This is a genomic window from Butyrivibrio sp. NC2002 (genome assembly GCF_000702265.1).
Lineage (GTDB): Bacteria > Bacillota > Clostridia > Lachnospirales > Lachnospiraceae > Butyrivibrio.
Window position 1 is genome coordinate 633376 of sequence record NZ_KL370881.1, and the last position, 55685, is coordinate 689060.

Sequence of the window (55685 nt, forward strand, 5' to 3'; positions counted from 1 at the left end):
CTTCCCTATGAGCAGGACGAGCTTATAGAAGCACTTCTTGAAAAAAGACCTGATACTATTGTCTGCATGATAGGCGGCGGAGCAGTAGATATGACAAAATGGCTTTCAAACTGCAAGGCTCTTATCTATATGTATTATAATGGCATGGAAGGCGGTAATGCCCTTGCAGAGGTTATCATTGGAGATATAGCTCCTTCCGGACACCTTGCAGAGACATTCTACTGTTCCGCCAAAGATTCATCGGGTGTTTCACTTGGTGACTGCGGTGATGAGAAGCTTGTCCATTATAGAGAGGGATTCGATATTGGTTACAGATATACCTGTAAGCACAACATCCCTGTACAGTTTCCTTTTGGCTACGGTCTTACATATTCCGAGTTTGAATTGTCAGATCTTCAGCTTAAACTAAACGGCAGAATACTGAAAGGAAAGCTTGAAAATAAGGGCGAAGTCGATGCAACACAGGTTGTTCAGATATACAGACTTGCGGATGAAACAAAAGATTATATCTCTCTTGTAGGTTTTGAGAAGATTTATTTGCGTGCAGGTGGTATTATGGACTTTGAAATTCCTGTAAAGGATAAGTCAGGAATGGGTAAATATGCTGTGGGATTTGATGTTTTGCATCTTCAGGAAGTGTGACATTTAAAGGGGGTCATATGTACAACATAAAGTGTGATGTACATACGCATTTGCTTAGTCTTTTTGGGGAAGTATCTTTGGATGAAATAGCTAAGGCAGCAGATATGGCTGGCATTGAGCTTATTGCAGATACAAAAGGCTTTAGCTCTCTGGTTGTTTCATCAGATGAAGACATGAGGGTTCATGGTCTTTTTAAAGAAAAAGATGATGTGAAAATAGCAGAAAGCAAAGTAAATATCCTTCAGGGCTGCGATGTTAATATCGCAAGCCCTGAGGGTTATCTTTTTGGTATAGGCCTTCCTGTTTGCAAAGAAAAAAGAGAAGATGCTTTCAATAATTTAAGAGACATTGTAAAAGCAGCGAACATGCCGGATTTTCTGGTTGCTCAAGCATCGAAAAGACTTGGCTTATATGGTATAAACAGTATGGATGCAACCAAAATGTTTATAAAAGTTGCAGAAGATCCAAGGATTTTGATGCTAAGTTATCTGGGAAGATGTAATATAAACTTTGAAGTTAATGAACTTTTGAATAGACTTCGTGAACTTGGCAAGCCTATTGCGATCAGTGAAAAGAGCCTGACCATAAGTGATGATATAACAAACAGAGTCAGGAAAATAATGGAAAAGTGTGCTCAGCTGTCAGTCATGGTCTGCATTTGCAGTGAAGCACAGAGTATAGATGGAATAGGAAATTTTGAAGAAGTTAAGAAGCTTCTTCTGGAAATAGATTTTCCGGGAGACCTTATAATGAACAGGGATGCAGAAACATTTCTTGCAAAATATAAGGCTGCCGGTTTTTAAAAAACATATTCTAATGGTGGAGAATACAGGGAAATGAAAATAGTTTTGGATCATATCACAAAAAAATTCCCAAACATAAATAAAAAGGAAAAATCCGAAGTCACTGCTGTAGATGACTTTTCCTACGAGATACCGGATGGCAAGCTTGTTGCGCTTCTTGGCCCTTCAGGCTGTGGTAAGAGCACGATCCTGAACCTCATAAGCGGACTTGAAAAGCCTACGCAGGGAAAAGTGTTTTTTGGAGATGATGATGTAACAGGACTTCCTGCAGAAAACAGAGGAGTTGGTCTTGTTTTTCAGAACTATGCACTCTACCCTCATCTTACGGTAAGAGAAAATATAAGATTTCCTCTTGAAAACCTTAAGGGAGACAAAAAGCTTTCCAAAGAAGAGATGGAAGAGAAGGTCCAAAGAGTGGCAAAGCTTGTGCAGATCGAAGCGCTTCTCGATAGGAGACCTTCGGAAATGTCCGGCGGACAGCAGCAGAGAGTGGCAATTGCCAGAGCTCTTGTGAAAAAACCAAAGGTTCTCCTGCTTGATGAGCCTTTGTCCAATCTTGATGCAAGGCTGAGACTTCAGACAAGGGAAGAGCTTAGAAGAATTCAGCTTGAAACAGGCATTACAACTATTTTTGTAACGCATGATCAGGAAGAAGCCATGAGTATTTCTGACTATATCGTGGTTATGAAAGAGGGAAGACTTATGCAAAAAGGAGTTCCCCAGAAGGTTTATGACAGCCCGGATAATCTCTTTGTTGCAAAGTTTTTGGGAACGCCCCAGATCAATGTGTTTAGCGGAGAGATAAAAGACAATGCCCTTTTCATTGGAAAAGATAAGATAAGGGATGGAATAAACTCTATAGACAAAAAAGTCTATGTAGGAGTAAGACCGGAAGGCTTTGAGCCCTCTAAGGATGGTGTCCTTAGGTGTGAATTCCAAAAGCTTGAGGTTATGGGACGAGATGCAAGCATCTTAAGTCATAATGACAACTTCGACGGAACAGTGATAAGGTCTATCATTCCTTCAGATACAGAGGTAAAGACTACAGGAGGGGAGATTGTATTTAATCTTAAGCCGTGGAAAACTTTTGTATTTGATAGCGTAAGCGAAGAGAGAATTCTTATAGATTAACACTTTTAGAGGACTTTACTGATGGGGAATGATCGTAAACAGAGCATAACTGCATGGCTTTGCCTTCTGCCGGCAATTATATTTTTGGGTGTATTTTTAGTATACCCCATGATAGATGTACTAATCTATTCTTTTGAAGAAGGCTATAATTTTGCATCGCGGAGCTTTCTGGGGATAGGAAGCTACAACTATTCTTATGTGCTTCATGATCCTTACTTTATCAAGGCTCTGAAGAATACATTCATTATCGTAATAATTACAGTTCCCATGTCGACGGGAATTGCACTTATTATATCCATAGCACTTAGCCATATAACAAGGCTTAAGGAACTTTTTCAGACGATATACTTTTTGCCCTACGTCACTAATACGCTGGCGGTGGGACTTGTATTTATGATACTTTTCAGAAAGACAGCATATACTGATGGTATGGTAAATATTCTTATAAATGCTTTTGGCGCAAGATCCATAGATTTTATTGAGGGACCTTATTGGGCCAAAATGTTTGTCATGTGCTTTTACACGATATGGGTCGTTCTTCCGTTTAAGATCCTTATCCTGACAAGCTCTATAGCATCTGTTGATCCTATTTATTACAGAGCTGCAAAGGTTGACGGAACTTCAAAGCTCAGGATGTTTTATAAGATAACGCTTCCCATGATATCACCTATGATCTTTTATCTGATAATTACAGGTTTTATCGGTGCATTCAAAGCATACAGCGATGAGGTTGCTCTGTTTGGAACGGATTTAAATGCAGCGGGTATGAATACCATCGTAGGTTATATTTACGATATGCTCTATGGAAACAGCGGCGGCTATCCTTCGTATGCATCGGCAGCAGCTATAATACTGTTTTCAATTGTGTTTACGATAACGGTGATAAATCTGATAGTCAGCAAAAAGACCGTATACTATAGCTAAGTAAAAAGGATATGAAAATGACAGGCAACACTGATTTTGAAAAAATTGAAAGAGAATACAATGCTAAAGAAATAGCGGGAAACATATTAAGATATGTGTTTCTTATATTCTGGGCGCTTATAGTCCTGTTCCCGTTTTATTTCATGATACTGACATCGTTTAAGAGCTATAGCTCTTACAACGGGGAATATGTTCCCAGACTTATAGTGACATCTCCTACGCTTCAGAATTATGTGGATGCATTTACTCAGGTAAGTCTCCTTAGGTATCTTTTAAACACACTTGTTTTTACAGTCCTTACAACTGCGATCATGCTTATGATCGTTATATTATCCGCATTTGCTTTTTCAAGGCTATCCTTCAAAGGTAAAAATCTGTTATTTGCCCTTTTTTTATCACTTATGATGATACCAAATGAGCTGGTGATAATTACTAATTATGTGACGATCACTAACCTGAAACTCAGAAACTCAATGCCGGGTCTTATTTTTCCTTCGGTAATCTCGGTATTTTATATCTATCTTCTTAAAGAAAATTTTGAACAGATTCCGGACGAACTGTACAAAGCAGCTAAGGTGGACGGAACATCAGATATTAGGTATTTAAGAAAAGTAATGATACCTATCGCAAGACCTACGATCATTACTATTACAATTCTTAAGGTTATAGAGTGCTGGAATTCTTATGTGTGGCCGAGACTTATCACCGATGATCCTAAGTTTTTCCTTGTATCAAACGGAATACAGGAACTTAGGGAGAATGGTTTTGGAAGAGAAAATATCCCCGCTATGATGGCGGCAGTCGTTGTTATATCAGTTCCGCTTATGGTTCTTTTCCTTGTTTTCAGGAAAAAGATAATGGAGGGAGTAGCAAGAGGAGGCACAAAGGGATGAAATTGAATTTTGCAAAAAAGATCATGCCTTTAATATGTGCGTTTGTATTTGGATTATCGCTTACAGGATGTCATGGAAAGCCTTCATCTTCGGGCTTTGAAATACCGGAAAGTCTTGATAGTAGTGCAGAATATGAACTGACTTTTTGGGCTAAAAATGATACCAATAAGGCGCAGACTAAGATATATGAGAAGGCAATTTCAGATTTCGAAAAGCTCTATCCGAATGTACACATTAAGCTTAGGCTTTATACGGACTATGGGAAAATATATAACGATGTAATTACCAATATATCGACGAATACAACTCCTAATATATGTATTACTTATCCCGACCATATTGCGACATATCTTACGGGAAGAGATACTGTTGTGCCACTTGACGATCTTTTTGCGGATGAAAAGTACGGTCTTGGAGGATCTGAACTTAAGTATGACGGTCCTAAAATTGATGAGATAGTGCCTGAATTTTTATCAGAATGTAAGATAGGTGATACTTATTATGCACTTCCATATATGAGATCGACTGAGTGTCTGTATGTGAACAGGGATTATGTAGAAAAACTTGGCTATAAGCTTCCTGATGTGATTACCTGGGATTTTATATGGGAGGTCTCTGAAAAGGCACTTGAAAAAAACAGCGACGGAACATTTAAGCTTAATGGACAGAATGTACTTATTCCTTTCATTTACAAGTCAACGGACAATATGATGATCCAGATGCTCAGGCAGCAAAACGCGGATTATTCCGATAGAATGGGAAATATACTTCTGTTTAATGATGTGACAAAGGCTGATCTTTTAAACATTGCGCAGCATGTAAGAAGCGGGGCCTTTTCCACATTTAAAATATCGGGATACCCGGCCAATTTTTTGAATGCAGGACAGTGCATATTTGCAGTGGATTCTTCCGCGGGTGCAACCTGGATGGGATCAAAAGCTCCATTATCGGATATTGCAGAGGATAAGATACTAGACTTTGAAACGGAAGTTTATCCTGTTCCGCAGTTTACGCAGAATCCCGGAGATAAGGGCTATACGATGATCTCTCAGGGGCCTTCTCTTTGTATTTTCAATAAGGAAGACAAACAGGAGGTGCTGTATTCCTTTATATTTATGCAGTATCTTCTGACAAACGAGGTACAGATTGCATATGCAGAAACCGAAGGATATGTTCCGGTAACAACAAAGGCACAGGACTGCGTTGACTATCAGGATTACCTCTCAAGACAGGGAGAAGATAACAGTAAATACTATGATGTAAAGCTTAAGGCAACTAAACTTCTATTGGAAAATCAGCAGTATACCTTTGTCACAGATGTATTTAACGGATCTGCTTCACTTAGGGACGCAGCAGGTGGACTTATAGAGAATGTGACTAAGTCAGAGAGACGCCATAAAGAAGTAGATGAAGCCTATATTGATGATCTGTATGGCGAGATGACGAGTTTATATCATCTTGACCAGACCTCGGCAACAGGAGGTACCAAGGCAGACCTTGGAGAACTTCCAATGGAATCAAGGCTTTTGATAAGAGGGCTTATTCTAATATGGCTGTGCATCATTTTATATTTCGCGAAGGGGTATCTCGGTAACATTGGTGATCGCTTTAAAAACGTTAAAAAAATATCAAAATAAGCCATTTATATATTTGCATATGTATAAACTGTGATATAATACCTTTCGATACAAATTCATTTTTTCGCTGAGTGCGAAAGGGAGGAAAATTATGAAAAAGAATATCGTAGCAATGATGCTTACATTGTGTTTTGCAGTAAGCGCAGTTGCATGCTCATCCAAGGCTGATGAGGCACCTGAAGAAACAGCTGTAGTAACAGAAGAGACTACAGAAGAAGCTCCTGCTGAGGAAACAGAAGAAGCTACAGAGGAAACTTCAGAAGAGGCTACAGAGGAGACTACAGAGGAAACTTCAGAAGAGGCTACAGAGGAGACAACAGAAGAAGCTGCAGAAGAGACTGAGGCAGCAGGCGAAGTAATGACTCACGATGATTTTGTAGCAGCTGAGGTTGACACAGAAGTTACTGTTGAAACTTATGTACAGGCTAAACAGGGCTGGTGGGAAGACAACGGTGTAGGTCAGGCTACAATCTATACACAGGCTGAGGACGGTGCATACTTCCTTTACAACATGCCTTGCACAGAGGAAGAATACAATCAGCTTACTGAAGGAACCAAGATAAGAGTAACAGGTTACAAGTCAGAGTGGGAAGGCGAAGTAGAGATTACTGATGCCAAGTTTGAGATTCTTGATGGTAACTTTGTAGCTGAAGCAAAAGATGTAACAGCAGAACTTGCTGCAGATACACTTATCGATAGCCAGAACGAGTTCGTTTCCTTCAAGGATATGACAGTAGAACCCAGCACAGATGCTGATGGAAATGAAGTTGCTTTCCTTTACAACTATGATGGCTCAGGCGAGCAGGGCAGCGACCTTTACTTTAACGTTTCTGCAGATGGCAACACATATACATTTACAGTAGAATCTTATCTCTGCGATAAGGATTCAGACGTTTACAAGGCTGTTGAAGGCCTTAACGTTGGCGATGTAGTAGATATGGAAGGCTTCCTTTACTGGTATCAGGGAGTTAACCCTCATATCACATCTGTTACAGTTAAGTAATTACAATTCCCTTATACCGGGAGGCTATAACCTTTCGGTATAAGGGAATTTTTAATTGAGAAAAAAATGTTGGGCTTTGCCCTTTAATCTATTATAATTAAATCAATACCGCAAACGATTCAGAGCCTCCAAGGCAATGAGGTACACTATGAAAAAAATCATGATCGTAGATGATGAAGAGATTTTTCAGTTTCTGGCAAAGAGCATGCTGGAAGGCACGTATGACGTGCTGTGTGTATCATCCGGCCTTGAGGCTCTTTCTGTTTTTGATAAGGAAAAACCGGATCTGGTTCTGGCAGATCTATTAATGCCGCAGATGTCAGGACTTGAGCTTCAGGAAAAGCTCAAGGAAAAATATGATGGCAGGGTGCCCGTTGTATTCATGACTTCAGATGACAGAGAGGAAACAGAGATAAACTCTCTAAATGGCGGTGCCATGGATTTTATCAGAAAGCCCTTTCAGAAGGATATTCTTCTTAGAAGAGTTGGAAACATCCTTACAAATATCGAAAAGATGGAGGATCTTAAGGAAGAAGCCAGAACAGACCTCCTTACCGGACTTTTAAATAAATCCTATTCGGAGAAGGAAATATCAAGCTGCTGCAAAAAGGATCGGGGTGCTCTTATGATATTTGACCTCGATTCATTTAAGCTCGTCAATGATCTTGCGGGGCATGATAAAGGTGACGAGATCATCGTTGCTTTTGCAAATATTTTGAAATCGGTTGTAAGAAGTACAGATATTGCCGGAAGAGTAGGCGGTGATGAGTTTGTAGCTTTTTGTACCAACGTAACTTCAAGGATCATAGTCGAAGCTAAGATAGGTCAGATAACTTCCATGTTTAACAGCGCGATCAGGGAAATTCTTGGAGAGGACAATACAATTCCTCTTGGAGTATCTACCGGGGTGGTCTATGTCCCTTTGGAGGGGACGGACTATAACGACCTGTTTAAAAAGGCAGATAAGGCTCTGTACAATGTAAAGCAGAACAATAAACACGGCTTTGCAATCTATAATGAAGAAGCATCGGAAAATATAATAAATCAGGAAGCAGACCTAAAAAAGACAAGAGTTATCCTGGATGAGAGAAATGAGCCAAGAGGAGCGCTGGAACTTGGAAAAGACGGCTTTAGGGATGTGTACAGATTTTTAAAGCGTTCGGTGAAGAACTATCATTCTGTAGTTCAATATGGAATATTTACAATAGAGATTATTACTGAAGAGAATGAGGACAGTAATCTGGATGAGATCATGAATGCTTTCGGAGTCACATTGTGCCATTCACTTAGATGCAGCGATGTGTATTCCAGGAGCGGAGCAAATCAGTATTGGGTTCTAATGCCGGAGTCAAACACTGAGGATTGCATAGCTGTAGCTGTAAGGCGCGTAATAGATAACTGGAAAGAAACCGGAAAAGCCAAGGGCGTTCACGTAAGCTACGAGATAGAAGATATCTGATTTATCAAAACTTCCCATATCCCGAGAGGTCATGGCGCCTTGGAGCGGGTGCATGATCTTTCGGGATATGGGAAGTAACATTAATTAAAAATAATCATTTAATTTTGAGTTGATCTGTGAGATAATATATCCATAATGTTGTATGTTTTTTAGGGGAGGCCACAATATATTGTGGAAAAAGTGGGGAGTATGGACTACGATTATCTTTCTTCAATTGTTTCTAACTATACTAATTTGCCTTCACTCACGAACAGGACATGGGGAGTCCTTAATACGTTCGGAACTCAGAATGCAGAGAATACACTGAATTCTCTTGATTCACTAAGCTCGCTTAATTCGCAGAGGGCATATTCATCTATTCAGGATGCTGTAACACTTCTTAAGCAGAATTCTTCATTTTCTTCGATACTTGAGAGTGCGGTAAAGGCAGCGGGAATAGACGAGGATACAGCAGATAATCTTATGAATATCGCTTCGGTAAATACAGATAATGCTTTTGAGAGTGAAGCCAGAAGTGATCTGATCATGCAGAACTATTTATATGCAGCCCTGATTGAGGAGAGCCTGAAAAATCAGGTGAGTAAAAATGCTGATTTTACATCAGGACTTTTGCAGGGACTTGCGCTTGGCGATAACACGAGCTCACAGAATGCGGCTGCGGCAATGCAGAAAATAGCTATTGCAGATACACTTAGCGCACAACCAAATATTGAAGCTTTTGTATAGCTTTAGGTACACGATAGAAATTGCATCCCATATCAAGAGATGCAATTTTTTTCATGTCTTCAGGATCCAGGGAGAAATTACCAAGGTGGAAGTTTCTCTGGATATGATAAGGGTTTGATGATCTTGGTATGATTATGTTGCCCACCTGAATATGCCACTTAAGGATGACCTGGCAGATTGTAGTGTGATGTTTGGTAGCTATATCCATTAGAATGGTATTGTTTATAAGGAAAGAAGTTCCGTGTCCCAAAGGATACCATGCTTCAAGTCTGATATTTTCCATTATGAGTTTTTTTCTGAGACGATGCTGCTGGAAAAAAGGATGACATTCAACCTGATCGACTACAGGAGCGATGTTAGCCATTGAACACAGTTCGTCTATCTGATCATCAAAATAAAAATTGCAGACACCAATTGATCTTACAAGGTGCATATCTACAGCTTTTTCCATCATTTTCCATGCATTTTTCCAGCCTTCGATCAGCGGAGATTGAAGCAGGAGAAGATCCAGCTGATCAATACGAAGTCGATTCAGGGTCTTTTCTATAGATTTAAGGGCAAGCGATTTATGATAACTGGTAGGGATGACCTTGGAAGTTATAAAGATATCTTCCCTTGGAATATCGGTTTCCGAAAGAGCAAGCCCTATAGCATTTTCGTTGTGATATAAAGGCGCAGAATCAATGAGCCTGTATCCTTCTTTTAAAGAATACAACACAACCTGTTCACATATATCCGGGTCATTAAGACCTTTTGTTCCTATACCAAGCATTGGCATTTCAATATTGTTATTAAGTAGTATGGTATCCATATCTCACCCTCATGCTTTCCATATTTTTAGGATAAGAGATTATGCCTGTATATTCAATAAATCGAAAAAGTATTTTATAAAAAATTAACGAAAATACATATCTGAAATATTGTAATAAGGAAAACTAATCTGATACTATGAAGGTGCATGGTGCATCGGAGGTATAGTGGATGATCATCAAAAAAGATTCTTCAAAAATCATAAAAACTATCATGAGCACAGTTATTTTATGCATTCTGGCCGTTTTATTATTTATCACTCATGTTTTTAAGGATAATCTGGTAATAGATATTTACAGTTCAAAAGTTGACCTTACTATTCTCATAGCTATAGGCATAGCTGCATTTTATGGCTATTTTATTTCTCTGAATATTTATCTTGTTATTTTTTTGTGCGCTGCTATAAGGAATCCGGAATCAGCATTTATGCTTGCTCCTACCATGATAATAATGTTTATGTACTCTATGTTTTCGCAGTACAGATGGTTCAGATTAAAGATAAGAACAATAATGGCATTTGTTTTGTCATTTATGGTTGAAATATCATTAAATGTTCTTTTTAGAGAATATATCATGGAGTATGATTTTCATATGAAAAAAAGCGAAGTGATCATGACTCATATCATGGATCCGCTCATTGCTAATCTATTCAGCTGCTTTTTCTTATATATATTCTTTAAATATTTTCCGGATGCAGTAAAAGAGATATTTCCGCTTGGTACAATGTATACACGTAGATATGTACAGAATCTGCTTTTCCAGACAAGAATAAGGAAAACAAGACTAAGTGTTAAGATAACCTCCTATATCATTATTGAAGCGCTTGTTCTGAGCATATGCTCTACTGTTTTTGTAGGTGCTCTTTTTCCGGATCTTAGATATATGATGAATGCGGGGCTGGACGCTGCTAAGAAGATAGATAGCGGAATGGGATTTAGATATAACAATTATGGTCTGGCTTTTGTTATAAAAATGCTGTTTATGGAACTGTCCATAGCGTTACCTGTTGCAGCAAACTTAAATTATGCTACGAAAACCAGGATAGGTGCGCCGATAGGCCAATTATCCGAGTATATGATGGGGTTTACGGATACAACGGATGAAAACAGAAACGAGTATCTTCAAGGGATAAGAGAAAATCCAATAAATACGCATGATGAGATCACAGATTTATATTATTCCCTTGTAATAACATTGAATGAAGTGACAGGCTATATCGAAAGAATGAAGGAAGAGCAGAGACTTAAAGAGGATCTTAGGGTTGCACAAAAGGCAAGCGAAGCCAAATCTGCGTTTCTTTCGAATATGTCTCACGAAATAAGGACTCCTATAAATGCCGTTCTTGGCATGAATGAGATGATCCTTAGAGAGAGTAATGAGAAGCAGACACTTGAGTATGCAAGTACGATTGAAAGCGCCGGAAATACGCTTTTGTCCCTTGTAAATGATATCCTTGATTTTTCAAAGATAGAGGCAGGAAAAATGGAGATCCTGCCTGTTCAGTATAACCTTAGCTCTACGATAAACGATCTGGTAAATATGATAGCTCAGAGAGCTCAAAGCAAAGGCCTTGAGCTTAAGATTGAAGTGGATAAGGAGCTGCCAGATCTATTGTTTGGTGATGAAATAAGACTTAAGCAGTGCGTCACCAATATTCTTACAAACGCAGTAAAATACACGCAGGAAGGATTTGTTTTATTAGAGGTAACAGGACAAAAAAAGGACGATGCCCATGAGATAATAACATTCAGGGTTGTTGATACAGGAATTGGGATTAAGGAAGAGGATATAGCCAAACTTTATTCGCCCTTTGAAAGAATTGAAGAAATCAGGAACAGGACTATTGAAGGAACCGGACTTGGCATGAGTATCGTAAAAAAACTTCTTGCCATGATGGACACGAGGCTTGTTGTTAAAAGCGTGTACGGAGAAGGTTCTGACTTTTCCTTTGATGTAGAGCAGGAAGTTGTCGACTGGAGTCCTATCGGTGATTTTAAAGAAAGATATAAAGCGACTATAAAGGAGAGAAAGCGCTACAAGGAGAAATTCCACGCTCCATCTGCCAAAATACTTGTTGTTGATGACACAAGCATGAATCTTACAGTAATAAAGGGGCTGCTTAAGAAAACTCTTATTCAGATAGATACAGCGGAGAGCGGAAAAGAGACGCTCAATATGGTCCAGAGTCAAAAGTATGATATGATTTTCTTAGATCACAGAATGCCTGAAATGGATGGTATTGAAACCCTTGAAGCGATGAAAAAGCTTGAAGGAAATCTCAACAAAGACACCATCTGTATAGCGCTTACAGCAAATGCAGTTTCGGGAGCAAGAGAAATGTACATAGAGGCAGGTTTTGCCGACTATCTTGCAAAGCCTATAAATGCAGGTAAGCTGGAGCAGATGCTTGCGGACAATCTTCCTAAGGAAAAGCTGATATTTGAAGGTGACGATGGATTTGAAACTTTTAAAGAGCCTCTTACTGAAAAAAAGGAAATGTCTCAGAATGAGAAGAAAATAAGAAGCCTCAAGGGAATAGACGTAGACGAAGCAATAAGTAATGCCGGTGATGTAGATACGCTAATAAGTGTGATCGAAGATTTTAAGGACAATATCCCGGCTAAACTAAAGAAGATACGCGAATATGAAGAAGCAGGGGATATCAAGAACTACACTATTCAGGTTCATGCACTTAAGAGTTCTGCAAGGATAATAGGAGCTTCTGAGCTTTCGAAACTTGCGGGGCATCTGGAAAACTGCGGAAATAATGGTGATGAGCAGGAGATAAAAGAAAAGACTCCGCTCTTATTGGAGCTTCTATCTTCTTATACAGATAACCTGTCTTATGATTCTGAAAGCTCAGCAGGTAAAGACAATAGCAGGGGTGAATCTGCGGAAGGTGCAGATAATAAGAAAACGATCACAGCTGAAGAGCTCGAAAATGCATACAGAGATATCAAAGAGCTGATGCAGATGTTTGACTATGATAACGCAAACGGAATATGTAATATGCTAAAAGAATATGATATTCCGGAAGAATACAGGGAGAAATTTGACAATCTCTGCCGGGCAATGAGTGCCGTCGACAGAGAAAAAGTGCTGGAGATCATTTAGCTTTAGAAAATGAGTTATCTGATCTACGCAGAAAAAAGGTATGAAAATGGTTTTTTCGTGTGATAAAAGCGGGGTGAAATTAAAAGACTATATAATTGCCAAAGGCATAGAAATGGACTTTCCGTGCGGCGGAGAGGGAAGATGCAAAAAATGCAGAGTCAGATTCATAAACGGAGCCCCGAAACCGACTAATGCAGATGAGCAGGCCTTTTCACAAAAAGAGCTTGATGAAGGTTTCAGACTTGCCTGTAAGGCACAGATAAATAAACCGTGTAAGGTAGAGATCATCACTTCCCAAGAATTATCGGAGGATGAGAGGACTATAAACAGCACCGGGACTATTTATGATGAGACGGCAGAAAGCGCGCATTTTAAGGGGTATGCTGTTTCGATAGACCTTGGAACAACTACAATTGCAGCAGCTCTTCTCGGCGCCGGAAATGATGGCGCATCCGGTTCATATAAGGAGATAGTAAAAAAGACGATCCTTAACGGACAGAAAAAATACGGAGCAGATGTAATAAGCAGGATCAAAGAGGCATCTGATGGAAAAGAAAAGCAGCTAAGAAGGATAGTTCTTTCTGATCTCTTTGATCTGATCGTATCACTTGTTTTGCCGCTTGATAAAAAGATAAGTGAATTGTCTTATATAGTGATAGCGGGAAATACAACAATGATGCATCTGCTTCTTGGTGATTCCTGCAAAGGACTTGGAAGTGCACCGTACTCTCCGGTAAGACTCTCATACGATGAGATGGACTTAAGAGATGTTTTTTCTGATTCTTTTATTCCGGAGCATGATGAAAAACTTTTTGAGGAGCTCTTATCTGTTCCCTGCAAACTGTTTCCCGGAATCTCGGCATTTGTGGGCGGGGACATAGTTGCAGGCATGTATGCGCTTTCATTTGACAAGATTGCTGATGATAAAAAGATCATGCTGATCGACCTGGGGACAAACGGGGAAATGGCCCTTGCGGATAAAAACGGAATAAAGGTGTGCTCAACGGCAGCAGGACCTGTTTTTGAAGGCGGGGAAATATCCTGCGGAATGGCCGGAGTAAAAGGAGCTATAGAACACGTTTATATAAATGAAGGCAGCACAGTAGAATACTCTGTCATCGGAGGAGAAGACGAGGAAGGCATTGGAATGTGCGGGAGCGGTGTGCTTGAAATTGTATCGGAACTAAGGAGAAACCGCCTTATTGATGAGACAGGTCTTTTAACTGATGAATACTTTGATGATGGGTTTGAAGTAGGCAAGATCAGATTTACGCAGAATGATATCAGACAGGTTCAGCTTGCCAAGGCTGCGATAAGAAGCGGGATAGAAGTGCTTTTAAAGGAAATGGGAATCAGTGCCAAAGATGTGGACAAAGTCTACCTCGCAGGAGGTTTTAGTATGCATATATCCCCTGAAAAGCTGAGTTTTCTAAGCATCTTTCCCAAGGAGTTTTTAAGGGATGGCGTGATCGAATGTGTGGGTAATTCCTCTCTTTTGGGATGCGAAAAGTACATGATGGCAAAAGCTTTAAGAGAAATCCCGGATGAAAGAATAAAAAATATTACAGGGAAATCCTGTGAGATAGAGCTTGCGTCCGCAGATCAGTTTAATGATTTTTACATCGAAGCCATGAATTTTGATATCTGAGTTTATAAATTTTTAATTTTTTTATCATCTGATTTAGGGTGTGCACAATTGATTTATGCTTTTGTTATATATATAATAGAACGATAATGTTTGTATAAGGGCTATAAGTTTAAAATAAATATAAGGAAGTAAGAATTATGGATAATAATGGTGTAAATAATTCCGGAAACGGTGGAGATAACAATCCTAAAAGACAAAATATTTTGCTTCTTGTCATTTCTGCTCTCGTCATAATCCTTTTTATGACTTACTTTATGAAAGCGATGACCTCTAATTCAAACAAGGAGGTCACCTATTCAGAGTTTATCAAGATGCTCGAAGAAGAGAAGGTTGAGAGCGTAGTGATAGAGGATGACAGGATCCATATCATTCCGAAAGTAAGTGCCGATGAAATTAATTACAATATCTTTTCAGGCGCTGCTACTGTGATTACTTATTACACAGGAAAGGCTGAAGATAATACTACTCTTACGGACAGGCTTTTAAAAGCAGGAGTTCCGGTAAGCAGTGAGGTTCCGGATTCATCAGGCGTTGTGATGAGTTTTGTCATCTATTATGTTCTGCCTATCATACTTATGTGGGTTATCTTATCCTTTGTCTTCAGACGTATGTCAAAGGGCGGAGGCCCCCTCAGCATCGGAAAAAACAATGCTAAAGTGTATATGCAGCGTGAGACAGGTGTCACATTTAAAGATGTGGCAGGTGAGGATGAAGCCAAGGAATCACTTGTCGAAGTTGTAGACTTTCTCCATAATCCGGGAAGATATGTCAAGATTGGTGCGAAGCTTCCCAAAGGAGCACTGCTTGTAGGACCTCCCGGAACAGGTAAGACCCTTCTTGCAAAAGCGGTAGCAGGTGAAGCTCATGTTCCGTTCTATTCACTTGCAGGTTCTGACTTTATTGAGCTCTATGTCGGCGTAGGTGCAAGCCGTGTTCGTGAGCTTTTTGCAGAGGCAAGTAAGAATGCGCCCTGCATTATTTTCATCGATGAGATAGATGCTATCGGTAGAAGCCGTGATAATAAATATGGCGGAAATGAAGAGCGTGAACAGACTCTTAACCAGCTTCTTTCTGAAATGGATGGTTTTGATTCTTCAAAGGGTGTGCTTGTACTTGGTGCTACAAACAGACCGGAGATCCTTGATAAGGCGCTTCTTCGTCCGGGACGATTCGACAGACGTATCATAGTTGATAAGCCTGATCTTAAGGGCAGAGAAGAGATACTTAAGGTTCATTCCAAAGATGTAAAGATGGATGAGACTGTAGATCTTAAGGGAATAGCTCTTGCAACAAGCGGTGCAGTTGGATCAGACCTTGCCAATATGATCAATGAAGCTGCGATCAATGCGGTCAAGGCTCACAGAGAATATGTATGCCAGCAGGATCTTATGGAAGCTGTTGAGCAGGTTCTTGTAGGTAAGGAAAAGAAGGACCGCATACTTAGTAAGGAAGAGCGCAAGATTGTTTCTTATCACGAAGTAGGACATGCTCTCATAAGCGCGATCCAGAAAAATACTGAGCCTGTTCAGAAGATCACTATTGTTCCCAGAACAATGGGAGCTCTTGGATATGTAATGCAGGTTCCCGAGGATGAAAAGTATCTTCAGACCAAGGATGAGATAATTGATGACATTATAGTTACTCTTGGCGGTCGTGCTGCTGAAGAGGTTATTTTCAATACTGTAACAACAGGTGCTGAGAATGATATTGAAAAAGCTACGTCCATGGCAAGAAGCATGATAACAATGTTTGGTATGAGTGAAAAGTTCGGGCTCATGCAGCTTGAAACCGTGCAGAACAGATATCTTGACGGAAACAGAGTTCTTAACTGCTCTCCTCAGACAGAATATCTTGTTGATGAGGAAGTTAAGAAACTGCTTGCCGACTGCTATGAAAAGGCTAAGAAGATAATCCGCGATCACATAGATACAATGGATAAGATCGCGCAGTTCCTTATTGAGAAGGAAACAATTACCGGTAAGGAATTCATGAAGATTTACCGTGAAGTGGAAAACATACCCGAGCCTACTGAGGAAGAGATCGAGGCTGCAAAGCACGGAAGGATCTATGCACTTCGTCCTGAGTCAGCTGCTGTTGGTGAAAATGTTCCTGTAAAAGAAAAGCCTAAGGCTGCAGAAACAGATACATCTTCTGGAGGAACGGATTATTCATCGGGCATAGACTGGTCTATGAATGATCAGAGAAAAGACGATCCTGTAAATGCAAATGAAAACAGCAATACAGGCTTTGAGCAGCAGATGAATGATGCCTCCGTTCAGTATGGAGAAAGCACGGATGAGGAGAAATCACAGGGCGGAAGATTTTCACATGTTCCCGATGATTTTAGCTGAAGAATTTAAATTGAAGTGATTATGGGCTGTCGCTATGCGGCAGCCTTAATGCTATAGTAAAATATCAGATATGGAAGAAAAATTTAACGTACAGGAAGAATTAAAAAAACTCCCGAATCAGCCCGGAGTTTATATAATGCGAGATGAAAATGATACCATCATGTATGTGGGTAAGGCAGTAAACCTGCACAACCGCGTGCGGTCATATTTCCGCAAGATAGTTGGAAGAGGACCGCAGATTGACAGGATGGTTGCTCAGATTGCGCGCTTTGAATATATCGTAACTGACTCAGAGCTTGAAGCACTTGTTCTTGAAAACAATCTGATAAAAGAAAACAGCCCAAGATATAATACCCTTTTAAAGGACGATAAGACATATCCATATATCAAGGTGACGGTGTCAGAGGATTTTCCGAGAATCATTTTTTCAAGGCTTATGAAGAAGGATAAGTCCAAGTATTTTGGCCCCTTCACAAGCGCTGCTGCAGTTAAAGATACAATTGAACTTATAAATAAAATATATGGTCTTAGAACCTGCAACAGAGTTTTGCCAAGGGACATAGGAGTAGGAAGACCCTGCCTTAATTATCATATGGGAAGGTGCAGTGCGCCGTGCGATGGTAAGATTTCCAAAGAGGAGTACGCAGAAAGGATCAAAGGAGCACTTGATTTTCTTGAGGGCAACTATAATCCCATACTAAAAAAGCTTTCTGATGAAATGGAAAAGGCTTCTGAAGAACTCGAGTTTGAGAAGGCGGCTACATACAGAGATCTTTTAAACAGTGTGCGCCAGGTTGCTCAAAAGCAGAAAATGACTGATGCTGCCATGGAGGATAAGGATATCCTTGCGATAGCTTCCGACGAAAACGATGCTGTAATACAGGTGTTTTTTGTGCGTGACGGAAGGCTTATTGGAAGAGAGCATTTTTACATGACTCACATATCCGGCAATCCGCAGGCAGAGATATTGAGGGATTTTGTCAAACAGTTCTATGCGGGAACCCCGTTTATTCCCAGGGAGCTGATGTTGCCTGAAACAATAGAAGACATGGATATCATTGAAAAGTGGCTGACAATGAGAAAGGGCAGCAGAGTTTATCTTAAAGTTCCTGAAAGAGGACAAAAAGAGAAGCTTATGGAGCTTGCGGCGCAGAACGCACAGCTTGTATTAAGTAAGGATAAAGAGAGACTAAAGAGAGAAGAAGGCAGAACCATCGGAGCTGTTAAGGAAATAGAGAATATCCTGGGAATAAAGGGTTTAAACAGAATGGAAGCCTACGATATTTCAAATATAAGCGGCTTTGCAAATGTAGGCTCGATGGTTGTTTACGAAAAGGGTAAACCCAAAAAGAGTGACTACAGAAAGTTCAGGATAAAATCCGTCGAAGGCCCCGATGACTACGCCTGCATGAAAGAGGTCCTTACAAGAAGACTTCTTCACGGCCTTGAAGAGAGAAAAGAATTTGAACTTCGCGATATTGATGCCAGGTACGGCAGCTTTACCAAGTTCCCAGATCTTATACTTATGGACGGCGGACGGGGACAGGTGAATATCTGCCTGCAGGTTCTTGAAGAGATAGGAGTAAATATTCCTGTCTGCGGAATGGTTAAGGATGATAACCACAGAACAAGAGGGCTATATTTTAATAATGTGGAACTGCCTATAGACAGGAGATCTGAAGGCTTTAAGCTGATAACAAGGATCCAGGATGAAGCCCACAGATTTGCCATCGAATATCACAGATCTATAAGAAGCAAGGCTCAGGTAAAGAGTCTTCTTGACGATATAAAAGGTGTAGGACCCGCAAGGAGAAAGGCCCTGATGAAACATTTCGGATCAATAGAGGATATAAAAAATGCAAATATCGATGAACTGTCAAAGATACCTGAAATAACTCCGAACGTAGCCCGTGAAATATACGAATTTTTTAGGAAGGATGAGACCGCTTCCAATTGATATGAACCTAAGGATATGCTAAACTGTGTTAGTCTATAGTGAGGGAGGCAGAACATGGCAAGTGTTAAGCTTAAAACAGTAATCAAAAAAATGGATCTGGAGAATCTTACTCCGGAGCTGGATATTTCCAAAATCAAAATTCACCAGCCGGATATTAACAGACCTGCGCTTCAGCTTTCAGGATATTTCGAACATTTTGAAGCTACAAGACTTCAGGTAATCGGCTTTGTTGAATACTCCTACATGGAGTCATTGCCCAAAGAAACGAAAGAAAAGGTATACAGGGAATTTTTGGAATTTGATGTCCCCTGCGTAGTATTTTGCAGGAATCTCATACCGGATCCGTTATTTATAAAAATAGCTATTGAGGAGCAGGTACCGATCATGGTAACTAAAAAGCCTACATCCTCATTTATGGCAGAGATAATCAGATGGCTGAATGTAGAACTTGCACCGTGCATTTCTATTCATGGTGTTCTTGTTGACGTATACGGTGTCGGACTTCTTATTACAGGTGAGAGCGGAATCGGTAAATCCGAAGCAGCCCTTGAGCTTATAAAGAGAGGACACAGACTTGTTTCGGATGACGTAGTTGAGATCAGGAAGGTAAGTGATGTTACTCTGATCGGTTCAGCGCCCGATATAACAAGGCATTTTATCGAGCTTAGAGGTATCGGTATTGTCGATGTTAAGACACTTTTCGGTGTTTCAAGTGTGCGTGATACACAGAATATTGACCTTGTTATCAAGCTTGAGGATTGGGACAAGGATAAGGAATACGACAGACTTGGACTTGAAGAAGAATACACGGAATATCTGGGAAACAAGATCGTATGTCACAGAATACCGATCCGCCCGGGTCGAAATCTTGCGATCATCTGCGAATCTGCTGCGGTTAACCACAGACAGAAGATGATGGGATATAATGCGGCTCAGGAGCTTTACAACAGAGTACAGAACTCTCTTACACGCGGAAGAGAAGATGATGATTAAAGTTTAAGGAATAGGGGTTATAAATGGAAAACAAGACTAACGGAATTATTGCAAAATATGTATTTGGTGTAGATATAGGGGGAACAACCGTTAAGATAGGTCTTCTTGATCTTGACGGTCATAAGATTGAAGTATGGGAGATACCTACAAGAACTGAGAATGGCGGAGAGAAGATTCTTCCCGATATTGCAGAATCTATCCGTTTTAAGATGGAAGAGAGAGGAATAAAGGATTCTCAGGTTGTCGGCGTAGGTGCAGGTGCACCCGGACCGTTCTCTGATGATGGTACGATCCTTAAGGCAGTTAACCTTGGCTGGAGTGAATTTAATTTAAAAAATGAGCTTCATGACCTTGTAAAGATTCCTGTTAAGTGTGGTAATGATGCTAACGTGGCAGCTCTTGGCGAATGTTGGAAGGGCGGCGGCCAGGGCTATAAGGATATTCTTATGGTTACACTTGGAACAGGTGTAGGCGGAGGAATCATCCACGAGGGCAAGATCTTTAACGGTGCAAACGGTGCCGGAGGTGAAATCGGTCATATTCATATTGAAGATAATGAGACAGTTGAGTGTAACTGTGGAAACAAGGGATGCCTTGAGCAGTACGCAAGTGCTACAGGTGCGGTTCTTCTTATGAAGAGAATTCTTGAGAAGAGCGATGAAGAAAGTGTTTTAAGAGGAACACAGTTTGAATGTAAGGATATTTTTGATGCTGCTGCAAATGGAGACAAGCTTGCGATAGAAGCTACAAAGCAGTATGGCGACTACCTTGGAAAAGGTCTTGCAATGATCGCTTCAACAATCAACCCTGAAATAATAGTATTTGGTGGTGGTGTTTCAAAAGCCGGCGATGTTTTGTTTGATCTTATCCGTCCTTCTTTTGAAAAGTATGTATTCCACGGTGCTAAGAGAACCAAGTTTGCACTTGCAAAGCTTGGCAATGATGCAGGTATTTACGGAGCAGCAAAACTTGTACTTGATACGGTTTCTTAAGAGATGAAATTAGATATTAGAGAAGAACTGTCCGGTATCATATCGGAAGATAATTTAATAATAAATGAGATGATGAGCAGGCACACCACGTTTAAAACCGGTGGGCCTGCCGATTATTTTGTGAGAGTAAATACTGAGGATGAGCTATCACATCTCCTTTCTTTGCTTGATGGGAAGGGCCTTACATTTGCCAGGGATTTTTATATAGTTGGAAACGGCAGTAATCTGCTTGTTTCAGACGAGGGATTCAGAGGCGTGATAATAAGCCTATCGGGTGATTTTTCCAAGGTCAGTATTGACGGCAATATTGTTAATGCAGGATCAGCAGCCCTTAATTCCATGGTTGCTTCTTCTGCAAAGGATAAGAGCCTTACAGGCTTTGAGTTTGCGCATGGAATTCCCGGAACAATAGGCGGAGCAGTTGTAATGAATGCAGGTGCTTACGACGGCGAGATGAAGCAGGTTATAAAAAGTGTAAGAGCAATGAATCCCGACGGAAGCATTGAAGAATATGATAACGAGTCCTGCGCATTTTCCTACAGAAACAGTATTTTTAAGAAAAAAAAGCAGATAATCTTAAGTGCAAAGATAGAACTTTTGCCCGGAAACAAGGCTGAAATAGAAGAAAAAATGAAGGACCTTATGGGCAGAAGAAGAGATAAACAACCTCTTGAATACCCAAGTGCCGGCTCGACATTTAAGAGACCGGAGGGCTATTTTGCAGGAAAACTTATAGAAGATGCCGGACTTAGGGGATATAGTCACGGCGATGCACAGGTGTCTGAGAAGCATTGCGGATTTATAATAAATAAAGGTCAGGCATCCTCAAAGGATATTTATGAACTTATAACTTATGTTCAAGATAAGGTAAAGGAAAATTCCGGAGTTGATCTTGTTCCGGAGGTTATTATGTTGGGAGAATTCTAAGCTATGAGAATTGTAATTGTTACCGGAATGAGCGGAGGCGGTAAATCTACTGCAATTCATATGTTGGAAGATGCAGGCTTTTACTGCGTTGATAATCTTCCGCCGATGCTTTTTGAAAAGTTTGTAGAACTTGCATCTATGCCGGATAGTGAAATAACCAAGGTTGCTCTTGGCTTTGACGTACGAGCAGGTCAGCATTTTGAAGATGCACCAAAAATCATACAGAACTTAAAGGACAGAGGTTTTCCTGTAGAAATACTGTTCATGGAATGCTCTGACAATGTCCTTGTTAAGAGATATAAGGAAACCAGAAGAAGGCATCCCCTCTCACCTGAAGGCAGAATAGAAGACGGAATAAGCAGGGAAAGGCAGATCCTTGCTCAGATACGAAAGAGTGCAGACCACGTTATAGATTCGTCTCAGCTGCTTACCAGAGAACTTAAGGCAGAGCTTGATAAAATATTTGTAAGCAATGAAAAGCACAATAATCTCATGGTTACAGTTTTATCGTTTGGCTTTAAATACGGTATTCCCTCTGATGCTGATCTTGTATTTGATGTACGATTTTTGCCGAATCCATTTTATATAGATGAATTAAAGCATCTGACCGGAAATGATAAACCGGTACAGGATTATGTTAAGGGATTTGCTGAGTGTGGACAATTCCTTGATAAGCTTGAAGATATGCTGCAGTTTTTAATGCCAGGCTATATTAATGAAGGAAAATATCAGCTTGTTGTAGCTATCGGCTGTACAGGCGGTCAGCACAGATCGGTAACGATTGCTAATGAGATTTATGACAGACTTAAAGCAAAGGATGATTTCGGAATAAAGATCTATCACAGAGATCTTAAACATGCAAGGTAATCAACATGTCATTTTCGAGTGAAGTAAAAAGTGAACTGGCAAAACAGATAGGATCTGCAAGGCATTGCCAGATTGCTGAACTTTCTGCGATAATGCATAACTTCGGATTGGCCTATAGAAACAGGGGCGGAATATATACAATATATTTGCAATCCGACAATCCGCAGGTATCCAGAAAGTTCTTTACAATACTAAAAAAAGCATATAATATAGAACTTAGTGTACTCGCAGGGGTAGAAGAAAAACACCTCATGGGACGCATATATCAGCCTGTTCTTCAGGGCGGAGAGAATGTTGCCGCTATACTAAAGGCAATGCATTTCCTAAGTGAAGACGGAACAATAAGAGAGGACGATTTCCACGTTAATCCGATGGTAGTCAGAAACTCTTGCTGCAAGAGAGCTTATCTTAGAGATGCATTTTTGTGTATCGGTTCGGTAAGTGATCCAAGTAAGTCTTATCATTTGGAATTTGTGTGCCTCAATGAGGAATACGCAAATGATCTAAGGCAAATGATAGAGAGCTTTGACATAGATGCACGTATTATTACCAGAAAGAAATACTTTGTTGTCTATATCAAAGAAAGCACTGCAATAGTTGATCTCCTCAATGTCATGGAGGCTCCGGTGAGTCTTATGAACATGGAAAACGAGCGCATTGTAAAAGAAATGCGTGGCCAGATAAACAGGAGAGTCAATTGCGAGACTGCTAATATTACCAAGACGGTAAATGCAGCTTCCAGACAGATTAATGATATTTTGTATCTCAGAGATCACTATGGTTTTGAGAATTTGCCAGAGGGTTTAAAGCAGATGGCGGAGGCTAGACTCCAATATCCTGACGCGACACTGTTGGAACTGGGTAAATACCTTGATCCGCCGGTGGGAAAATCTGGTGTAAATCACAGGCTCAGAAAGCTCGGTGAGCTTGCTGATAAGCTCAGAAGTTGAGCAGAGGAGGAATTTATGTTAACAAAATCTATCGAGATTAAGCTGCCGGGTGGACTTGAAGCAAGACCGGTTGCAGAGCTGGTGCAGATTGCAAGCAGATATGACAGCACTGTTCATATCGAAGCTCAGTCAAAGAAAGTCAATGCCAAGAGCATCATGGGCATGATGACACTTAGCTTAAACAGTGGTGAAGCTGTTACTGTTATCGCAGATGGCTCAGATGAGGCTGACGCAGTTGCAGGAATGGAGAGTTTTCTTCTCGGAGAGACAACGGTTTAATAATTAAATTATATATGGATTATGGGACTCGATTTTGCTGTTTGACAGTGAAACCGAGTCTTTTTGGATAGGAGCACTTAAAATGGAGGAACATATGAAAAAGAAGATGCTTTTTGTATATAATCCAAAAGCAGGAAAAGAAAGGATACGTAGTAATCTTCTTGATATTATTGATATTTTCTCGAGAGCTGACTATGAAGTAACAGTATATCCCACTCAGGAGAGGGGAGATGCTGAAAAAGCTGTTATGGAAAGGGATGAGAAATTTGATATTGTCGCCTGCAGCGGTGGGGACGGTACCTTGGATGAAGTTGTTAACGGAATGTGGAAGAGTGGCAGGAATACTCCCATAGGCTATGTTCCGGCAGGTTCGACCAATGATTTTGCCGTCAGCTTGGGAATCCCTTCAAAGATGCATGAATCAGCACTCAGTCTGGTTTCAGGTAAACCATTTGCCTGTGATGTAGGGATCATGAATGAAGAGACCTTTGTGTACATAGCGGCATTTGGCTTATTTACTGATGTTTCCTACCTTACAAGGCAGGAGATAAAAAATGTCATCGGACATATGGCATATATTTTGGAGGGCGCAAAAAGACTTTCTGAGATAAAGAGTTATCATGTCAAAGTCACGTACGACGAGGGCGTTATAGAGGATGATTTTGTAGTAGGAATGGTAACAAATTCAACCTCTGTGGGAGGATTTAAGGACATAACAGGAAAACATGTTAAGTTAGATGACGGGGTATTTGAAGTTACTCTGGTAAAACTTCCCGATAACATGGTGGATATGAGTAATCTGCTTGCTTCGTTTATAAACAGGGATATCGATACCGAGCACATGTACTGCTTTAAGACAAAACATGTTGTATTCGAATCAGATGAAAAGATCGCATGGACAAGAGACGGAGAATATGGCGGCGATCATAATGTTGTGGATATCAGAAACGAAAATAAAGCATTGACACTTATAATTCCGTGATAAGGCGCGTTCATTTTTTGTTCATAAAACGTTAAAAGACTATTTACCTCAGATTATTTCTTGGACAAATATTTTCGATATACTAAAGATGTCAGATGAAGAGAAGGCAATACCAATAAAAATAACTTTTTCATAATATGCCAAGGAAACATGAGTTTCCTTGGCATCCTCCCTTTTTTGGGGGTTTATTCTTATCAGTCGAGTATTTCCGGTTCCGGATAAGTAACTCCAAAAGTATCAACAGTAACAGATTCCATTACTTGATCCTCAAGAGGTCTGTCGTTCCAGTCTGTTTTTGTTTCAGCTATTTTGTTTACTACGTCCATACCTTCGATCACTTTACCAAATGCAGCATATGCACCATCGAGATGTGGAGAGTTTTTGTGCATGATAAAGAACTGTGAGCCTGCAGAATCAGGGAACTGGGTTCTGGCCATTGAGAGAACACCTTCTGTATGAAGGAGGTCATTTTTAAAACCGTTCTGAGAGAACTCACCCTTAATTGAGTAACCGGGGCCGCCCATTCCGGTTCCGTCCGGATCTCCGCCCTGAAGCATGAAGCCTTTGATAACGCGGTGGAAGATGACTCCGTCATAGAAATTATGGTTTATAAGTGAAATAAAATTATTGACGGTGTTCGGAGCAATTTCGGGATAAAGCTCAGCCTTTATGATGTCGCCGCCTTTCATTTTTATTGTAACGATAGGATTTTGATTATTTGCCATTTTATGTCTCCTTATAATATATGTTTACATGGAACTAAACCGGGATTAATTATACAATAAAAGAAATAGAACTTGGAAGAATCGAAGGAAGAAAAGTTGCTGAAAGAAGTTGTTTTTTGTCTTTATTATGATAATGACGATATCAGGGGGAATATAGAAAAGTCCATAGAGGTAATTCAAAACTCAGGCGTTAGTGCAAAAGCTGTTTTCTTGAATGATAAAGAGATACCAAAGGAATGTTTCCCGGCATCTTTAGGAGTCTATAATTCTGATGATGTCCTGTTTTTGACAGATTCAGCCATGATTGCGTCTGCTCTTTTGGAACAGAGAGCTTTTGTGATAGGCATCATGCATGACTATAACCAAGGTGCAGACTTTACAGGCCTTAAATATGTGTTCTCTGACATTGAGGATGTGGAATTTGACTCCTATGAGAAGGCGTATCAGAGATATGCTCACCTTCCGTGGATAATTATGGAGACAGAGCGCTGCATTATCAGGGAAACAACGGTTGAGGACGTGGATATTTTCTATGATCTTTATAAAGATCCGGAGATGACAAGATATATGGAGGGGCTTTTTGATGACCCCGAAGATGAGAAACAATATACAAGAGATTATATAGACAAGGTATATGGACTTCTGGGATTTGGAACCTGGACTATATTAAAAAAGGATACCGGAGAGATCATAGGGCGTGCGGGATTTAGCATCAGGAACGGTTTTGACGATATTGAACTGGGATTTCTTATAGGAACAAAATATCAAAGGCAGGGATATGCCTACGAAGTGTGCTCTGCAATAATACAATACGGAAAGGAAGTACTGCTTTTTAAGAGCCTTCAGGCACTGGTAAAAAAAGAAAATGTAATTTCTATCCATCTGTGCGAAAAACTCGGCTTTAAGACAGCCACTGAAGTTGATGTGGAAGAGAACATATATGGGGATAATTACGGCAACGGAATCAAGGTCCCCGCTTCCAAAGCACAGTACGGAAGATACTTGAAAATGCTTCTTGATTTGGGTTAATACAAAAAATCTTCATAAATTTGTAGTTGCCATTTGAATTTTTTTCGGTTACGATACAAATTGGACTAAGATGATTAGAATAATAACGTAATACCTGAGAAGATTAGGAGGTATGGATGGATTACAGAGATTTATTTTCGCTGGTAGCAGGTCTGGTAGGAGGACTTGCGTTATTTATGTACGGTATGAACGTAATGAGTGGAGGACTTACCAAGACAGCAGGTGGTAAGCTGGAAGCAGTCCTTAGCAAAGTTACAAGTCATCCTGTCATAGCTTATCTGTTTGGTGTAGGAGTTACTGCACTTGTTCAGTCGTCATCGGCATCAACAGTCATGGTAGTTGGTCTTGTTAACTCAGGAATAATGACACTTAAGGAAGCAGTCAATATTATTCTTGGAGCTAACTTGGGTACAACATTCACAGCATGGCTTCTTTCATTAAATGCAATCAGTAGTGATAATTTTATTATCAATCTTTTAAAGCCCACATCGTTTACACCATTTTTGGCGATAATCGGTATCGTGCTTTACATGTTTTCCAAGTCTGATAAAAAGAATAATATCGGTCTTATTCTCATTGGTTTTTCAGTATTGATGTTCGGAATGAGCATGATGTCTGATGCAGTTTCACCTCTTGAAAATGATGAGGGATTTCAGAGACTTCTCATGACTTTCAGCAATCCTTTCGTGGGATTCCTGGTAGGTGTGCTTTTCACAATGATCATTCAGAGTTCCGCAGGAACGATCGGTGTTATGCAGGCTCTGTCTGCATCGGTATTTTTGCCATATAGTGTTGCACTTCCTGTTGTAGTAGGTGCAGAGCTTGGAACATGTATTACAGCTATTCTTTCATCTCTTGGAGCAAATAAAAACGGTAAGAGAACAGCTCTCATGCATTTGTATTTCAATGCGATAAAAGCTGTCTCATTCATGATCATTTTCTATATAATACATGCATTTGTACATTTTGCTTTCATGGATAAACAGGCAGGAATGGTAGGTATCGCTTCGATACATACACTTATAAATCTTGTGGCAACCCCGCTAATGGTGCCGTTCTCAGGCATCCTTGTCAAGATGGCTTATGCAACTATTCCGATCGATGAAAAGGAAAGGGAAGAACAGGAAGAGATGCAGAATATTACAAAGCTCGATTCCAGATTCCTTTCAAATCCGCCATTTGCACTTGAACAGAGCAGACAGGTTGCAATCGATATGGCTCTCTTTGCAAAAGAAGGTCTGGAGAAAGCTGTCAGACTTATGGATGAATATGATCAGGAAGAGGCCGATAAGGTTAGAAAGCTTGAGGAAAAGGTTGACAGATATGAGGATCAGTTGGGAACCTATCTCATGCAGATAAACAACCATCACCTTTCAGAAAAGGATTCCAGAACACTTTCTATCGTGATCCACTGCATCACAGACTTCGAGAGAATAAGTGATCATGCATTAAATGTTGCTCAGACTGCAAGAACCATGAACGATAAAAACGAGAAGTTTTCATCTAAGGCAAAGGAAGAACTTAGAATCTTTACTAATGCAGTTGAAGAAATAGTAGATCTTTCAATTAAGGCTTTCAGAGAACAGGATCTTAAGCTCGCCAAGGCAGTAGAGCCTTTGGAAGAAGTAATTGATGGTATCAACATGGAAGTAAAGCGAAGACATGTCAGAAGACTTCGCAAAGGAAAATGTACTATAGACATGGGCTTTATTTTATCTGATCTTGGCACGGACTTTGAGAGAATAGCAGATCATTGCAGTAATATTGCAGTTTGCATAATCGAAGGCAGCGAAGGACTTTTTGATACTCACGAGTATCTCGGTCAGCTCAAAGCTGAGAAGAATCATGACTTTGAGGTTCAGGTTGATATGTATGAGAGAAAATACAGACTTCCTGCGATCAAGAGAAGCGGCGAAGATGAGGATGAGATCAATCCTTCATTTGCTGAGGATCATGAGATCATTGCGAATATAATGAACTTGGAAGAAGAAAAAGAGCCAAAGTCCGAGAAGAAAAAGGATAAGGCTAAAAAGAAGAAACAGAAAAAACAACAGGAAAAGTAATATATTGTCAGTTGTTTATTGAAAGGAAGTATTATAAATGAGTACCAGAGTAATTGAACTAAAGAGAAGTGTTTTTGAGAGCAATGATGAGAGAGCAGAGCTTCTTAGAAAAGAGCTTAAGGAAAAGAAGATATTTCTTCTAAACCTCATGTCATCACCCGGATCAGGAAAAACAACCACTCTTAAGGCTACAATTGCAGCACTTAAAGATAAATACAATATCGGCGTAATGGAAGCTGATATTGATTCTGATGTGGATGCGAAGAAGATAGCAGATACCGGAGTTAAGGCAATTCAGCTTCACACAGGCGGCATGTGCCACCTTGATGCTGACATGACAAGACAGGGACTTGATGCACTTGTAGAGGGAGATGTTGACCTTGCTATTCTTGAGAATGTAGGAAATCTTGTATGTCCTGCTGAGTTTGACACAGGCGCTTCAAAGAATGCAATGATCCTTTCAGTCCCCGAGGGACATGATAAACCTCTTAAGTATCCTCTTATGTTCAGCATCTGTGATGTTGTGCTTATAAACAAGATAGATGTAGCTCCGTACTTTGACTTTGATATGGAGAAGTGCAAGGAATATATCCATATGAGAAATCCCAAAGCTGAGATCATTCCTATCTGTGCAAAGACAGGTGAAGGTGTGGATGTATTCGCAAAGTGGCTCAGCGACCAGGTTGATGAATGGAAAGCGTGAGAGATTGACTGAAGGAAGAATACATTCAATTGAAACCTTTGGATCAGTTGATGGACCCGGAGTAAGATTTATCATATTCCTTAAGGGCTGCAATCTGCGCTGTAAATACTGCCATAATGCAGACACATGGAATCCTGAATCAAAGGATATAAGAACACCGTCAGCTCTGCTTGACCAGGCTGAAAGGTACAGATCTTATTGGGGAGAAGAAGGCGGGATAACTGTAAGCGGCGGTGAGCCTCTTCTTCAGCTTCCTTTTTTGATAGAACTATTCAAGGAGGCAAAGGAAAGAGGTATCGATACCTGTATAGATACTGCGGCAGAGCCCTTTACTTTTGAAGAACCCTTTTTCTCACAGTTTGAGACGTTAATGAAATATACGGACAGACTGCTTGTTGATATCAAACATATCGACGAGAACGAGCATATTAAACTTACAGGTAAAACAAACAAGAATATTCTGGAGTGCTTCAGATATCTTTCTGACATTGGCAAACCTATTTGGATAAGGCATGTACTTGTGCCCGGAATAACGGATAATGATGAGTACCTGAAAAAAACCAGAGAATTCATCGATACTCTAAGCAATGTTGAGAGAGTAGATGTGCTTCCTTATCACTCGCTTGGTCAGTTCAAGTGGGAAGAGCTTGGTATTGAATATGGCTTAAAAGATGTGGAAGCGCCATCACCGGATAGAATAGAGAATGCTAAGAAAATTCTACAAGTAAACCCATAGAATGCGTTAAAAAATTGTCATTATATATAAAAACAAAAAACACTGGTGAAAAGCCAGTGTTTTTCTGCGCGCTTTGTTAGCCTATGCTGACAAAAATTGTCAATAAGCATGTTTTTGCTTGGCCTTGGGTTGCAAAGTAAATCGATATATGCAAGAATACACTTCGGGTGCAAAATGCACCGTATACATATTGTGGTATTTATATTACAATATACTATATATTGTGGTCATGCATTTGATGCATTTTATATAGATTGTTCTAATAACACAATAACTAAACCTTATTCTAGTTATCATATGTACCAGAGAGGAGTAATTTAATGAGAGAAGAGTGGAGAGGTTTTAAAGGTAACAAGTGGACTGATGAAGTAAACTTAAGAGACTTTATCCAGAACAATTACACAATGTATGAGGGAGATGAGAGCTTTCTTGCAGATGCTACAGAGGCTACAGATAAGCTTTGGGGCAAATTGCAGGAGCTTCAGAAGAAGGAGCGTGAGAACGGTGGTGTTCTCGAGTGTGAGACAGAGGTAGTTTCAGGTCTTACAGCTTATGGCCCCGGATATATAGATGAATCTATGAAAGATCTTGAGAAGGTTGTTGGTCTTCAGACAGACAAGCCTCTTAAGAGAGCATTCATGCCTTATGGTGGTATCAAAATGGCTGAGCAGGCTGCAGATACTTACGGATATAAGGTAAATGAGAAGTTCCACAAGATCTTCACAGAGTATCACAAGACACACAATCAGGCTGTTTTTGATGCATACACACCTGAGATGCTGGCTGCAAGACACAGCCACATTGTAACAGGGCTTCCGGATACTTACGGACGTGGACGTATCGTAGGCGATTATCGTAGAGTTGCTCTTTATGGTATCGACTTCCTTATTGAGCAGAAGAAAGAAGACTTCGCACTTTGCGGTTGCGGTGTTATGACAGATGATATCATCAGACAGCGTGAAGAGATCGCTGAGCAGATGAGAGCGCTCCGCGGAATGAAGGAAATGGCAGCTGCGTATGGTTATGATATTTCACAGCCTGCTAAGAATGCAAAAGAAGCTGTTCAGTGGTTATACTTTGGATACCTTGCAGCAATCAAGACACAGAACGGTGCTGCTATGTCAGTTGGCCGTGTTTCAACATTCCTTGATATTTATATTGAAAGAGATCTTAAGGAAGGCACACTTACTGAGAGTGAGGCACAGGAGCTTATTGATCATCTTACAATGAAGTGCCGCATGGTTAAGTTTGCACGTATCCCCAGCTACAATCAGCTGTTCTCAGGAGATCCTGTTTGGGCAACTCTTGAAGTTGGTGGCCTTGGAATGGATGGTCGTCACATGGTTACAAAGAACGACTACAGATTCCTTCATACACTTGAAAACATGGGACCTTCACCCGAGCCTAACCTTACAGTTCTTTACTCTTCAAGACTTCCTAAGAATTTTAAGAAGTACGCTGCTAAGATTTCAGTTACAACATCTTCTATCCAGTATGAGAATGATGATGTTATGAGACCTGTATGGGGCGATGACTACAGCATCTGCTGCTGTGTATCAGCTACACAGACAGGTAAGGAAATGCAGTTCTTCGGTGCCAGAGCAAACCTTGCAAAGTGTCTTCTTTATGCTATCAACGGTGGTAAGGATGAGAAGTTCCTTGATAAGCAGGGCAACCACATGCAGGTAGGTCCTGAATATGCGCCTATCACATCTGAGTATCTTGACTATGATGAGGTAATGGCAAAGTATGACAAGATGATGGATTGGCTTGCAAGCCTTTATGTAAATATCCTCAACCTCATCCAGTACATGCATGATAAGTACTACTATGAAGCAGCAGAGATGGCTCTTATCGATACAGATGTACGTCGTACATTTGCAACCGGCATCGCAGGATTTTCACATGTAGTAGACTCACTTAGTGCTATTAAGTATGCTAAGGTAAAGACAGTTCGTGATGAGTCAGGTCTTGTAGTTGATTACAAGGTAGAGGGTGACTTCCCTAAGTATGGTAATGATGATGAGAGAGCTGATGAGATAGCAGTATGGCTTCTTAAGACTTTCCTCAAGAAAGTTAAGAAGAACCACACATATAGAAATTCAGAGCCTACAACATCAATCCTTACAATTACATCAAACGTAGTTTACGGTAAGGCTACAGGTGCTCTTCCGGACGGAAGACCGGCATATGCTCCATTTGCACCCGGTGCAAACCCGGCTTATGGTGCTGAGCAGTCAGGACTTCTTGCTTCTCTTAACTCAGTTGCTAAGCTTCCTTACGAGTATGCTCTTGATGGTATTTCAAATACACAGACCATCAATCCCGGTGCTCTTGGACATGACGACAACGAGAGAGCAGACAGACTTGTTAATGTAATGGATGGATACTTCGATCAGGGTGCACATCACCTCAATGTTAACGTGTTTGGTGTAGAAAAACTTAAAGATGCTATGGAGCATCCTGAAAAGCCTGAATATGCCAACTTCACAATCCGTGTATCAGGTTATGCAGTTAAGTTCATCGATCTTACTCGTGAGCAGCAGATGGATGTTATCAGCAGAACATGCCATGAGAGTATGTAATTGATACGCACAATCGCATAATATAATTAGCAGTTATGCTATAATTATAAACTCATTAACGAAATCGATCAGTATTTCGTTAATGAGTTTTCTTTTTCGTTATTTTATGGAATGTTTATGGTCATTAGGCTTTAAGTGAAATATAATCATTTTAATGAATGAGTATATATTGCTATGGAGGTGTTTTTATGCTTAATAGAAATAAAATTATATCGGTATCCCTTGCAGCACTTCTTTTTGTTCCTGCTTCACTTGCTTTGCCGGGAACAGGGGTATCAGTAAAAGCGCAGGGAACTTTTAATGCGGCGGATTACGGAGCTTATCCCGGTGATAACAAAAGTGATACAGACGAAATAAACAGTGCTATAAGAGCAGCTAATGAGGCAGGCGGCGGAACCGTTGTGTTATCTTCGGGAGAATATAATATTAAACTAAGTGAGTCTGGCGGAAATGGATATGGACTTGAGATGAGGGATAATGTAACCCTTCAGATGGATAAGAACACAAAGCTTGTTGTTGAACCAAGCAAACTGGACAATTATCAGGTTCTTAGGATTAAGTGGTGCAATAATGTCACTGTATCCGGAGGGCGGATCGTAGGTGAAAAAAATAAGCACAGTGGCCAGGGGGAAGCAGATGAAGGCCATGGAATAGTTATAGCCGACAGTACTAATATAAGTATTATCGGTATGAATATTTCTAACAACTGGGGTGATGGAATATATATTGGGAATGGCGGAAACAATGGCTGTAATACAGTCAAGATAAAGGACTGTACAATTACCGGAAACAGACGAAACAACATAGCTATTGTCGATGCTGACAATGTAACTATAGATAAATGCGTGATCAAAAATGCAAAAGGTGCTGCGCCTCAGTGCGGAATACTTATAGAGCCCAACACTAGCGGTGGAAATCTCAAAGGGGATGAGGTCTGCAAGAATATCACGATCAAAAATACTACAGTTAAGTCTGCCAAAAAAGGAAATAAAAATGGACAGTTTATGGCAGTCATGATACTCAATCCTTATTATGCAAGTAATAACAAGACAGTGGCCAAAAATGTGACAATATCAAAATGCACCTTAAATGGTGATTGCGGTAACTACTCAGGGAAAAAGGTGTCCATAAAAAACAGTAAGATAAAGGGAACCTTCTATGACCACATGAAAACAAAAATAAAGAAGACAACAATTAAAAGTCACTACAAATTTTAATAAATATTTTGCTAGCAGAAAACCCGCAGACTTCCATAGCCTGCGGGTTTGTTTTGTAATTTAAACTTGAAGGTGTAAAAGATGAGTTGCAATTGTAAAGTATGCAAGAAGTGATACAGCATCTACGATTGTAGTGATCATAGGAGATGCCATAACAGCAGGGTCGAAACCAAGTCTGTCTGCGCACATAGGCAGTAGACACCCGATACTTTTTGCAATGATAACAACAATTAGCAGTGTGATGCACACAACAGCGGCAACTGAAATAGTAAGCTTATCCAAAAAAAGCAACTTTATAAAGTTTGCAGCTGAAAGCGTAATTCCGCAAAGGAGTGCGACTCTGACTTCCTTCCACCATACTTTGAATATCTCAGGGAATTCTATTTCTCCAAGTGATAAACCACGGATGATGGAAACGCTTGCCTGTGAACCTGCGTTACCACCTGTATCCATCAGCATCGGAATATAAGCTGTAAGTACCACATAAGCTGACAGGGCATCTTCAAATTTAGTGATTATGGCACCTGTAAATGTTGCACTGATCATCAAAAATAAAAGCCATGGCATTCTGTTTTTATATGTGTCCAAAATACCAATTCGGGAATATGGCTTATCTGAGGGAATGATAGCTGCCATCTTCTCGATATCCTCGGTAGCCTCTTCTTCGATGATGTCCACTACGTCATCGATGGTGATGATACCGATCATCCTGTTTTCGTTATCAACAACAGGCATGGCTGTAAAGTCGTACTTTTTGAACATGTTGGCGGCTTCTTCCTGGTCGGTCATAGTATTTATGCTAATGACCTTGGTGTTCATTATGTCGCCAATCTTTTCATCTGCTTTTTTGATAAGCAGATATCTTAAAGCTACGGTACCAACAAGAATTCTTTGATTGGTCACTACGTAGCAGATATTAACGGTTTCTGAGTCAAGACCGATTTTCCTGATCCTGTCTATTGCCTGAGATACGGTCATGTCTTCTTTTAGATCCATATACTCCACAGTCATGATAGAACCTGCGGAATCCTCAGGGTATCTTAGAAGATGATTAATATCTGCTCTGGTATCGGGTCTTGCATTGGCAAGAATTTTCTTTACTATACTTGCGGGCATTTCTTCCAGAAGGTCAGTTGCATCATCGGCCATCAGGTTATCGATGATGTTACCGGCTTCTTTATCTGAAAGAGACTGAATTATATACTGCTGATCCTCAATTTCAAGGTCGGCAAATACATCCGCAGCAATATCCTTTGGCAGGATGCGGAACATTTTAAGAGAGTCTTCGTTCTCCATGTCGTCCATGATAGCAGCTATATCGGCCGTGTTCATCTCAGCAAGTGTCTGACGAAGCTTGGTGTATTGCTTGCTTTCAAGGAGCGAGCATACTAAATCCATGATGTTGTTTTCTTCCATGGGAAAATATCTCCTTTCGATGAGGTTTTACTAAGCGTGCTACTTCGGGGCACAGGGTTATCGTTTGATATATGTTTATCCTGCTTCATAAAACCACCACCTTTCATTAGGAGATTTAATTAAGAATCAGAGCTGTATCACTTTTTTACATAGAAAGTGTATGTGATAAAGCTGTAAGAAACTAATTAGTACACTTAAGTTTAGCACAAAATATAATAAAATTTAATACAATGTTTATTTTTTTGAAATGAAAGTTAATTGAGTGGGTAATAGCGTGATGATAAAATTAATTTATACTTTAGGTAAACAGAAGAGTTGATGTTTTTTACATGTTTAGCAGTTTCTTTTGGGGGAAGGCGATGAAGAAAATTGGTGGATGGCGTGGCCTTGTGCTTATCGCTGTGTGCATTGTTATGAACCTCATAGGAAATCAAATTGCAATCAGATTGCAGCTGCCGTTCTGGCTTGATGCAATAGGTACGCTGATATGTGCAATAGTATTGGGCCCTGTAGGAGGGGCTCTTTGTGGTGCACTCACCAGTATAGTTACAGGTTTTATGAACCCCGTTTACCTCATCTATATCGTAGTATCGGTAGGTATAGGAATTTCTGTAGGATTATTGTTCCCCAAAACGCAAAAATATTCTATTATTTCCGTTGCTTCTACAGCTGTTTTTGCAGGTATAGTAGCAGTCGTACTCTCTACTCCGATCAATTTTATTATGTACAATGGTTACACAGGCAATATATGGGGTGATGCCCTTGTTGATATGCTTTCAAGAAATGTCCATGTGCCTGTTTTGTGTATGGTTTTGGGTGAGGCTTTCGTTGATATACCTGATAAGTCTATAAGTGTGTTCATAGCAATTGGGCTTATTTATGCATACAGGAAAATCTTCGACAGGCGAAAATGCACAAAGCTTGTTTTGCTTCTAACTGCGGCTGCTTCACTTATGTTTTTCAAAACAGAGGCTTATGCGTATGATTTTAGTGCTGATTTTGCGGCAGTAAGATATGATACCGATGACGGACTTGAAACCATTGAAATAAATACTATTGCCCAGGGAGCTGACGGCTATATTTATGCGGGGGCATATTCAGGTTTGTACCGCTTTGACGGATACCGGTTTGAGGCGCTGAAAATAGACGAGAGAATTAATAATGTAATGTGCCTGTTTGTTGACTCAAACGGATATCTCTGGATTGGAACGAATGATAGCGGAGTTGCTTGTTGGAGGGGCGATGACGACATCATTTTTTACACCAAGAAAGAAGGACTTGCTGCTAATGCGATAAGAGCGATCTGCGAGGATAATGCCGGAAATATATATGTCGGTACTACAGCCAATCTTTCTGTAATAGATAAAGAAGGGACACTCTACAGATTCACTGACTTTGGGATAATAGGTGTATATAACCTGACCTGCGGTTCAAACGGAGTTGTTGCCGGCATTACAAATAGCGGAGATGTTGTCTTTGTCAGGGGAAAAGAAATAGTAACAAAGCATTATCTTATGGATGAAAATGTCGACTATTCATCTATTACTGCGGTACGAAACGGTATGTATCTTGTTGGAACTACTTCAAATTATGTTCAGCAGATTGTCCTTGAAAATGACAAAGCGGTATCAAAAAAGAAATATTACGTCGAAGGAGTTTTTAACTTTAACAAACTCATATATTCCGAGAAATACTCCGGATATTTTTATTGCTGTGAAAATGGCAAAGGATTTTTGACAAAAGAGGGAAAAGCAACTTATCTCATAGATGAAGACTTTGACTCATCGATAAGTTGTTCAATGATCGATCACCAGGGAAATATCTGGTTCTCCTCCAACAAGCGCGGAATAGTGAAGTATTCATGGAATCCCTTTGAAAATATATTTGCAAAAGCTGATGTAGACAGCGAGGTCGTCAACAGCGTTCTTGTTAAGGACGGTCTTTTGTATGTCGGAACGAATACGGGACTTGTGACGATCGATCTGAAAACATATTATTCTGTTCCCATCAATCATCCTGAAATATTTGATGGAGTCAGAATACGCCATTTAATGGAGGATTCACGTGGGAATTTATGGGTAAGTACCTATGGTGAAAATGGTCTCATTGAAATTACTGACAATGGGGATGTGATTTTCTTTAATGAATTAAAGAAAAAAACCGAAGGCAGCAGATTCAGGATGACCTTGGAACTATCTGACGGAACAATTGTAGCTGCATCAACCACGGGTCTGAGCTTTATTAAGGATGGAGAAGTTGTAAAGACAATGGATGAAAAGCAAGGTCTTACAACTCAGGTCCTTTCTATGGTCGAATCACAAGATGGTGTTATTGTGGCGGGTACGGACGGAACCGGCGTTTTCATCATTGATAATGGAAAAATAGTAGAGCATTATGATGAAAAAAACGGTCTTGATTCACTTGTGATATTAAAAGTTGTTCCCTGTGATGATGGATATATCTATGTTACGAGTAATGCACTTTACTATCTGGATAAGAACAACAACCTTCGTAAGCTTGCCGGATTTCCGTACAAGAATAATTATGATGTTTTCCTGGTGGCGGACAATAAGGTGTGGATCACATCAAGTGCGGGAATATTCGTTGTCGACAAGGCAGATCTTCTTGCAGATGGTGAATACAGTTATATGCTCCTGAATAAGGGGAGGGGATTGTATTCCTCTCTTACAGCTAATGCGACCTGCTGCTTTTATGGTAACGATCTGTTTTTGTGCTGCTCTGATGGCGTACAAAAGATGGATATACATGGCATCTATGACAATAATACTAATTATGATATAAGGCTTACTAAGCTGCTGCTTGGTGACGAAATAATAAAGCCGAATGAAGAAGGTAAATATATCATTCCCGCATCCATGGACAGGATTCAGATAAATGTATCTGTTCTAAACTATACCCTTTCAAATCCTATGTTGCACATATATCTTGAGGGAACCGAGGATGATGGGGTTATCTGCTATCAGAGGGAGATGAAAAATCTTAGTTACCTTAGTCTTCCGTACGGAGAATATACACTTCATGTGCAGGTACTTGATCTTGCAGGAAAAAAGGCCGTTAAAGAAGAGACATACCTGATCGAAAAAGAATCACAGATGTTTGAAAGAACTTACTTTAAAATATATCTGTTTACTGTCTGCGCTTTATTTGTTCTGTTTGCCGGTTGGCTGATAGGTAGTATACGAGTAGGGATGAACAGCTTTGAAAAGCTGAAAACAGAGATAAAGATTGACGGCCTTACCGGATTTTTTAACAAAAGCTATTCCGAGCAGGAACTTCGCACTATATGCAAAGAAAAAAGCGGTGCGCTTTTGGTACTTGATATTGATAACTTTAAGCTTATCAATGACCTTCACGGGCATGAGATGGGAGATAGTGTCCTTATGGGGTTTGCAGATATAGTGCGTGCAAATATCAGAGACGAAGATTTTGTTGGAAGGATCGGCGGAGATGAGTTTGTAATGTTTATAACAAATGCAACAGAAGAAGGAACTATTTCCGAAAAGGTCAGAATCCTCAATAATGAAGTGAAAAACGTCGCAATAAACCTTATCGGTGAAAATGTGAACATACCGATAGGCGTTTCTGCTGGAGTTGTTTTGGTACCTGATGGAGGAACTGATTATAATGAGCTTTTCAGGAATGCGGATAAAGCTTTGTATAATGTCAAACAAAACGGCAAGCATGGATATGCGCTTTACAGAAATGATAAATCCTCGCCCGGCAGTAAGAAGACAAATGCAACCGGGATCGACTCGATAAAAATGATCCTGGGAGAGCGTAATCCCGGCGATGGAGCTTATTATGTTGACTTTGATAAATTACAGGTTGTATACAGACTCTTAAAACGCTTGTATAAGAGGACGCTTGTCAATGTCTGGCTTGTGGAATTTGTTTTAAACGGAAAAGACGGCAACGAGGTAGACAGTGAGGTCATGGACAAATTCCTTGAAGTTCTGTCTATTAATATACGCAGTAACGATGTGGTGTCATTAAGCGGCAAAAACCAGGTGGTTGTCATAATGACTGATATAGCGCCGCATGACGGAAATACTCCTATAGAGAGAATCATAAGGGAATGGAATATGGTTCCCGGGCATGAAAATTATGAACTAAGTTATGAAGCTGATGCCATGTGAGATTTAAACCTTGTTTTGAATTTTGAAAAGGTATAAAATGTTGCAGTGATTAACTTAGAAGAATTTTAATGCGTTATAGAAGGAGTAGTAACATTATGATGCAGTCGCGTACACATACATGTGGAGAGCTCAGAATAGAGCATGCCGGTCAGAAGGTCAAGCTTGTCGGATGGCTTGAAAATCTTCGTGAAGTCGGCGCAGAGCTCGGATTTGTGGTTTTGAGAGATTTTTACGGAACCACTCAGGTAGTCATCGAAAATGAAGATATGATGAAGACCGTTAAGGGAATCAATAAAGAATCAACTATCTCAGTTGAGGGTACAGTCAGAGAGAGAAGCTCTAAAAACCCCAAGCAGGCAACCGGAGATATCGAAGTTGTGCCTGAAAAGGTAGAGGTTCTTGGTCGTTGCAGATATAACGAACTTCCTTTTGAAATAAACAGAAGCCGCGAGGCCGATGAGACAACAAGACTTAAGTACCGTTATCTTGATCTTAGAAATCCGGAAGTTAAGCAGAATATCGTTTTAAGATGTAATGTAATAGCTGCACTCAGACAGGCTATGACAGAGCATGGCTTTATGGAGATCACAACTCCTATTCTTACAGTATCATCACCTGAAGGCGCAAGAGATTACCTTGTTCCTGCAAGAAAGCACCCCGGAAAGTTCTATGCACTTCCTCAGGCGCCTCAGCAGTTCAAGCAGCTCCTTATGACTTCAGGCTTTGACAGATATTTCCAGATCGCACCCTGCTTTAGAGATGAGGATGCAAGAGGAGACAGAAGCCCGGGAGAATTCTATCAGCTTGATATGGAGATGGCTTTTGCTTCTCAGGAAGATGTCTTTTCTGTTTGCGAGGATGTTCTTCCTCCTATTTTTGCTAAGTATGGCACTTATGACAGAGCATCTGAGGCACCTTTTGCACGTATTCCTTACCTTGAAGCTATGGAGAAATACGGAACAGATAAGCCTGACCTTAGAATTGACCTCACAGCTACAGATGCTACAGAGGTACTTAAGGATTGCGGATTTGGACCTTTTGCAAGCACAGTATCACAGGAAGCTGCAGATGCAAGCGAAGGCGCTTTAAAGGCCGGAGACATCACAGAAGTATGCATTAAAGCTGTTGTTATTTCTGATTTCAAAGAGAGCCGTAAATTCATAGATAAGACAATTGCAGAAGTTGAAGTACAGGCAGGCTCTAAGCCTTACTGGTTCAGACTTGATGAAAACGGAGAGATTGTCGGAGGAATTGCAAAGTTTGTTCAGGAAAGAAAAGACGAAGTGATTTCCGCACTTTCACTTAAGGCAGGCGACCTTGTTGTTATAGGCGCAGGCAAAAAGGGAATGGCTCAGAAAATCGCAGGTGTTTCAATCAAGACATTTGGTGCAGCAGTACCCGGACATATGGATAAAGAGCAGTACGCATTCTGCTGGATCGTTGATTTCCCTATGTACGAAATCGGCGAAGAGTCAGGAGAGCTTGAGTTCTGTCACAATCCTTTCTCAATGCCAAGTGGCGGCATGGAGACTCTTCTTAAGGCAGAGAGAGGCGAGATCGATCCGCTCGATATCATGGCAGATCAGTATGACCTTGTATGTAACGGCGTTGAGCTTTCATCAGGTGCTGTTCGTAACCATGATCCAGAGATCATGATCAAGGCATTTGAGATGGTAAGACTTGGCGAGGAAGATGTTAAGGCTAAGTTCCCTGCTATGTACAATGCATTCTGCTACGGTGCACCGCCGCACGCAGGTATTGCACCTGGTGTAGACCGTATGGTTATGCTTCTTGCAGGCGAGAATTCAATCAGAGAGATCATTCCGTTCCCTATGAACAAGAATGCTCAGGACGTAATGATGAATGCTCCCGGCGAAGTAACAGAGAAGCAGCTTGAAGAACTCCACATCAGAACTGTCGTAGATGACGCAGAATAAAATGAAAAATATATATACCCCGGAATGCCGATGCAAATATCGGTATTCCGGGGTATTTTTTTAATTGCATATCCAATTTGCAAAATTGGATTTTTATACAGGTAATTTTTGCCAAAAAATGAATTTTTTAAGTCTCAAAATAGAAATAAAATGGAACTCGAGTTTTAGAGATGAACAAAACTAAAATGTTTGTAAAATCTAGCCTAAGCAATTGTATTTTCTGAAAAACACTTGTATTATTGAAATATATGTTGCGTAATTTCGGATTTGTACAAATTATCAGAATGAAGAGTCGAAATCAGTTCAAATGATTAAAAAATCAAAAGATTTTTCCAAGTTAATGACGCAGTTTGCAATGGTGGGGCAACTGGGGTTATCCCTGGTAGCGCCGATTCTTGTGTGCATTTTTATATGCTATCAGCTAACTACGGGTATGGGACTTCCGGGGTGGATCTACATCATTGGAATATTCTTTGGACTCGGAGGCTCGATCATGACCGGATACAAGGTTTATCTGGAGGTAATAGGCAAAACGGAGAAGAAAAAACGTGACGAAAAAGAGGTGTCTTTTAATAAGCACGTCTAATGGAGAGGAATAAGTTTTGTATGGGAGTTCAGGAAGCTGTTAAGAAGGAAACTTCATTTATATTGATAGGCACATCAGTTGCTTCAATACTTGTTATTATTTGTTTTTTTATTTTGCATCAAGTGGTGCCTTCATATGCACCTTTTGATTATACGGTCTTCGTAGGCGCGGCAGGTGGAACTATTGTCGCAGTAGGCAACTTCTTTTGGATGGGGCTTACAGTACAGAAGATCGCCGGAATGAATCAGGAGGAAGATGACAGAGCCAGAAGTACCATGGCAGTAAGTCTTCGCTACCGCACATTGATCCAGTTGGTATGGGTTGTTATAGCAATCTTTGTTCCGGCTATAAATCTTGTGACAGGTATCATTCCTCTTTTTATTCCAAGCTTTTTAATAAAAATTCGCGGAATACTATCTGCGAGGAAAGGAAGGTGATACTAACGTATGAACTTTGAAATTACTGGCAGTAAGATCTTTTACACCATCCATACGCCAATCCCGGTACTTGGTGATTTTCAGATCACTGAGACACTGATTGTCAGCTGGATCGTAATGGTCATCATAACACTGCTGTGTATCTTCCTGACGAGAAATCTTCAGGTCGAGAACATTTCAAAGCGGCAAGCAATTGCAGAAATGCTGGTCGAGACTGCCAACAATTTTGTAAGAGGCAATACCGGATCAACCAAGTTTGATAAGTTGATTCCTCTGGTTGCAACTATTTTTACAACCAGTGTTGTTTCTAACCTTATTTGTCTGGTAGGACTTAGAAGCCCGACTGCGGATCTGGCGACAGAAGCTGCATGGGCTGTAGTAGTATTTGTGATTATCACTGCAACCAAGATAAAAGCAGGAGGAATAGGTGGTTATCTGAAAGGATTCACTCAGCCTATCCCGGTACTTACGCCGTTTAATATTCTTTCAGAGTTTGCAACTCCGGTAAGTATGGCGTGCCGTCATTTTGGTAATATTCTTTCCGGCGTAGTTATTGACGGACTTATATATGCAGCACTTGCACTTGCATCATCAGCTATTTTGGGTCTGATCCCCGGAACAGTTGGAGCAGTGCTTTCACAGATTCCGATTCTAAGTGTTGGTATTCCTGCAGTCTTAGGCGTTTATTTTGACTGGTTCACAGGAGTTATGCAGGCATTCATTTTCTCAATGCTTACTATCATGTACATTGCGAATGCCGCAGAAGGTTGATACACAGAAAAACTAAATACAGTAATTATTATTTATAACAAAAAACATTTTTTCTAGGAGGAAAAAAACATGGGTGATTATCAGTTGTTAGCTAGAGGTATTGCACTTGCAGGCTGTGGAATAGGTGCAGGATGTGCGCTTATCGCAGGTATCGGACCTGGTATAGGTGAAGGAACTGCCGTTTCTAAGGCTCTTGAAGCTATCGGACGTCAGCCTGAGTGTAAGGGCGACGTTACAAGTACTATGCTTCTTGGTTGTGCCGTAGCAGAGACAACCGGTATTTATGGTTTCGTTACAGGTCTTCTTCTTATCTTCGTTGCACCTGGAACATTCATGAATTATCTGAAGTAAGTTTGTTAGTACGGAGGTACGCGAATGGATACACAGGGATTAGTAGGAATAGTTCCGTGGACGTTCATTGCCCAGCTCTGTAACCTGTTTATTCAGTTGTGGCTCATTAAAAAATTTCTTTTCAAGCCTGTCAATGACATTCTCGAAAAGAGACAGAAGATGACTGAAGCTGAATTAAAGGGTGCGCGTGAAGCAAAAGAAAAAGCCGAAACCATGAAGAAAGAATATGAAACAAGTCTTTCATCAGCACAGGCACAGGCTGCTGAAATAGTTGCTACAGCGCAGAAAGAGGCTCAGGGTAAGGCAGATAATATTGTGAAGGAAGCCAAAGAACAGGCTGCACAACTTACTGCCAGAGCAGAAGCGGATATCGCGCAAGAGAAAAAGAAAGCCATCAACGAGGCTAAGGACACTATCGGCGGACTTGCGATGGATATTGCAGGAAAAGTCGTAGAAAAGGAAATCAACGAGAACGATCACAGGAAACTGATTGATGAGTTTATTAACAATGTAGGGGAGGCGTCATGACAAAGGCTGGAGATTTATACGGACAGAGTCTGTATGATCTGGCACTTTCGGAAAACCTTACGGATGACATTCTTGTTCAGATGGAATCGGTTAAAGAGATTTTCAAGGAGAATCCCGACTACATAACACTTCTGTCGGAGCCCTCGGTTCCAAAGAAGGAGAGACTGAAACTGGTAGATGAAGCATTTGACGGACAGTTACAACCGTATCTGCTCAACTTTATCAAGATCCTCGTTGAAAGAGGATTGCTCAGACAGTTTTCAGCATGCAGCCGCAGATTCAGGGAGAGCTACAATAAAGATCACGGAATAGCAGAGGCCATCGTAACAAGTGCGATCACTCTAAACGATTCCCAGATAGATGCTCTTAAACACAAACTCGAATCTATTACGGGAAAAAAGATTCTTTTATCCCAGAAAATCGATGCATCTGTTCTTGGAGGTATTCGAGTTGATATCGAAGGCAAGCTCTTTGACGGAACAGTCCAGGGACGCCTTGATGAACTTCGCAAGAAGGTTGACGAAACAGTCATGTGATTGGTGCACAGGGATTTGTCCCCGGCGCCGGTTGAATAAAATTGTAAACCACGGAGGCTTTTAGAATGGAATTAAAACCAGAAAAAATATCCGAGGTTATTCGAAGCCAGATCAAAAACTATCAAAATGCGATCATTCAGAATGAGACCGGAACAGTTCTTACCGTTGGTGACGGTATTTCACGAGTAAGCGGACTCCTGAACTGTATGTCAGGAGAGCTTCTTGAGTTCGAGAACGGAACATTCGGAATGGCTCAGAACCTCGAAGAAACAGTAGTATCTGCGGTTTTGTTCGGAGAAGATGTAGGAATCAGTGAAGGACAGACCGTAAAACGTACCGGAAGAGTTGTATCTGTTCCGGTAGGCGATGCAATGATAGGACGTGTAGTTAATGCTATTGGACAGCCGATAGATGGCGCAGGCCCTATCGAATCAGACGATTACAGACCTGTTGAGATCAAGGCACCCGGAATTATCGAAAGACAGCCGGTTAAAGAGCCTTTGCAGACCGGTATCAAAGCAATCGACTCCATGATCCCGATTGGACGTGGACAGCGTGAGCTTATTATCGGTGACCGTCAGACAGGTAAGACCACAATTGCTATTGATACGATCATCAACCAGAAGGGAAAAGATGTAATCTGTATCTATGTTGCGATCGGTCAGAAGAGATCAACAGTTACTTCACTCGTTGCTGAACTGCAGGCAGCAGGCGCTATGGAGTATTCAATTGTTGTAGCTGCTACAGCATCTGAACCCAGCCCTCTGCAGTACATTGCTCCTTATACAGGCTGCACAATGGGTGAGTACTTTATGAACAAGGGTAAGCACGTATTGGTTGTCTATGATGACCTTTCAAAGCACGCTGTTGCTTATCGTGCTCTCTCCCTTCTTATCAGAAGACCCCCGGGACGTGAAGCATATCCCGGTGACGTATTCTATTTGCACAGCAGACTTTTGGAGCGTGCGGCTAAGCTTTCCGATGAGAACGGCGGTGGTTCACTTACTGCTCTGCCTATCATCGAGACACAGGCCGGAGACGTATCCGCATACATTCCGACAAACGTTATCTCCATCACAGATGGACAGATATTCCTTGAGACGGAGCTTTTCCACTCGGGCATCATGCCGGCTGTTAACCCCGGTATCTCAGTATCCCGTGTAGGTGGTAATGCTCAGATCAAGGCCATGAAGAAAGTTGCCGGAACACTTAAGCTTATTTATTCACAGTATCGTGAGCTGCAGAGCTTCGCTCAGTTCGGATCAGACCTTGATGAAGATACCAAGGCGCGTCTTGCACAGGGTGAAAGAATTGTGGAAGTTCTTAAGCAGGATCGTAGTTCACCGGTACCCGTAGAGAAACAGGTTGCCATTCTGTATGCTGTTATCAACAACGTCCTTACAGAAGTTGAACCTTCAGATATCGCTGAGTATGAGGCTGGTCTGTATGAATTCCTTGATACCAACCCTGATGGAAGCTCTGTAATGCAGGCTATTCGTGATACAGGAAAACTTGAAGGCGATTCAGAAGAGAAGCTTAAAGGTGCACTTAAGGCATACACAGACAAATTTGTTGCCGGAAAAAAATAACGGAGGATAATACATGGCTGCTAATATGAAAGCTGTGAAGCTCCGGATAAAAAGCGTACAAAGCACCATGCAGATTACAAAGGCGATGCAGCTGGTTGCTGCAAGTAAGCTGAGAAAGGCTAAAGAAAAGGCTAATAAGTCAAAGCCATATCTTGGAACATTGCTTAGCACACTAAGAGATATCGCTAACAGTAACCGTGATTTTCAGTCCCCATATACAAGACAGGGCAAAAGTGATAAATGGTTATACGTAGTAATCGCCGGTGACAGAGGCCTTGCAGGAGGATACAACTCAAACCTCTTCAAGTTTATGGAAAGTGAGACAAAAGGACGTGATATAGAAGTACTTCCTATAGGAAAAAAATCTGTAGAGTACTTCAAACACAGAAACGTTCCGATCTTCACAGAGGATTTTGCTGAAGTTGCTAAAGTAAATATATCTGATTGCTTTTCGGTAGCAAAAATCTTGTGTGACGCATACAAAGAAGGAAGATTCGGACATATTTTCCTATGTTACACGGACTTTATATCGATGATGTCTCAGGTTCCAAAAGCATCACCAATACTTCCGCTTTCGGATCTTAAAGGTGAAGATGGAGAGGCTGTAAGGTCAGGATCTCTGATTTTGTACGAACCGGACAGCGAAACAGTATTCAATACGGTTGTTCCGGAGTATTTGGCGGGGGTGCTCTATTCCAGTATTAACATCTCGGTTGCAAGTGAACTTGCAGCCAGAAGAACTGCAATGGAAGCAGCTACCGACAACGCAGAAGAAATGATCGAAACTTTGAGTTTGTACTATAACAGAGCAAGACAGGCAAGCATCACGCAGGAAATCACAGAGATCGTTGCTGGTGCGGAAGAACCTTGAATTTAACATTTCTAAAAGGTGTTAAATAAGGGATTAGTAAAAGAAAAACAAAGGAGTACTCACAGATGAGTGAAAAACATGTTGGAAAGGTAATACAGGTAACAGGACCTGTCCTTGACATCCGTTTTGGCGAGGGTGAGCTTCCCGATCTGCATAATGCTATTGAAATAAAAAATGGTGATACAACTCTTATTGCCGAGGTTGCACAGCAGATTGGTGATGACGTAGTCCGTTGTATTGCGATGAGTTCTACGGACGGACTTGTCCGTGGAATTGATGCGGTAGATACAGCCGGACCAATCTCAGTTCCCGTTGGTGACGAATGTCTTGGAAGAATATTCAATCTTCTAGGTGAACCGGTTGATAATCAGCCTGCACCTACAACTCAGGAGAGATGGCCTATTCACAGACCTGCTCCTTCTTTTGAAGATCAGGTCCCGGCTACCGAAATATTTGAGACAGGAATCAAAGTCGTTGACCTTATCTGCCCCTATGCAAAGGGTGGTAAGATCGGTTTGTTTGGTGGTGCCGGAGTTGGTAAGACAGTCCTTATTATGGAGCTTATCAATAACGTAGCAAAGGCTCACGGCGGTATTTCCGTATTTACCGGTGTAGGTGAGCGTACTCGTGAAGGTAATGACCTTTACGGTGAAATGAAAGAAAGCGGAGTTTTAAATAAAACAGCGCTTGTTTACGGACAGATGAATGAGCCCCCGGGAGCACGTATGAGAGTTGCTCTTTCAGGACTTACAATGGCAGAGTATTATCGTGACGTTAAGAATCAGGATGTGCTTTTGTTCATTGATAACATCTTCCGTTTCACACAGGCTGGTTCAGAGGTTTCAGCGCTTCTTGGACGTATGCCTTCAGCCGTAGGTTACCAGCCTACACTGGCTACTGAAATGGGTGCTCTTCAGGAGCGTATTACATCTACCAAGAAAGGATCAATCACATCGGTTCAGGCCGTATACGTTCCTGCCGATGACCTTACTGACCCTGCTCCTGCAACTACATTCACACACCTTGATGCGACCACCGTTCTTTCCCGTGACATTGCGTCAAAGGGTATTTATCCCGCTGTTGATCCTCTGGATTCAACAAGCCGTATCCTTTCACCTGATGTAGTAGGAAAGGAACACTATGAAGTTGCCAAGGGTGTTCAGCAGGTGCTTCAGAGATATCGTGAACTTCAGGATATCATTGCTATCATGGGTATGGATGAATTGTCTGATGAAGATAAGCAGACCGTATTCAGAGCTCGTAAGGTTCAGAACTTCCTTTCACAGAGCTTCTCAGTAGCAGAGCAGTTTACAGGACTTCCCGGAAAGTATGTACCTCTTAAGGAAACAATTCGCGGATTCAAGATGATCCTTGACGGCGAGTGTGATGACCTTCCGGAGTCAGCATTTTTGCTTGTTGGAACAATTGATGAAGTGTTCGAAAAAGCAAAGAAGGGATAATGTATGGCTACCTATCATTTACAGGTCGTATCCCTTGATGGGGTTGAATATGAGGGTGATGTTGAGAAGATCATGCTCCGTACAGTAGATGGCGATGTAGAGATACTTGCCCGCCATATCAACTACTGCACCGGTATTGGCATGGGAACAGCTCACATTACACTGGCCGATGGAACAGAGACCAAGGCTGCCTGTATAGGTGGTATGCTCTCTGTAATGGACGGCGAGGTTCGTGTTCTTCCTACAACCTGGGAATGGAGCGACGAAATAGATGTGGAACGTGCTAAAGCTGCAAAAGCCAAGGCTGAAGAAGCGCTTAAAGACGCGAAGCTTACAAAAGAATCCAGAGTCCGCGCGGAAGCAAAGCTCTATAGGGCTCTTGTAAGAATCGGTTCCGCAGATAAAAAATAATAAAATAATAATCAAAAAAAGACCTTTATCTGATATCGCTAAGATACAGATAAGGGTCTTTTTATGTTGATAAAAACGCAGAGCGTGGGATTTGAACCCACGCGCCGGAGACCGGCCTAAAGCATTTCGAGTGCTCCCTCTTGGACCTCTTGAGTAGCTCTGCAAACATGAACAACAGCCCTTTCAGGCTGCTTTTTCATTATACGTTTGAACTCCTTTTTAGTCAATAAAGTTATTGTTGCATCAGGCATTATTCGGTATAATTATTTGGAAGTTTGAGGAACTTTATATCAGCAAATGTTCATTATAAAGTTTTAGTTGGGAGTATCTAATTTAGATGGCTTATGTAGCACTATACAGAAAATTCAGACCACCTGTATTTGATGATGTCAAAGGGCAGGATCACATAGTTACAACACTTAAGAATCAGATAAAATCAGATAGAATCGGCCATGCATATCTGTTTTGCGGAACACGTGGTACAGGTAAAACATCAGTGGCAAAGATACTTGCCAGAGCTGTTAACTGCGAAAGTCCAAGGGATGGCAGCCCATGCGGAGAGTGTCCCACCTGCAAGGCAATTGAGCAGGGCGCTGCAATGGGAAATGTAATAGAAATTGATGCCGCATCAAACAACGGTGTTGATAACATCCGTGAGATAATAGATGAAATATCATATTCACCAACAGTAGGAAAATATAAAGTATATATTATTGACGAGGTTCACATGCTCTCTGCAGGCGCATTCAATGCCCTTCTAAAGAGTCTTGAAGAGCCGCCGTCATATGTGATATTTATCCTGGCGACTACGGAAGTCCAGAAGATACCTATAACCATCCTTTCAAGGTGCCAGAGATATGACTTTCACAGAATTACGATAGATACTATTGCTGACAGACTGCGTGAAGTAGTTGATGCAGAGCAGGTAAAAGTCGAGGACAAAGCACTTCGGTATATTGCCAAGGCAGCAGACGGATCAATGAGAGATTCCCTCAGCCTTCTTGACCAGTGCATAGCTTTTAACTATGGCGAAGAACTGACTTATGACAGAGTTCTTAATGTACTTGGCGCTGTTGACACTTCGGTTTTCGGAAAACTGTTTTGTTTTCTTATTAAACAGGATGTGACCGGCGCGCTGGATCTTTTATCAGAGATAGTGATCCAGGGTAGAGAACTGACACAGTTTGTAAGCGATTTTATCTGGTATTTGCGAAATCTAATGCTTGCATGTACATCTGATCACATGGAGGATGTCATCGACATGTCCTCTGAAAATCTGCAGAACTTAAAAGAAGTTGCCGCAGAAAGTGATATAGATACTATCATGCGCTATATACGTGTCTTTTCAGAGCTTTCGTCAAACTTGCGATTTGCAACACAAAAACGTATTCTTATAGAGGTGACTTTTATAAGAATCTGCAAGCCTCAGATGGATGAAAATATAGATGCCTTTGCGGACAGGATCAGAATCCTTGAAGAAAAAGGTGAGGAGATGGACAGAGTTTTGGGAGGCATCAAAAGCGGAGAAATAGGAATAAGCCGTGGAAATGCACCGAAAGCTCAGATGGTTGCAGCACCTGCTCCGAAGGAAGAAAAGCAGCTTGAAATAGCAGTTGCGGAAGATGTAAAAAGAGTTGTAAATGAATGGGGCAAGATTCTTTTTGGAATGCCAAATCCAATGAAAACTTATCTGCAGGGAGCGATTTTAAGCCAGGGCAATGACAACAAACTTTTTATAGTACTTGATAATAAAGAGCGTGTTGAAAAATACTCTGTAGAGCCCGGACATTCAGAACTTGGTACTATCCTGGATAATGCGATAGGAAAGCATGTGGAATTTGAGATGCGCTTTGCAAGCCCGGACAGACCGGCTTCGGAACAGTATATAGATCTCAAAAACATTCATTTTGATATTGTAACGGAAGATGAACCTGACATGCCGGAGTTCGATTTTGCAAATCAGGATTTTGATCCTGACAGAGAAATTGACATGGGCGATGATCTTGGCCATGAAGAGGCAAGCGCCTATACCGATTACAATTCAGGGGCTTCTGATACAGATAATAATGACCTCGATGATGAAAACGCTTTTGAAGAAAAAGACAATGGCGAAGACGAGGATTAATTTTTAGGAGGAATAAAATGGCAAAACGTGGTGGATTTCCGGGAGGAATGCCCGGCAACATGAATAATCTTATGAAACAGGCTCAGAGAATGCAGCGTCAGATGGAGGAGAGCCAGAAGGAATTAGAGACAAAGGAATTTACAGCAAGTGCCGGTGGCGGTGCTGTTGAAGCAACAGTTACAGGTTCTAAGAAGCTTCAGGCAATTAAGATTGCAGAAGATGCAGTTGATCCCGAAGATGTTGAGATGCTTCAGGATATGATAGTTGCAGCAGTTAACGAGGCGATGGATCAGGCAGAAAAAGCCCAGAGCGATATCATGGGTAAGATGACCGGTGGCCTCGGCGGACTCGGAGGACTTCCTTTTTAATGGATTTATACAGCGGACATATAAACAGGCTGATAGAGGAACTATCGCAGCTTCCAGGAATTGGCGGCAAGTCGGCTCAAAGGCTCGCATTTTATATTATTGGATTGCCAAAAGACAGAGTAGAGAGGCTAGCCAAGTCAATAACAGATGCCAGAGAGAACGTTCATTATTGCAAAAAATGTTTTACTCTCACGGATAATGAAATCTGTCCGATCTGCGCGAATAAAAGCAGAGATCACAGCACCATTATGGTCGTTGAAAATGCAAGGGATCTTGCAGCTTATGAAAAGACCGGGAAATACGAGGGAATTTATCATGTTCTTCATGGGGCAATTTCACCAATGCTTGGGATTGGTCCGGGCGACATTAAGCTGGCAGAACTTGTAAAAAGACTTGAAACCGAAGATGTCAATGAAGTGATAATCGCAACCAATTCAAGTCTTGAGGGTGAAACAACAGCGATGTATATCAGCAAACTTATAAAACCAACCGGAATAAAGGTCACCAGAATAGCCAGTGGGGTACCGGTGGGCGGTGATCTTGAATATATAGATGAAGTAACGCTTTTGAGGGCTCTGGAAGGCAGAACAGAACTGTAAAATTGCATAATAAAGAATTGGCAATGCGCTGATTCTTACCACAAGGAGGACAACAATGAGTGTGAAAAGAGAATTTTTGGGAGAAACAAAAACAGGCGCGCCTATATACGGATATCATCTTACTAATTCATCAGGCATGGAAGTATGCGTGCTTAATTATGGTGCAGCCATCAGAAATATTTTTGTTTTTGATAAAAACGGAGAGAAAAAGGATGTAGTTCTTGGATACGAAGATGTCTCAGGATACTTTGATAATGACTGCTTCCTTGGAATAGTAGTTGGCCCTAGTGCCAATCGTGTTGCAAATGCAGCTTATTCTATAGATGGTAAAATTTTTACCATGGAAAAAAATGATGGACCCAACAATCTTCACACCGACATGGAGAACGGCTTCCATAAGAGAATATGGGAAGCAAGCGAGACAGAAGACAGTGTTACTTTTACATTAAAAGCTGAGGATGGGGATCTTGGATTCTCCGGAAACAGAGTATTTACTGTGACATACACTCTATCAAACGACAATGCTCTTTCACTTCACTATCATGCAACAAGTGACAAAAAGTCATTAATGAACCTGACTAACCATTGCTATTTCAATCTGGGAGGACATAACTCAGGATCTATCCTGGATCATGTAGCTCAGTTTAATGCAGAAAAGACAACACCGGTAAGAGAAGGACTTATTCCTACAGGTGAAATAAAGAGTGTTGAGGGTACTCCTCTTGACTTCAGACAGGCCAAACCTATCGGAAAAGATATTAATTCTGATGATGAACAGATAAAGATAGCCGGTGGCTTTGACCATAATTTCTGTGTAGATGGCGCAGATGGAACAAGAAGAATATTTGCCACAGTAACATGTCCTGAAACAGGAATAACCATGCAGTGTTCTACAACTCTTCCGGCATTCCAGTTTTACGCAGGCAATTTCCTTAAGGCTGAGGGCGGTAAAGAAGGTGCTGTGTACAAGGAAAGAGACGGATTTTGCCTTGAAACGCAGATTCATCCTAATGCAGTAAATCAGAAAGAATTCCCGGATTGCATATTCGGACCCGAGCGTGAATACGATACAACAACTGTTTATCGCTTCATGTAATTGTACTAATTATAGAAAGAACTGTAATGGCAGAAGTCAGAGATTTTACTAAATATATAAATAAAAATACTGATGAAGACAGCAATCAGCAGGAAATATCATATACTGAAAAAATCAGAAAACATAGGATTGCTGTAGCGGTAAGAACTGTAATTATAATGATTTTGACTGTGCTTCTGGTAATGGCAATCTACGTCAGCTGGAGAGATAAAACATATACAGAAGTGCAGTTTTCATCAGCAATCAGAATATCAGACACTTCAGGGGCGGAAGCGATGAACCTTGACGGCTACGTCCTGCAGTACAGTAAAGACGGTGTTAGCTGCTTAAACGCACAGGGAGAAGCATTGTGGAATCAAACCTATCAGATGCAGAACCCGACTGTCCACACCTGCAAAAATGTAGTTGCTGTAGGAGATTATAACGGACACAACATATATGTAGCCAATACATCCGGAATATTGGGAGAAATAGATACGAATCTCCCTATAAGAGATTTTTGCGTTGCTTCTCAAGGTGTGGTCGCAGCAGTGCTCGATGATCAGACAGTGACATGGATATATTTGTTTGATGCAAAAGGCGAAACGCTTGCCAGTTTCAAGACAACAATGCAGGATAGTGGATATCCGGTTGATGTAAGCATATCTCCAAGTGGAGAACTTGTATGCGTTTCATATTTGAAGGCTGATAACGGAAGACTTAAAACCAGTGTAGCCTTTTTCAACTTTGGAGCTGTTGGACAAAATGCCACAGACAATTATGCAAGTGGATTTGATTATCCTGGCACAGTGGTACCTTATGTCCAGTTTATGAATGACAGCAAGATTTTTGCAGCTGCTGACGACAGAATAATGTTTTTCTCCGGAAGTGAAGTTCCTACAAGCCAGACAGAAGCTATGACTGGTGAAGAAGAAATCCGTTCAGTGTTCTACAATGACTCTCATGTGGGAGTTGTATTTGTGAATAATACCGAGGAAGGTGCGTACAGACTTCAGGTTTACGGAAATACCGGGACACTGGAGACAACTGTATATTTTGACCTTGAGTATGTTGATATTCTTTTTAATGATGATCAGATAACAATATATGGTGAGGATGAGTTCCTTTTGTGTGATATGAATGGAAATGTTAAGTTCGGAGGGAACTTTGATAATGCGGTTCGAGTAATGATTCCGACAGGTATTAGAAGTAAGTTCCTTTTGGTGACACGCAATTCAATTGAAACTATGGAGCTCAAATAATAATGGAAATTATGACTTTTATAACACAGCCGCAGGTGATGGTTTCGCTTGCGGTTTTAATTTTTCTCTTATGGAGAATATCATATGGATACAAATACGGGCTTATCGCAGAGCTTCTAGAAATAGCAGCTATCGCGGTTGGCTTTTGCATTCTCAATATTGCTTCGGATACAGTAGATAAATTCCTCGGAGGAGAAAAATTACATATTGTAGCAATTGCTTTTAAGATAATTGCAATCTTGCTTGTATATAGAGCAATCCAGGGGATATCAAACGGAGCCAGAGGCGTAAGAAAAGTACCGATCCTGGGAACAACAGACAAGCTTTTGGGAGCCTGCTTTGGACTTGTAGAGATATATATTTGGTTAAGAGTCCTGAATTATATAACAGGCTATGATTTTGAAGGAGCTGTAAGATATACATTCAATGGGATTATCGGACTGATACATATATGATGTAATGCGCTTGTCTTGGCTCATTGTAGCCTGCTTTTACATATGCACAATAAGTAAAATTTTACCATTTTACATATAATAATAAGAAAATTCTTAATAATTTATTAATTGCAAAATATGTGATTGACACATACAGGGGTGAATGGTATATTTATATTCGCTCGCTACGAGTGACAAGCGGTCTGACCGGAAGGAATCAGCGCTGTTATTCAAAAGAGAGTAAAAAGATAAATCAAAAAAGTGCTTGACAAAAAGCCTGCTAAATGATATCCTATCAGAGTTGCGGCTGACAAGCCATGACACAAAAGCACATTGACAATAAAATAGTAATGCAACCCTGAAAATTCCATTAAAGAATATTCAGAGAACAAAACCTAACAAAGGTAAAACGGACAGAACAAAGCCAAGCTTTAGTTCTGGTCAGACGAACGATCAAATCACCGAAAGGTGAAGAGATAGATTTTTAACGTGAGAGTTCGATCCTGGCTCAGGATGAACGCTGGCGGCGTGCCTAACACATGCAAGTCGAACGGAGATTTAACGCTGCAGAGATTTCGGTCAAAGCTTGTTAGATCTTAGTGGCGGACGGGTGAGTAACGCGTGGG

Annotated in this window: 47 protein-coding genes, 1 tRNA gene and 1 rRNA gene (1 of these 49 running past the window's edge); 45 read left to right on the plus strand and 4 right to left on the minus strand. The window is 40.8% G+C overall.

Annotated elements, in window-relative coordinates; all coding sequences use genetic code 11:
- From T543_RS13725 to T543_RS13765, 9 genes are all read left to right on the plus strand, one after another.
- Positions 1–642, plus strand: the 3' end of a protein-coding gene (locus tag T543_RS13725) for a glycoside hydrolase family 3 protein (protein WP_051638788.1). The gene continues 1443 nt to the left of window position 1, outside the view; 642 of the gene's 2085 nt are visible here — the last part of the coding sequence; the start codon falls outside the window, past its left edge; the stop codon is at positions 640–642.
- A gap of 17 nt (positions 643–659) precedes the next feature.
- Positions 660–1445 carry a PHP domain-containing protein gene (locus T543_RS13730; RefSeq protein ID WP_035769319.1) on the plus strand — a complete coding sequence of 262 codons (786 nt, stop codon included), beginning with the start codon at positions 660–662 and terminating at the stop codon, positions 1443–1445.
- A gap of 33 nt (positions 1446–1478) precedes the next feature.
- Entirely contained in the window at positions 1479–2576 is a 1098-nt protein-coding gene (locus T543_RS13735) for an ABC transporter ATP-binding protein (protein ID WP_035769320.1), read from the plus strand.
- A 21-nt stretch (positions 2577–2597) separates the two neighbouring features.
- Entirely contained in the window at positions 2598–3500 is a 903-nt protein-coding gene (locus T543_RS13740; RefSeq protein WP_035769322.1) for a carbohydrate ABC transporter permease, read from the plus strand.
- Positions 3501–3517: 17 nt separating this feature from the next.
- Entirely contained in the window at positions 3518–4393 is an 876-nt protein-coding gene (locus T543_RS13745) for a carbohydrate ABC transporter permease (protein WP_051638789.1), read from the plus strand.
- The gene (locus tag T543_RS13750) at positions 4390–6030 is read left to right on the plus strand and encodes an ABC transporter substrate-binding protein (RefSeq protein ID WP_051638790.1); all 1641 of its coding nucleotides are present in this window, start codon (positions 4390–4392) and stop codon (positions 6028–6030) included. Before T543_RS13745 ends, T543_RS13750 begins: the two co-directional genes overlap by 4 nt.
- Positions 6031–6121: 91 nt before the next feature.
- Positions 6122–7033, plus strand: a complete 912-nt coding sequence (locus T543_RS13755) for a hypothetical protein (RefSeq protein WP_035769323.1) — start codon at positions 6122–6124, stop codon at positions 7031–7033.
- 148 nt (positions 7034–7181) lie between these two features.
- Positions 7182–8492 (plus strand): GGDEF domain-containing response regulator, encoded by a 1311-nt coding sequence (locus T543_RS13760; RefSeq protein WP_035769325.1) that lies wholly within the window; start codon positions 7182–7184, stop codon positions 8490–8492.
- A 171-nt stretch (positions 8493–8663) separates the two neighbouring features.
- Positions 8664–9218 (plus strand): hypothetical protein, encoded by a 555-nt coding sequence (locus T543_RS13765; RefSeq protein WP_155843283.1) that lies wholly within the window; start codon positions 8664–8666, stop codon positions 9216–9218.
- Here the strand turns inward: T543_RS13765 and T543_RS13770 are convergent.
- Entirely contained in the window at positions 9184–10029 is an 846-nt protein-coding gene (locus tag T543_RS13770) for an aldo/keto reductase (RefSeq protein ID WP_035769331.1), read from the minus strand. The two genes, T543_RS13765 and T543_RS13770, sit on opposite strands and share 35 nt — an antisense overlap.
- Before the next feature lie 170 nt (positions 10030–10199).
- On the opposite strand from T543_RS13770, the gene T543_RS13775 reads away from it, so the two are divergent.
- The 11 genes from T543_RS13775 to T543_RS13825 all read left to right on the plus strand — a co-directional run bounded on the left by T543_RS13775 (position 10200) and on the right by T543_RS13825 (position 25088).
- A complete protein-coding gene (locus tag T543_RS13775; RefSeq protein WP_035769335.1) occupies positions 10200–13142 on the plus strand; it encodes a response regulator in 2943 nt (980 codons plus the stop codon).
- A 46-nt stretch (positions 13143–13188) separates the two neighbouring features.
- Positions 13189–14790 carry an ASKHA domain-containing protein gene (locus T543_RS13780; protein WP_035769338.1) on the plus strand — a complete coding sequence of 534 codons (1602 nt, stop codon included), beginning with the start codon at positions 13189–13191 and terminating at the stop codon, positions 14788–14790.
- Positions 14791–14927: 137 nt separating this feature from the next.
- Positions 14928–17141, plus strand: a complete 2214-nt coding sequence (gene ftsH, locus T543_RS13785; RefSeq protein WP_035769340.1) for an ATP-dependent zinc metalloprotease FtsH — start codon at positions 14928–14930, stop codon at positions 17139–17141.
- Between the two features lie 70 nt (positions 17142–17211).
- On the plus strand, positions 17212–19098 hold the full coding sequence (gene uvrC, locus T543_RS13790) for an excinuclease ABC subunit UvrC (RefSeq protein ID WP_035769343.1): 1887 nt from the start codon (positions 17212–17214) through the stop codon (positions 19096–19098).
- Positions 19099–19152: 54 nt separating this feature from the next.
- Positions 19153–20091 (plus strand): HPr(Ser) kinase/phosphatase, encoded by a 939-nt coding sequence (gene hprK, locus T543_RS13795; protein ID WP_035769345.1) that lies wholly within the window; start codon positions 19153–19155, stop codon positions 20089–20091.
- Positions 20092–20114: 23 nt separating this feature from the next.
- The gene (locus tag T543_RS13800) at positions 20115–21083 is read left to right on the plus strand and encodes an ROK family glucokinase (RefSeq protein ID WP_035769347.1); all 969 of its coding nucleotides are present in this window, start codon (positions 20115–20117) and stop codon (positions 21081–21083) included.
- Positions 21084–21086: 3 nt separating this feature from the next.
- Positions 21087–22010 carry a UDP-N-acetylmuramate dehydrogenase gene (gene murB / locus T543_RS13805; protein WP_035769348.1) on the plus strand — a complete coding sequence of 308 codons (924 nt, stop codon included), beginning with the start codon at positions 21087–21089 and terminating at the stop codon, positions 22008–22010.
- A 3-nt stretch (positions 22011–22013) separates the two neighbouring features.
- Entirely contained in the window at positions 22014–22877 is an 864-nt protein-coding gene (gene rapZ, locus T543_RS13810) for an RNase adapter RapZ (protein WP_035769350.1), read from the plus strand.
- 5 nt (positions 22878–22882) lie between these two features.
- Positions 22883–23827 (plus strand): DNA-binding protein WhiA, encoded by a 945-nt coding sequence (gene whiA, locus T543_RS13815; RefSeq protein ID WP_035769352.1) that lies wholly within the window; start codon positions 22883–22885, stop codon positions 23825–23827.
- 15 nt (positions 23828–23842) lie between these two features.
- Positions 23843–24106 carry an HPr family phosphocarrier protein gene (locus T543_RS13820; RefSeq protein WP_035769354.1) on the plus strand — a complete coding sequence of 88 codons (264 nt, stop codon included), beginning with the start codon at positions 23843–23845 and terminating at the stop codon, positions 24104–24106.
- Between the two features lie 94 nt (positions 24107–24200).
- A complete protein-coding gene (locus T543_RS13825) occupies positions 24201–25088 on the plus strand; it encodes a diacylglycerol/lipid kinase family protein (RefSeq protein WP_035769356.1) in 888 nt (295 codons plus the stop codon).
- Positions 25089–25282: 194 nt separating this feature from the next.
- On the opposite strand, the gene T543_RS13830 is transcribed toward T543_RS13825, so the two are convergent.
- Complete coding sequence (locus T543_RS13830; RefSeq protein ID WP_035769358.1) at positions 25283–25813, minus strand: peptidylprolyl isomerase; 531 nt, start codon at positions 25811–25813, stop codon at positions 25283–25285.
- 96 nt (positions 25814–25909) lie between these two features.
- On the opposite strand from T543_RS13830, the gene T543_RS15445 reads away from it, so the two are divergent.
- From T543_RS15445 to T543_RS13860, 6 genes are all read left to right on the plus strand, one after another.
- Positions 25910–26842 carry a GNAT family N-acetyltransferase gene (locus tag T543_RS15445; RefSeq protein ID WP_155843285.1) on the plus strand — a complete coding sequence of 311 codons (933 nt, stop codon included), beginning with the start codon at positions 25910–25912 and terminating at the stop codon, positions 26840–26842.
- A gap of 116 nt (positions 26843–26958) precedes the next feature.
- Positions 26959–28905: a Na/Pi cotransporter family protein gene (locus T543_RS13840; protein WP_081830084.1), complete on the plus strand. Its 1947-nt coding sequence runs from the start codon at positions 26959–26961 to the stop codon at positions 28903–28905.
- Between the two features lie 37 nt (positions 28906–28942).
- Positions 28943–29608 (plus strand): hydrogenase nickel incorporation protein HypB, encoded by a 666-nt coding sequence (hypB, locus tag T543_RS13845; protein WP_035769360.1) that lies wholly within the window; start codon positions 28943–28945, stop codon positions 29606–29608.
- Complete coding sequence (pflA, locus tag T543_RS13850; RefSeq protein ID WP_242839525.1) at positions 29559–30344, plus strand: pyruvate formate-lyase-activating protein; 786 nt, start codon at positions 29559–29561, stop codon at positions 30342–30344. The genes hypB and pflA overlap by 50 nt, the downstream gene beginning before the upstream one ends.
- A 320-nt stretch (positions 30345–30664) precedes the next feature.
- Entirely contained in the window at positions 30665–32929 is a 2265-nt protein-coding gene (gene pflB, locus T543_RS13855; RefSeq protein ID WP_035769364.1) for a formate C-acetyltransferase, read from the plus strand.
- A 188-nt stretch (positions 32930–33117) separates the two neighbouring features.
- Positions 33118–34146: a right-handed parallel beta-helix repeat-containing protein gene (locus T543_RS13860; RefSeq protein ID WP_035769365.1), complete on the plus strand. Its 1029-nt coding sequence runs from the start codon at positions 33118–33120 to the stop codon at positions 34144–34146.
- Between the two features lie 60 nt (positions 34147–34206).
- On the opposite strand, the gene mgtE is transcribed toward T543_RS13860, so the two are convergent.
- Positions 34207–35562 carry a magnesium transporter gene (gene mgtE, locus T543_RS13865; RefSeq protein WP_035769368.1) on the minus strand — a complete coding sequence of 452 codons (1356 nt, stop codon included), beginning with the start codon at positions 35560–35562 and terminating at the stop codon, positions 34207–34209.
- A gap of 359 nt (positions 35563–35921) precedes the next feature.
- On the opposite strand from mgtE, the gene T543_RS13870 reads away from it, so the two are divergent.
- The 12 genes from T543_RS13870 (at position 35922) to atpC (ending at position 49196) form a co-directional block, all read left to right on the plus strand.
- Positions 35922–39719 carry a diguanylate cyclase gene (locus T543_RS13870; protein WP_035769370.1) on the plus strand — a complete coding sequence of 1266 codons (3798 nt, stop codon included), beginning with the start codon at positions 35922–35924 and terminating at the stop codon, positions 39717–39719.
- Positions 39720–39814: 95 nt separating this feature from the next.
- A complete protein-coding gene (aspS, locus tag T543_RS13875) occupies positions 39815–41656 on the plus strand; it encodes an aspartate--tRNA ligase (RefSeq protein WP_035769372.1) in 1842 nt (613 codons plus the stop codon).
- Between the two features lie 307 nt (positions 41657–41963).
- Positions 41964–42242, plus strand: a complete 279-nt coding sequence (locus tag T543_RS13880) for an AtpZ/AtpI family protein (protein ID WP_035769373.1) — start codon at positions 41964–41966, stop codon at positions 42240–42242.
- A gap of 20 nt (positions 42243–42262) precedes the next feature.
- Complete coding sequence (locus tag T543_RS13885; RefSeq protein ID WP_035769623.1) at positions 42263–42679, plus strand: ATP synthase subunit I; 417 nt, start codon at positions 42263–42265, stop codon at positions 42677–42679.
- A gap of 9 nt (positions 42680–42688) precedes the next feature.
- Positions 42689–43450 (plus strand): F0F1 ATP synthase subunit A, encoded by a 762-nt coding sequence (locus tag T543_RS13890; protein WP_035769375.1) that lies wholly within the window; start codon positions 42689–42691, stop codon positions 43448–43450.
- 69 nt (positions 43451–43519) lie between these two features.
- On the plus strand, positions 43520–43801 hold the full coding sequence (atpE, locus tag T543_RS13895; RefSeq protein WP_035769377.1) for an ATP synthase F0 subunit C: 282 nt from the start codon (positions 43520–43522) through the stop codon (positions 43799–43801).
- Between the two features lie 24 nt (positions 43802–43825).
- Complete coding sequence (atpF, locus tag T543_RS13900; protein WP_035769379.1) at positions 43826–44329, plus strand: F0F1 ATP synthase subunit B; 504 nt, start codon at positions 43826–43828, stop codon at positions 44327–44329.
- A complete protein-coding gene (atpH, locus tag T543_RS13905) occupies positions 44326–44865 on the plus strand; it encodes an ATP synthase F1 subunit delta (RefSeq protein ID WP_035769380.1) in 540 nt (179 codons plus the stop codon). Before atpF ends, atpH begins: the two co-directional genes overlap by 4 nt.
- 65 nt (positions 44866–44930) lie before the next feature.
- Positions 44931–46454, plus strand: coding sequence for a F0F1 ATP synthase subunit alpha (atpA, locus tag T543_RS13910; protein ID WP_035769381.1), 1524 nt, complete (start codon positions 44931–44933; stop codon positions 46452–46454).
- Between the two features lie 13 nt (positions 46455–46467).
- Positions 46468–47325 (plus strand): ATP synthase F1 subunit gamma, encoded by an 858-nt coding sequence (gene atpG / locus T543_RS13915; RefSeq protein ID WP_035769382.1) that lies wholly within the window; start codon positions 46468–46470, stop codon positions 47323–47325.
- 65 nt (positions 47326–47390) lie between these two features.
- Positions 47391–48785 (plus strand): F0F1 ATP synthase subunit beta, encoded by a 1395-nt coding sequence (gene atpD / locus T543_RS13920; protein WP_035769383.1) that lies wholly within the window; start codon positions 47391–47393, stop codon positions 48783–48785.
- 3 nt (positions 48786–48788) lie between these two features.
- Positions 48789–49196: an ATP synthase F1 subunit epsilon gene (gene atpC / locus T543_RS13925; protein ID WP_035769384.1), complete on the plus strand. Its 408-nt coding sequence runs from the start codon at positions 48789–48791 to the stop codon at positions 49194–49196.
- A 76-nt stretch (positions 49197–49272) separates the two neighbouring features.
- Here atpC and T543_RS15945 read toward each other — a convergent pair.
- Positions 49273–49359, minus strand: a tRNA-Ser gene (locus tag T543_RS15945).
- Between the two features lie 174 nt (positions 49360–49533).
- On the opposite strand from T543_RS15945, the gene dnaX reads away from it, so the two are divergent.
- The 7 genes from dnaX to T543_RS13960 form a co-directional block, all read left to right on the plus strand.
- Positions 49534–51321, plus strand: coding sequence for a DNA polymerase III subunit gamma/tau (gene dnaX / locus T543_RS13930; RefSeq protein WP_081830087.1), 1788 nt, complete (start codon positions 49534–49536; stop codon positions 51319–51321).
- A gap of 17 nt (positions 51322–51338) precedes the next feature.
- The gene (locus T543_RS13935) at positions 51339–51689 is read left to right on the plus strand and encodes a YbaB/EbfC family nucleoid-associated protein (protein ID WP_035769385.1); all 351 of its coding nucleotides are present in this window, start codon (positions 51339–51341) and stop codon (positions 51687–51689) included.
- Entirely contained in the window at positions 51689–52288 is a 600-nt protein-coding gene (recR, locus tag T543_RS13940) for a recombination mediator RecR (protein WP_035769386.1), read from the plus strand. Before T543_RS13935 ends, recR begins: the two co-directional genes overlap by 1 nt.
- Before the next feature lie 55 nt (positions 52289–52343).
- Positions 52344–53384 (plus strand): aldose epimerase family protein, encoded by a 1041-nt coding sequence (locus T543_RS13945; RefSeq protein ID WP_035769387.1) that lies wholly within the window; start codon positions 52344–52346, stop codon positions 53382–53384.
- A 26-nt stretch (positions 53385–53410) separates the two neighbouring features.
- A complete protein-coding gene (locus T543_RS13950; protein WP_035769388.1) occupies positions 53411–54625 on the plus strand; it encodes a DUF5711 family protein in 1215 nt (404 codons plus the stop codon).
- A gap of 2 nt (positions 54626–54627) precedes the next feature.
- Positions 54628–55080: a CvpA family protein gene (locus tag T543_RS13955; protein ID WP_035769389.1), complete on the plus strand. Its 453-nt coding sequence runs from the start codon at positions 54628–54630 to the stop codon at positions 55078–55080.
- Between the two features lie 464 nt (positions 55081–55544).
- A 16S ribosomal RNA gene (locus T543_RS13960) occupies positions 55545–55685 on the plus strand; the annotation flags it as partial.

What these genes read in the sequence shown, in the direction of transcription:
- T543_RS13870 (WP_035769370.1), top strand. Translation starts at nt 35,922, where the DNA reads ATGAAGAAAATTGGTGGATGGCGTGGCCTTGTGCTTATCGCTGTGTGC.
- atpA (WP_035769381.1), top strand. Translation starts at nt 44,931, where the DNA reads ATGGAATTAAAACCAGAAAAAATATCCGAGGTTATTCGAAGCCAGATC.
- atpH (WP_035769380.1), top strand. Translation starts at nt 44,326, where the DNA reads ATGACAAAGGCTGGAGATTTATACGGACAGAGTCTGTATGATCTGGCA.
- T543_RS13950 (WP_035769388.1), top strand. Translation starts at nt 53,411, where the DNA reads ATGGCAGAAGTCAGAGATTTTACTAAATATATAAATAAAAATACTGAT.
- hprK (WP_035769345.1), top strand. Translation starts at nt 19,153, where the DNA reads ATGGCAAGTGTTAAGCTTAAAACAGTAATCAAAAAAATGGATCTGGAG.
- T543_RS13860 (WP_035769365.1), top strand. Translation starts at nt 33,118, where the DNA reads ATGCTTAATAGAAATAAAATTATATCGGTATCCCTTGCAGCACTTCTT.
- T543_RS13830 (WP_035769358.1), bottom strand. Translation starts at nt 25,813, where the DNA reads ATGGCAAATAATCAAAATCCTATCGTTACAATAAAAATGAAAGGCGGC.
- atpD (WP_035769383.1), top strand. Translation starts at nt 47,391, where the DNA reads ATGAGTGAAAAACATGTTGGAAAGGTAATACAGGTAACAGGACCTGTC.
- T543_RS13820 (WP_035769354.1), top strand. Translation starts at nt 23,843, where the DNA reads ATGTTAACAAAATCTATCGAGATTAAGCTGCCGGGTGGACTTGAAGCA.
- hypB (WP_035769360.1), top strand. Translation starts at nt 28,943, where the DNA reads ATGAGTACCAGAGTAATTGAACTAAAGAGAAGTGTTTTTGAGAGCAAT.
- T543_RS13840 (WP_081830084.1), top strand. Translation starts at nt 26,959, where the DNA reads ATGGATTACAGAGATTTATTTTCGCTGGTAGCAGGTCTGGTAGGAGGA.
- dnaX (WP_081830087.1), top strand. Translation starts at nt 49,534, where the DNA reads ATGGCTTATGTAGCACTATACAGAAAATTCAGACCACCTGTATTTGAT.
- T543_RS13750 (WP_051638790.1), top strand. Translation starts at nt 4,390, where the DNA reads ATGAAATTGAATTTTGCAAAAAAGATCATGCCTTTAATATGTGCGTTT.
- T543_RS13885 (WP_035769623.1), top strand. Translation starts at nt 42,263, where the DNA reads ATGGGAGTTCAGGAAGCTGTTAAGAAGGAAACTTCATTTATATTGATA.
- T543_RS13825 (WP_035769356.1), top strand. Translation starts at nt 24,201, where the DNA reads ATGAAAAAGAAGATGCTTTTTGTATATAATCCAAAAGCAGGAAAAGAA.
- atpC (WP_035769384.1), top strand. Translation starts at nt 48,789, where the DNA reads ATGGCTACCTATCATTTACAGGTCGTATCCCTTGATGGGGTTGAATAT.
- pflA (WP_242839525.1), top strand. Translation starts at nt 29,559, where the DNA reads ATGTATTCGCAAAGTGGCTCAGCGACCAGGTTGATGAATGGAAAGCGT.
- atpG (WP_035769382.1), top strand. Translation starts at nt 46,468, where the DNA reads ATGGCTGCTAATATGAAAGCTGTGAAGCTCCGGATAAAAAGCGTACAA.
- T543_RS13890 (WP_035769375.1), top strand. Translation starts at nt 42,689, where the DNA reads ATGAACTTTGAAATTACTGGCAGTAAGATCTTTTACACCATCCATACG.
- T543_RS13770 (WP_035769331.1), bottom strand. Translation starts at nt 10,029, where the DNA reads ATGGATACCATACTACTTAATAACAATATTGAAATGCCAATGCTTGGT.
- rapZ (WP_035769350.1), top strand. Translation starts at nt 22,014, where the DNA reads ATGAGAATTGTAATTGTTACCGGAATGAGCGGAGGCGGTAAATCTACT.
- aspS (WP_035769372.1), top strand. Translation starts at nt 39,815, where the DNA reads ATGATGCAGTCGCGTACACATACATGTGGAGAGCTCAGAATAGAGCAT.
- T543_RS13945 (WP_035769387.1), top strand. Translation starts at nt 52,344, where the DNA reads ATGAGTGTGAAAAGAGAATTTTTGGGAGAAACAAAAACAGGCGCGCCT.
- atpE (WP_035769377.1), top strand. Translation starts at nt 43,520, where the DNA reads ATGGGTGATTATCAGTTGTTAGCTAGAGGTATTGCACTTGCAGGCTGT.
- uvrC (WP_035769343.1), top strand. Translation starts at nt 17,212, where the DNA reads ATGGAAGAAAAATTTAACGTACAGGAAGAATTAAAAAAACTCCCGAAT.
- T543_RS13880 (WP_035769373.1), top strand. Translation starts at nt 41,964, where the DNA reads ATGATTAAAAAATCAAAAGATTTTTCCAAGTTAATGACGCAGTTTGCA.
- murB (WP_035769348.1), top strand. Translation starts at nt 21,087, where the DNA reads ATGAAATTAGATATTAGAGAAGAACTGTCCGGTATCATATCGGAAGAT.
- T543_RS13935 (WP_035769385.1), top strand. Translation starts at nt 51,339, where the DNA reads ATGGCAAAACGTGGTGGATTTCCGGGAGGAATGCCCGGCAACATGAAT.
- T543_RS13760 (WP_035769325.1), top strand. Translation starts at nt 7,182, where the DNA reads ATGAAAAAAATCATGATCGTAGATGATGAAGAGATTTTTCAGTTTCTG.
- whiA (WP_035769352.1), top strand. Translation starts at nt 22,883, where the DNA reads ATGTCATTTTCGAGTGAAGTAAAAAGTGAACTGGCAAAACAGATAGGA.
- T543_RS13745 (WP_051638789.1), top strand. Translation starts at nt 3,518, where the DNA reads ATGACAGGCAACACTGATTTTGAAAAAATTGAAAGAGAATACAATGCT.
- T543_RS13800 (WP_035769347.1), top strand. Translation starts at nt 20,115, where the DNA reads ATGGAAAACAAGACTAACGGAATTATTGCAAAATATGTATTTGGTGTA.
- recR (WP_035769386.1), top strand. Translation starts at nt 51,689, where the DNA reads ATGGATTTATACAGCGGACATATAAACAGGCTGATAGAGGAACTATCG.
- T543_RS13740 (WP_035769322.1), top strand. Translation starts at nt 2,598, where the DNA reads ATGGGGAATGATCGTAAACAGAGCATAACTGCATGGCTTTGCCTTCTG.
- T543_RS13755 (WP_035769323.1), top strand. Translation starts at nt 6,122, where the DNA reads ATGAAAAAGAATATCGTAGCAATGATGCTTACATTGTGTTTTGCAGTA.
- ftsH (WP_035769340.1), top strand. Translation starts at nt 14,928, where the DNA reads ATGGATAATAATGGTGTAAATAATTCCGGAAACGGTGGAGATAACAAT.
- T543_RS13775 (WP_035769335.1), top strand. Translation starts at nt 10,200, where the DNA reads ATGATCATCAAAAAAGATTCTTCAAAAATCATAAAAACTATCATGAGC.
- T543_RS13955 (WP_035769389.1), top strand. Translation starts at nt 54,628, where the DNA reads ATGGAAATTATGACTTTTATAACACAGCCGCAGGTGATGGTTTCGCTT.
- mgtE (WP_035769368.1), bottom strand. Translation starts at nt 35,562, where the DNA reads ATGGAAGAAAACAACATCATGGATTTAGTATGCTCGCTCCTTGAAAGC.
- T543_RS13735 (WP_035769320.1), top strand. Translation starts at nt 1,479, where the DNA reads ATGAAAATAGTTTTGGATCATATCACAAAAAAATTCCCAAACATAAAT.
- atpF (WP_035769379.1), top strand. Translation starts at nt 43,826, where the DNA reads ATGGATACACAGGGATTAGTAGGAATAGTTCCGTGGACGTTCATTGCC.
- T543_RS13780 (WP_035769338.1), top strand. Translation starts at nt 13,189, where the DNA reads ATGGTTTTTTCGTGTGATAAAAGCGGGGTGAAATTAAAAGACTATATA.
- T543_RS13730 (WP_035769319.1), top strand. Translation starts at nt 660, where the DNA reads ATGTACAACATAAAGTGTGATGTACATACGCATTTGCTTAGTCTTTTT.
- pflB (WP_035769364.1), top strand. Translation starts at nt 30,665, where the DNA reads ATGAGAGAAGAGTGGAGAGGTTTTAAAGGTAACAAGTGGACTGATGAA.